Here is a 46,981-nt window from a genome sequence, read left to right on the forward strand (position 1 = left end):
TCCGTCACCGGTGCCGGGGGCCTGCTCGACAGGGTGGATGCACTGTGTTTCGCAGCGCCCGTTTTCTTCCATTCGGCGCGCTGGTACTTCGGTTTGTAGAAAAATCGGCCGATAGCGCTAGTTCCCATTGCCCCAATAGCTATAAAAACGAGAGCAAATGCGCATCCTTGGTATTGACCCCGGCCTGCAGACCACCGGCTTCGGCGTGGTGGACATGGACGGCCACCAACTCAGCTACGTGGCCAGCGGCACCATCCGCACCACCACCCTCGCGCTGGGCGACCTGCCCGGGCGCCTGAAGATTTTGTTCGACGGCATCACTGAGGTCGCAGCCCGCTACCAGCCCGATGTGGCCTCGGTCGAGATCGTGTTCGTCAACGTCAATCCCCAATCCACGCTGCTGCTGGGACAGGCGCGGGGCGCCGCCATCACCGCCCTGGTGGCCAGCAATCTGCCCGTGGCCGAATACACCGCGCTACAGATGAAAAAAGCCGTGGTCGGCCACGGCCGAGCCGCCAAAAGCCAGGTGCAGGAGATGGTGCGACGGCTGCTGCAGCTGCCGGGCCTGCCGGGCACCGACGCGGCCGACGGCCTGGGCATGGCCATCACCCATGCACATGCAGGGGCAGCCATGGGCCGATTGGGTGAGGCGGCCACGCTGAATCGGCGGCAGCATGCGATGTACAAGGATGGGCGAAGTTATTGAGCGACCGTCAGCGTCCCCCACTGAACCCACCTCAGCCCGGTCATGAGCGCCTCCGCCCCTCCCCCCAGCCCAGCAGTCGTCTCCACGCCCGATGATCGGCCGGCATTCCTGTTCGTGAAAATCCCGGTCACCCGGCACACCATGGACCCACTGCACCAACGCGAAGACCGGATTGACCAGGCACTGCGCGCCCGGGGAGTTGGCATGGTGATCGGCTGGGGCGACTCGCTGGGCGCAGCGCGCGCGGACGGCAAGCGCATTGCGGAATTCATCCGTATCGACATCACCGCACCGGTACTGGACCATGCGCGGATAGCGCTGCACGCTTTGCTGCCCGAACTGGACGCGCCCCTGGGTACGCAGATCCACTACACGCTGCATGGGCAGCACCGTATGGATGCAGCCACCGAGCTCGGGTGGCAATTGGCACTCCCTCCGCCCGCCAAGGATCAGCCCAGCAGACGATAGGTGGACGGCTTCAGGCCGTCACTGCGACGCCTCCAGCATCTCCGGGGTTCAGCGCCCCAGCCCGCGCTTGAGCTCCTTGAGCAGCAGCAGCACCTGGTTGGAAGCGTGGCGGCAGCTGCTGTTCAGCAGCTGCACCGCCTTGGGCTGGTCACCGGCTTGGAAGGCCGTCACCACGTCTGCCGCCTGCTGGTGAAAGTACTTGTGCCGCGCCACCAGCATGTCGAAAGCAGGGTAGTGCCCCAGGCGCACTCGGCCCGTGCCGTAGAGCCAGCGGCCCAGGTCACAGCGGTCGTCCTGGCAGATACGCTCGGGCCGCATGACTTCGCTGGATCGGCCGTTGACCATGTCCTGCAGCTGCAGGCGCCAGCGCTCGTGGCTGGCGATGGCTGCGTCGATGTCGATCTCGGTCATGAGCGTGGCCGCGTACTCAGCGTCCAGCACCAGTTCACTGCCGTTGTCTTCCATGGCCCAGGTGGTCTCGGGGCTGGTGGGGTCCTGCTCCCGGATCTTGAACAAGCGGCTGAAAAAACCCATGTGTCGTCCCTTTTTGCGCGACTGGCTTGCGCAGAGCAAGATGGAGCCAGCGCGGAAATGTCTTGAAACATTCTGTGGGGCCTCCGCCGTTTTGGCTACCAAAAAATGACCTCTTGGTAAAAAATGAGCGCGGGCAACCCTGCTGCCTCAGCCAGCTTAGCGCCCACCGCCTGCGCAAAAGCAGCGACAGCCGGACAATGTGTGCATGACTTCCACTCCCCGCCGCCCTGCCCTGTCCATGCTTGACCTCGTTGCCGTCCGCGAAGGCGGCACCGTGGCCGATGCGCTGCAGATTGCGCTGCGCACCGCCCAGCATGCTGAAAAACTGGGCTTTGCCCGCTACTGGCTGGCCGAGCATCACAACATGGCGGGCATTGCCAGCTCAGCCACCGCCGTGCTGGTGGGCCACCTTGCAGGCGGCACCTCGCGCATCCGCGTGGGATCGGGGGGGGTGATGCTGCCCAACCATGCCCCGCTGGTGGTGGCCGAGGCCTTTGGCACCCTGGCCGAGCTGTACCCCGGCCGCATTGACCTGGGCCTGGGCCGCGCGCCGGGCACCGACCCCACCACCATGCGTGCGCTGCGCCGCAATCGGGTGGAAACAGAAGAAGACTTCCCGCGCGACGTGGCCGAGCTGCAGCGCCTGCTTTCCCCTGCCGAGCCCGGCCAGCGCCTGATTGCCATGCCGGGCGCGGGCACCAATGTGCCGATATGGTTGCTGGGCTCCAGCCTGTTTTCCGCACAGTTGGCGGCTGAGCGCGGCCTGCCCTATGCATTTGCCTCGCACTTTGCGCCGCGCCTGCTGCACCAAGCCGTTGACCTGTACCGCAACCTGTACCGGCCCTCTGCCGCCTGGCCCAAGCCCTATGTGGCCATCGGCGTGCCGCTGATCGCCGCGCCGACGGACGAGGAAGCGGACTTTCTGGCCAGCAGCACCTACCAGCGGGTTCTGGGTATCTTGACGGGTGATCGCCGTCGCCTGCTGCCGCCCATCGAAAACTACGCCGCACGCCTGCAGCCGCAAGAGCGTGCAGCCATCGGCGACTTTTTGGCCGCTGCCGTGATTGGCGGGCCAGATACGGTGCGTGCAGGCATGGCGCACCTGAGCGAGGCCACGGGCGCCGACGAGCTGATGCTGGTGAGCGATGTGTACGACCCCGCGCTGCGTTTGCGCTCGCTGGATATTGCCGCTCAGGCCCACGCCACGTTGGGCCCGGCCGCCGTCGCGGCCTGAGCACCTGGGCATCCAGGGGCGCCTGGGTACCGCATTTATTCTTCAGCGTGCCAGGTAGCCACCATCCACGGGGTAGTACGCCCCCGTCACAAACGACGCCTTGCCGGACGCCAGCCAGGTCACCAGCTCGGCCACTTCTTCGGGCTGCCCCAAGCGACCGATGGGATGGGCGCCGACCAGCATGGCGTTGATGCCTGCGTCCTGCTCCAGTCCACTGATCATGGGCGTGTGGATGAAGGCGGGGCCTACGGCGTTGACGCGCACGCCATGCGCGCTGTATTCGATAGCAGCCGCCTTGGTCAGCCCCACCACGCCGTGCTTGGCCGCCGTGTAGGCGGGCGCCGTGGCAAAGCCCACCGACCCCAGGATGGACGCCATGTTGATGATGGCACCGCCGCCGTTCTTCAGCATCGCGGCGATCTGGTACTTCATGCCGTAGAACACGCCCGACAGGTTGATGTTGATGACCTGCGCCCAACCGTCCAGCGGGTAGTCGGCTGTCGGAGCTTGGGGACCGCCAATGCCCGCGTTGTTGCAGGCCACGTCCAGGCGTCCGTAGTGGGCGACAGTGCGCTGCACCAGTGCCTCGCAATCCCCGGGCTTGCCCACATCGGCCGCCACAAAGATCGCATCGCCCCCGGCGGCGCGTACCAGTGCGGCGGTCTCCTCACCCGCCTGCACATTCACGTCGGACACCACCACCTTGGCGCCCTCTCGCGCCCATACCAACGCAATGGCGCGCCCGATGCCCGACGATGCGCCCGTTACCAATGCCACCTTGTTCTTCAGCATGAAAGACCCCTAGTTCATTCAAAACGCCTGCAACCCGATGCCACAGATCGCATTTCATTCTGCGCGTGCGATGTGTCGGCACCTTGACCTGTGTCATGTCACACGCAGGGGTACTGCCTGGCCGCACTTGGCCTTGGGTAGCAGCTACCATCAGGGGCTGCCGGTCCTGCGGCGGATATTTAACCGTTGTGGGACCGTCTGATTTCCACACCGACGCCAGACCACCCACGCCCGCATCGCATGCCTGCTTTTTCCTTTGAAGCCCTGGACGCCCAGGGCCAGACCCGCAAGGGCCTCATGGAGGCCGACACCGCCAAGGCTGCACGCAGCCTGCTACGGGCCCAGGCACTGGTGCCACTGGCGGTGGAGCTGGTGCAGACGGGCCAGTCGCTGGACGGCCGGTCCGCCAGCCTGAGCCAGCGCCTGTTTACGCGGCCGGTGTTCAGCGCGACCGGGCTGGCCATCTGGACACGGCAGATCGCTGGGCTGGTGTCGTCGGGCCTGCCGCTGGAGCGCGCTCTTACCGCGCTGTCCGAAGAAGCCGACGATGAACGCCAACGCCACCTGGTGGCCGCCCTGCGGGCCGAGGTCAATGCGGGCGCCACCTTTGCCCGCGCGCTGTCGCAGCACCCGCGCGAGTTCTCCGATATCTACTGCGCCGTGATTGGTGCGGGTGAGCACAGCGGCAACCTGGGTCTGGTGCTGGAGCGCCTGGCCGACGACCTGGAAGAGCGGCAGGCACTCAAGGCCAAGCTGGTGGGCGCTGCGCTGTACCCGGCCATCGTGACCCTGGTGGCCATCGTGATCGTGTTGTTCCTGGTGGGCTATGTGGTGCCGCAGGTGGCCAGCGTGTTTGCGGGCACCAAGCGGGCGTTGCCATTCCTGACGGTAGCCATGCTGGGCCTCAGCGCCTTTGTGCGCAGCTATGGCTGGGTAATGCTGGTCGCTTCTATTTTGATAGCACTTGGGACAAAATGGGCGCTCACCATCGGCCATATCCGCGAGAAATTCGATGCTGCGTGGCTCAATCTGCCCCTGGTGGGCAAGCTGGCACGCGGCTACAACGCAGCACGGTTTGCCGGCACGCTGGCCATGCTGGCAGGCGCCGGGGTACCGATCCTGAAGGCCTTGCAGGCGGCTGCTGAAACGCTGAACAACCGCGCGCTGCGGGCCGACGCGCTCGACGCCCTGGTGCTGGTGCGCGAAGGCGCTCCGCTGGCGTCCGCGCTGGCCCAGAAAAAGCGTTTTCCGGGCTTGCTGTCGATGTTTGCGCGCCTGGGCGAGCAGACGGGGCAACTGCCTGTGATGCTGCAGCGCGCGGCCCGCCAGCTCTCGGCCGAGGTGCAGCGCCGCGCCATGGCACTGGCCACCATCCTGGAGCCGCTGCTCATCGTGGGCATGGGCCTGATCGTGATGCTGATCGTGCTGGCGGTGCTGCTGCCGATCATCCAGCTCAACCAGTTTGTGAAGTGACCCTATGGCTGTAACTCTCGACGACAAGCTGGTGGTGGCAATCTCCTCGCGCGCCCTGTTCAATTTTGAGGAAGAGAACCGCGTCTTCGAGCACGACAACGACCGCGCCTATGTGGAGCTGCAGCGCCAGCGGCTCGACGTGCCCGCTGCGCCGGGCGTGGCGTTCTCACTGGTGCGCAAGCTGCTCGCGTTCAACACCTCCGAGCACCAGCGCGTGGAGGTCGTTTTGCTGTCGCGCAATGACCCGGTGAGCGGCATGCGCGTGTTCCGCTCCTGCCATGCCCATGGGCTACCCACCATCCAGCGCGGGGTGTTTACCCAGGGGCGCGACCCGTTTCGTTACCTGCGCCCGCTGGGGGCGCACCTGTTTCTGTCAGCCAACGAGGCCGATGTGCGCGAGGCCCTGCACCTGGGCTACCCCGCAGCGCGGGTGGTGACGGAGTCGGTGCAGGCCGGCGACTCCAACCCCAACGAAGTGCGGATTGCCTTCGACGGCGACGCGGTGCTGTTCTCCGATGAGGCCGAGCGCGTTTACCAGGCGGAGGGGCTGGCAGCCTTCCAGCAGCACGAGACCGACAAGGCCGCGCAGCCGCTGCCCGACGGTCCGTTCAAACCCCTGCTGGCCGCCTTGCACCGCCTTCAGTCAGCGGGCGAAGCAGGCGGCACCGGCATGCGTATCCGCACGGCGCTGGTCACCGCGCGCAGCGCCCCCGCGCACGAGCGCGCCATCCGCACGCTGATGGACTGGAACATTGCGGTGGATGAGGCGATGTTCCTGGGTGGCCTGCCCAAGGGCGAGTTTCTGCGCGAGTTCGAGCCCGACTTCTTCTTTGACGACCAGACCGGCCACGTCACATCGGCCGCGCGCCATGTGCCTGCGGGCCATGTGAACAGCGGCATCTCCAATCCGGTACGGGTAACGGGCACCTGACCGCTGAAGTCTGGGCTCCAGGGGTGTTTGCAGTAGCAACCGCCGAGGTGCGTCAGCCAGCCATTGCGAAAAGTTCTGCAAAGTCTTGCAACGCACGGTGAAAGCCTGCAAAGCCCCGGTTGCAAACCGCCGCCGTCGCCCCTCATGTGCCACCATGACAGTTGAGACTTCGAAGGAGAACACCTTGCGCATTCGCACTCCCTGGGCATCGATGGGGCTGAAAAGGCCCGTCTTGGCAACAGTGGCCCTGTTGACAGCCTGCATAGCCCTGGCACAGACGCCCACACCTTCGCCCCCGCCCGCTTCTGCCCACCAGGCAGAGGCGCACGCCGCCACAGAGCCTGCAGCAACGGTGAGCCCCGGCGAACTCAAGGCGCAGCGTGAATTCAAGATGCTGGACTTCAACGGAGACGGCAAGCTCAGCCGCTCCGAGGTGAAACTGTTCCCGCGCCTGGCTGCTGCCTTTGACGATGCCGATACCGATGGCGATGGGTTTGTGTCGTATGCAGAAGTGCGCGCCTTCGCCGCCAAGTACCGCGCTGAACGCGACCGTCAGCGGGCAGCGGCGCAAGCGGCTGCAACACCCGCAGCCCCAGTCGCAGCGCCGCCTGCGCCAGAATCCCGCCCGTAAGGAATGCCAATGGCAGGATGGGAAACCTGGAGCTAGAAAAATGGGGGAAATCGGCTTCAAGCGCTAGTGAAATATGCACCAAAAGCTACACATTTGATAGCAAAAAACCACGGTGCGAATCTGGGAGAAGCCAGCAGCGTCCACACACCGCGCGCTCCCCGCAAACGAAAGGCAGCGCCTTTGCTCCCCAGCCCGGCACCCCGTAGTGCCCCCCAAATACCGCCATGGGGCCTGACCACTGCGCGATGTGCAGGCGCCTTGACAGATGGCAGGCCTGTTGCCCCTGCGTCGCTCAGGCGCCGCCCGTGCGCTTGACCTTGGGGTCGGTGTAGGTCAGCGGCTCATTCTTGGCCTGCTGGGCCAGACGCTCTTGCAAGGTCATCTTGCTGACGTCTTGCGCCACTTCCACCGCGCTGCCGCTGGCGCGCCACATCGACTGGATGAACTCCAGCAGCTGCTTGTAGATGGGCTCTTTGGGAGGCTCCGGCGGCTCTTCGACGGTGTCTTTCTTTTTTACCGCCGTCCAGTCCCGGTTAGGCGCCTCGGGCGCCGAGGGTTTGTCCGGCTCGCGCACGATCGCCCCCTCACCCATCCTGTCCATGGACTCGACAGGGTTGGGAGCGTTGATGGGACGCACCGGAGGCGCACCCGAGGCGCCAGTGGAATACAAATCAGCGCCCTGAGGACGCCAGGACGGCGATCGATCGACAGGTGGCATTTGCATGACATTGGCCCGTAGTTGAACAAAAGGTACAGAGGGTCTTTCGGCCTCTTCGTACATTCATTACGGCAAAAAGAAGGGTGAATTTAGGTCTTTTTCACCGATTGAACGAAATTTAGGGTTTTCCCCAGTAAAAAGCCAGCTTTTTGGGACGGTTCAGCGTCAGGCAGGGACCATGAAGGTGCCAAACAGTGCCCCGAATGTCGCAACAGCACCACGCCGTCAGAAGGCGGGGCGCTCGCAGGTCATCACCCGCTGCAGGGGAACAGGCAGAGAAGTAAGCGGCTCGGGCCATGCGCAAGGAATGCGCAAGAGGGAGCCGCCGGCCCCACATTCCCTACAGAGCCTGTTGACAATCTCGCAGAGGAGCGCAGACAGGCTCCCGTGACTAGCAGGACAAGGCCCGAGTCAAGGACGGAGCCGGTTTGACTCCTCCATACAAGGTCAAAGAAAGCGTTCGAGCAACCGGCGCGAATGCTTGTCCAGCGCCGTCGTGTCCTTCACACGGAACTGCAAGCCGTCGCCCCCGGCGATCAGCAGCCGGGTGCGTCCGCCCAGGCGGCGGATATCCTCTTCAGCCTTGAGCACCAGGCGGGCTGGCCCACGGTCGGTCTCCACATCCCAGGTGCTGGGTGTTGAAAAGCTAGAAACGGCGAGGATTTTCTGGATAGTGGGCACAAACTCGCGCACTTCCAGCTCTTCTTCAATGAGCTGCCGGGCGGCGCCTGTGACAGCCTCCAGCCGGGGAACCCAGAGCAGTTCATGGCCGTCGGTTCCTACCAGGGAGAGCCCGTCGCCCGGCGCAGCGATGGGAAAAGCACGCACGGGGGTTACCCCCTCGTGGGTCGTGCCGTCGGCCAGGGTCAGGACCAGGCGGCCGTGCGGGTTGCGCGCCAACTGGAAGGTGGGGATAGACGATGACGGGGTCAGGGAAGCATTCATGACAAAGTCGCTCACAGCATCTCAGGGGTTGCCGGCGGGGTGGGCCGGGTGCAGCAGTCCGCTGTCGATGATGACCCCCGCAGCCTGCGCGTCTTCTTCGGCGCGGCGGGCCTGGGCTTCGTACAGCCGCCAGTAAGCGCCCTGCTTTTCCATCAGTTCGTCGTGTGGGCCCACTTCCACGACCTCACCACGGTCCATCACCACCAGGCGGTCAGCCTTGCGCAGCGTGGACAGGCGGTGGGCAATCGCAATGGTGGTGCGCCCCTGCACCAGGTTATCCAGCGCCTTCTGGATTTCCTTCTCGGTCTCGGTGTCCACGGCCGAGGTGGCCTCATCCAGGATCAGGATGCGCGGGTCGATCAGCAGCGCGCGCGCGATGCTGATGCGTTGGCGCTCGCCACCCGACAGGCCCTGGCCGCGCTCGCCCACCAGCGAGTCGTAGCCGTGCGGCAGGCGCAGGATGAACTCGTGCGCATGGGCTGCACGGGCGGCGGCCACGATTTCCTCGCGCGTCGCTTCGGGCTTGCCGTAGGCGATGTTCTCGGCAATGGTGCCGAAAAACAGGAAGGGCTCCTGCAGTACCAAGCCGATGTGGCGGCGGTAGTCGGCCACCGCAAATCGGCGGATGTCGATGCCATCGACCTGGATGGAGCCATCGCTCACGTCATAAAAACGGCTGATCAGGTTGACCAGCGTGCTCTTGCCCGAACCGCTATGGCCCACCAGGCCAATCATCTCGCCAGGGCGGATCTCCAGATCCAGCCCCTTGATGACCGCGCGGCTGCCATAGCGGAAACCCACGCCCTGCATGCTGATGGCGCCCTGCACCTTGTCCACCTTCACGGGCTGGGCCGGGTCGGGCACGTTGCTCACGTGGTCCAGGATGTCAAAAATGCGCTTGGCGCCAGCGGCAGCCTTCTGCGTGACCGATACGATGCGGCTCATCGAATCGAGCCGCCCGTAGAACCGCCCGATGTAGGCGATGAAGGCGGTGAGCACCCCCACTGTAATCTGGTTGCGCGACACCAGCCAGATGCCAAACGCCCAGACCACCAGCAGACCAATTTCGGTCAGCAGCGACACCGTGGGGGTGAACAGGCTCCAGGTCTTGTTGAGCTTGTCGTTCACCTCCAGGTTGTGCTGATTGGCATCGCGAAAGCGCTGGGCCTCGCGCTTTTCTTGGGCGAAGGCCTTCACCACGCGAATGCCAGGAATGGTGTCCGCCAGCACGTTGGTCACCTCGGACCACACGCGGTCGATCTTTTCAAACCCGGTGCGCAGGCGGTCACGCACGGTGTGAATCATCCAGCCAATGAAAGGCAGCGGCACCAATGTGACAAGTGCCAGCCAAGGGTTGATCGAGAACAGGATGGCCGCCGTCATCACGATCATCAGCACGTCAGTGATGAAATCGAGCGCGTGCAACGACAGGAAAACGTTGATGCGGTCCGTTTCGGACCCGATGCGCGCCATCAGGTCGCCGGTGCGCTTGCCGCCAAAGTAGTCGAGCGACAGGCGTAGCAGGTGCTCGTACGTGGTGGTGCGCAGGTCGGCGCCGATGCGCTCGGACACCAGCGCCAATATGTAGGTGCGCGCCCAGCTCAGGCCCCAGGCCGCCAGCGCCGACAGCAGCAGGCCGCTCAGGTACAGCAGCACCAGACCCGGTTCGATCTGCTTGCCGTTCTGGAACGGGATCAGGATGTCGTCCATGAGTGGGATCGTGAGGTAGGGCGGCACCAGTGTGGCAGCCGTGGAGGCCAAGGTCAGCGCAAAACCGGCCGCCAGCTGTTTGCGGTAGGGCCGCGCAAAACGCCACAGGCGCAGCAGCACCCAGGTGGAGGTCTGGGGTGGCTGGGCGCGGGCACAGGCCGGGCACTCTTCGGTGTCGGGTGGCAGCGGCGTGTGGCAGGTGGGGCAGGCGGGCTCGTCGGCTTCGTCCTCGGCACCGTTGTCGCCCCGGGCGCTTTGCTGCTCGAAGCGCTGCACCAGGCGCAGCGCCTGGGCGTGGTGCGCCAGGGTAAAGCGCCACTGGGCCAGGCGCTCCTGGGGGTTGTGCAACTCGAGCGAGCCCACTCCACCATGGTCATGCAGCTTGAGCGCCAGCCCCTCACCCAGGGGCCAGCCGCGCCACGTCGTGGAGCCCGGGTCGCAGGCCAGCAGCCGTTCGGACGTCACTACCACCCACCCCGCCGAAAAGCGCAGCGCAGCACTCAGGTCAACCGGCAGCGCCGCCAACACGTTCTCTTTGGAAGCGAGCATGGCCCGCAAATCGGCCCCCACAGGGCCAGAAAAGACACCTGAGGCGTCCACAGAATGGTGATGTTGCATTTTTGGTTGTGTTTTCCGCCACCGGCTGCCTGCGGTGGCCGCTCTCGCGAAAGCAAGAATTCTCACCGATACTGCACGCCACGGTGCGACGGCATCCTCCTGTAACGTCTGTGGCCGCCATTTGGCTGACACTGCGCACAGGCTCAGGACTGGCGCACAATCATTGTCCACAAAATTCCCTTTCGTCCCCCTACCGCACAGCCCTTACCAAGGCCGGAACCAAACCGCTGCAATCCATGGCGAAACTCAACGACATCCAACTGCTTCGCATCAACTACCTGCGGGGCCCCAATATCTGGACCTACCGGCCGGTCCTGGAAGTCTGGCTGGACCTGGGCGAACTGGAGAACTACCCCTCCAACACCATTCCAGGTTTCAATGAACGCCTCACGGCGTGGCTGCCCGCGCTGATTGAACACCACTGTGGCGTGGGCGAGCGCGGCGGCTTCCTGCAGCGCCTGCAGGAGGGCACATGGTGCGGCCATGTGCTGGAGCACATCGTGATCGAGCTGCTCAACCTGGCGGGCATGCCGACCGGCTTTGGCCAGACGCGCTCCACCTCCCAGCGCGGCGTGTACCGCATGGTGTTCCGCGCCCGCGACGAAAGCGTGGCCCGCGTAGCCCTGGCCCAGGGCCATGCACTGATCATGGCTGCCATCAACGACCAGCCATTTGACGTGCAGGCTGCCGTTGCCCGTGTGCGCACCGAGGTGGACGACCAATACCTCGGCCCCAGCACTGCGTGCATCGTCACCGCCGCCACCGACAGGGGCATTCCCCACATCCGCCTGAACGACGGCAATCTGGTGCAGCTGGGCTACGGCGCCCGCCAGCGCCGAATCTGGACGGCTGAGACCGAGTACACCAGCGCGATTGCCGAAGGCATTGCCAGCGACAAGGACCTGACCAAGAGCCTGCTCAAGTCCTGCGGCGTGCCCATCCCTGAAGGCCAGGTGGTCAACAGCCCCAAGGAAGCCTGGGAAGCCGCGCAGGACATCGGCCTGCCGGTGGTGGTCAAGCCCTCCGACGGCAACCACGGCCGGGGCGTGACGCTGGATCTGCGCAAGCAGGAAGACATCGAAGCGGCCTATCACGTGGCTTACCCCGAGGGCAGCGACGTGATGGTCGAGCGCTTCATCCCTGGCGACGAACACCGCCTGCTGGTGGTGGGAGGCAAGGTGGTCGCCGCAGCACGGGGCGAGCTGGTCACCATCACCGGCAACGGCCGCTCCACGGTAAAGGAACTCATCGACACCCAGCTCAACTCCGACCCGCGCCGAGGCTACGAAGAAGAGTACCCGCTCGAAATCATCGACCTGGCCACCGACACCAAGGTGCAGCTCGAACTCAAGCGCCAGGACCTCGAAGCCGACTCGGTGCCCGCTGCCGGCCGGCAGGTGGTGGTGCAGCGCAACGGCAACGTGGCTGTGGATTGCACGGACGATGTGCACCCCGAGGTGGCCTACATCGCCCAGCTCGCCGCCAAGGTGGTCGGCCTCGATATCGCTGGCATCGACATGGTGGCCCGCGATATTTCCAAGCCTCTGCACTCCCAGGGAGGCGCGATTGTCGAAGTCAACGCAGGCCCAGGCCTGCTCATGCACCTTAAACCCGCTGTGGGTGCACCGCGCCCCGTGGGCCAGGCGATTGCAGAGCATCTGTTTCCCTCGGAAGACGACGAGGGCCAGGCCGGCCGCATCCCGCTGGTGGGCGTGGCAGGCACGCGCGGCACATCGACCATTGCGCGCGTGGTGGCCTGGCTGCTGCACCTGAGCGGGCACCACACCGGCCTGGCCTGCCACGAAGGGCTGTTTCTGGACCGCCGCTGCGTGGAGGCCACCGACTGCGCCCATTGGGAGGCCGCACACCGCTTGCTGATGAACAAGATGGTGCAGGCCGCTGTGATCGAAAGCAATGCGCGCACCATCCTGCGCGATGGCCTGGCGTATGACCGCTGCCAGGTGGGCGTGGTGACCGACATGGACGGTGTGGAAACGCTGGCCGAATTCGATGTGCACGAACAGGACCAGATGACCAAGGTGATGCGCACCCAGGTGGACGTGGTGCTGGCTGAAGGTGCTGCCGTGCTCAATGCCGCCATCCCTCAGGTGGCCGACCTGGCACCCCTGTCCGACGGCGACGTGGTGCTGTATGCGCAGGACGGTACATTGCCCGTCATCGCCGAGCACCGCGCCAAGGACAACGGCCGCGCAGTCTTTGTGAAGAACGGCCGCGTGGTGCTGGCCACGGGCAGTGCCGAACATGTGCTGGGCACCCTGTCTGACCTGACCTTTGGCCGCAATGCCGTGGTGCCCGATACCGACGCCCTGCTAGCTGCCATTGGCGCCGCCTGGGCACTGGACATTGCCCCCGACCTGATCGGCGCGGGCATCAAGACCTTCGAGCCCGAGCTGGTCCCCACCGCCGCCCTGCGGTCGTGATGGCCCCTCGCACGCTTGCCTTTGTTGTTTGACCTCACATCCCACGACCTGAACAGGGCCCCAGCGCCCTGATGGACCACTGAAAGAGACTTCCATGGATGTATCCCGCACCCGGGCCCTGCGTGGCCCCAACCTCTGGAGCCGCCACATGGCCATCGAGGCCGTGGTGACCTGTGCCGAGAACGAGCGCGCCGTGGGCCAGATGGCCGGGTTCGAAGCCCGCCTGCGGGCCCTGTTCCCCGCCATCGGCGCGCTGCACCCGGAGACCGGTGGCGGCGATGTGTCGCTGGCCCATGTGCTGCAGACCGCAGCGCTGGCGCTGCAGGCGCAGGCTGGCTGCCCCGTGACGTTTGCGCGCACCACCGCCACCACCGATGCAGGCGTGTACCAGGTGGTTGTCGAATACAGCGAAGAGGCTGTGGGCCGCAAAGCGTTTGAAGACGCGCAACAACTCATCCAGGCAGCACTGGGCAATGGCACCTTCGATGCCGAAAAGGCCGTTGCCGACCTGCGTGAACTGGACGAAGACGAGCGCCTGGGCCCCAGCACCGGCTCGATCGTCGAAGCCGCCGTGGCCCGGGGCATCCCCTACCGCCGCCTCACGCGCGGCAGCCTGGTGCAGTTTGGCTGGGGCTCCAAGCAGCGCCGCATCCAGGCTGCTGAGGTCGATTCGACCAGCGCCGTGGCCGAATCCATCGGCCAGGACAAGGACCTGACCAAACGCCTGCTGCACGCCGCTGGCGTCCCCGTGCCGCTGGGCAAGCCTGTGGAGAGCGTGGACGAAGCCTGGGAGGTCGCCCTCAAGGTCGGCCTGCCCGTGGTGGTCAAGCCGCAAGATGGCAACCAGGGCAAGGGCGTCACCGTCAATATCACCGACCGCGCGCAGCTCGAAGAGGCCTACAAGAACGCCGCCGACTACGGCACCGTGATGGTCGAGCGCTTTTTGCCCGGCCACGACTTCCGCCTGCTGGTGGTGGGCGACCAGCTGGTGGCCGCTGCACGCCGCGAGCCGCCCCAGGTATTGGGCGATGGCGAACACACCGTGCGCCAGCTGGTGGACGTGGTCAACCAGGACCCCCGCCGTGGCGAAGGCCACGCCACCTCGCTCACCAAGATCCGCCTGGACGACATCGCCGTGGCGCGCCTGGCCATGCAGGGCCTGACGCCCGACTCGGTGCCCGAGAAAGGCCAGCGCGTCATCCTGCGCAACAACGCCAACCTGTCCACCGGCGGCACCGCCACCGATGTGACCGACGACGTGCACCCTGAGGTCGCGGCCCGCGCGGTGGCCGCCGCCCAGATGGTGGGCCTGCACATCTGCGGCGTGGACATGGTGGCCGAGACCGTGCTGCGCCCGCTCGAAGAACAGGGCGGCGGCTTTGTGGAAGTGAACGCCGCCCCCGGCCTGCGCATGCACCTGGCCCCCAGCTACGGCAAGCCCCGCAACGTGGGCCAGGCCATGGTCGACAAGCTGTTTGCCCATGGCGACGACGGCCGCATCCCCACTGTGGCCGTGACCGGCACCAACGGCAAGACCACCACTGCCCGCCTGATTGCGCACCTGTTCACCGCACAGGGCCTGCGCGTGGGCATGACCAACACCGACGGCGTGTACGTGAACGGCCGCCAGATCGACAGCGGCGACTGCAGCGGCCCCAAGAGCGCACGCAACGTGCTGCTGCACCCTGAAGTGGACGCCGCCGTGTTCGAGACTGCCCGTGGCGGCATCCTGCGCGAAGGCCTGGGCTTTGACCGCTGTCAGGTGGCCGTGGTCACCAACATCGGTGCGGGTGACCACCTGGGCATGAACTACATCACCACGGTAGAAGACCTGGCCGTGCTCAAGCGCGTGATCGTGCAGAACGTGGCGCCCACAGGCTACGCGGTGCTTAACGCGGCCGACCCCATTGTGGCCGCCATGGTCTCGGCCTGCCCTGGCAAGGTGATCTACTTTGCCAGCGACCGCCACCACCCCGTGATGGTCACGCACCGCGCCCAGGGCCACCGCACCGTGTACGTGGACGGCGACTCCATCGTGGCCTCCGAAGGCTCCTGGCGCGAAACCATCCACCTGCGCGATGTGCCGATCACCCGCAACGGCAAGATCGGCTTCCAGGTCGAGAACGTCATGGCCTCCGTGGCTGCCGCCTGGGGCGTGGGCATGCCCTGGCAGACCATCCGCCGTGGCCTGTCGGGTTTCGTGAACGATAGCGACAACGCCCCCGGCCGCTTCAACATCATGGACTACCGGGGTGCAACGGTGATCGCCGACTACGGCCACAACCCCGACGCCATGCGCGCCCTGGTGCAGGCCGTGGACGCCCTGCCTGGCAAGCGCCGCAGCGTGGTCATCAGCGGCGCGGGCGACCGGCGCGACGAAGACATCCGTGAGCAGACCGTGATCCTGGGCGCCGCGTTTGACGACGTGATCCTGTACCAGGACGCGGCCCAGCGCGGCCGTGCCGACGGCGAAGTGATGGCCCTGCTGCGCGAAGGCCTGGCGGGTGCGCCGCGCACCACGCATGTGGAAGAGATCCGCGGCGAGTTCATCGCCATCGACACCGCGCTCTCGCGCCTGCAGCCCGGTGACCTGTGCCTGGTGCTGGTGGACCAGGTGGAAGAAGCCCTGGCCCACCTGGCCCAGCGCTGCACCGAAGGTGAGGCCACCGCGTGAAGGCTGCACGCACGCTGGCAGCCGCAGCCGCCGTAGCGTTTGCCGCCCTCACGGGCGGCACAGCGCAGGCCGCATCGGGCGAAAAGATCGGCACCGTGGACACCGCATTCCAGTGGATCGGCCGTGACCACGACATCATCGTCGAGGCCTATGACGACCCAGGCGTACGGGGCATCACCTGCTACGTCTCGCGGGCACGCATCGGTGGTGTCAAGGGCACGCTGGGCCTGGCCGAGGACCGCGCCGAGGCATCGATTGCCTGCCGCCAAGTCGGCCCCATCAGCATTCCTGAGCCACTGAAGAAGCAGGAGGAAGTGTTCAGCGAACGCATGTCCATCCTGTTCAAGCGCCTGCGCATCGTGCGCATGGTGGACCCAGCCCGCAACACGCTGGTGTACCTGACCTACTCTGAAAAGCTCATCGACGGCTCCCCCCAGAACAGCGTGACCGCCGTTCCCGTGGACCGCACCACCGCCATTCCGCTGCGCAAGTGACGGGAGCCCGGTGTGGCCGGGGCATCGCTCAGACGATCAAAAAAGGGGCCTCAGGCCCCTTTTTTGATCGTAGAAGCCAGTAGCGCTAGTGCAATATGCCTGAGCAGCTATCAAATAAATAGCATCTAGCCCTGCGTGGCAATCTGCCGCAGCGCCTGCTCAAACACCTCCACCGGCTGCCCGCCCTGGATCACGTGACGCTCATTGACGATGATCGCGGGCACCGAATGGATGCCGTTTTGCAGATAGAACTGCTCGCGCTCGCGCACCTCGTCGGCGTAGCGGTCTGAGGCGAGCAGCGCACGCGCCTCGGCCACATCCAGGCCCACCTCACCCGCTACACGCACCAGCACCTCGTGGTTGCTCGGGTCCTGGCCCTCGGTGAAATACGCCTTGAACAGCGCGTGCTTGAGTTGCGGCTGCAGGCCCTTTTCTTCGGCCCAGTGCAGCAGTCGGTGCGCATCAAAGGTGTTGTAGATGCGGCTGCGCTTGTCCATGCCGAAAGTGAACCCCAGCGCCGCCCCGCGCGCCGCGATGGCCTCGCGGTTCTTCTGGCTCTGCTCGGGCGTGGCGCCGTATTTTTCTTGCAGGTGTTCGCCAATGTCCTGCCCGGCAGGGCCCATCTGCGGGTTCAGCTCAAACGGCTGAAAGTGCAGGTCCAGCGCGACCTCGCCCTTCAGCCGGTCCGCCGCCTGCTCCAGCGCCTTGAGGCCGATGATGCACCAGGGGCAGGAGACATCGGAGACGAAATCGATTTTGAGGGTGGTGGTCATGGGTCAAGTCTGTGGATGGCAAGCCAAGATGGTAGGACGGGCTTCAAAACCGCGGAGGCCGCAGGCTTAATGAGGGCCTCCGGTAGCGATTGCCGTGCAGCCCAACCAGAGCGTGCTGTGAGTATCACACCACCATGGGCGTCGCTGCACCATCCATCGTCAGGACCACGCCCGTGACATAGCTGGCACGCTCAGACGCCAAAAACAGCACCACGTTAGCGACCTCCTCCGGCTGTGCCAGGCGACCCAGCGGCACCTTGCTCGTCGCCTGCGCAAGCGCTTCCTGCTCCGAGATGTTGTGCATGCGTGCCGTGGCGAGCATTCCAGCCTCCAGCCGCTCGGTGTGGGTGGCGCCAGGGTTGACGGCATTCACGCGCACGCCCTTCGGCCCATAGGCTGCAGCCATGCCCGCGCTCATGAGCATCAGCGCCGCATTGGCGGCCCCGCCAGGCATATGAATGGGACTGGCGACCTTTCCTCCTGCACCCACCACATTGACGATGGCCCCCTGGCCCCGTGCGCCCATCTTTTTGACCACCAGATCCACCATGTGGACGTATGTGAAGAATTTGGCGTTCATCGCATCGTGCCAGGCCTGCGCGCTCAGCTCATCGGGCGGGGTGCGTCGGGCAGCCCCTGCAGAGTTGACCAGCACATCGACGTCCCCAAAGGCGGCTTCAGCAGCCGACAGCGCTTTCGCGGCCGACTCGGGCTGCTGCAGGTCAGCGGCATGGACGCTGATGCGCCCAGCGCTGCCATGGACATCCACCGATAACCGACCACGTGCGGCCTCCAGGTGTTCGGTGCTGCGCGATACCAGGCTGACGCGCGCCCCTTCGGCCAGAAACGCCGCCGCGCAGGCATAACCAATGCCTTTGCTGCCCCCCGTGATGAGGACATGCTTGTCCTTGAGATTCAGATCCATGGACTTGCTCCGAGAAAGGTGAAGTGTGCAGGACCAGCCGCCTTATTCGATCGAAATGCCAGCCGCTTTCACCACGGCACCATACCGGTCCAGGTCCCGCTTGATTTCATCGCGGTATTGCTCGGCTGTGCCTGGGGTCGGCTCTATGCCCATCACACGCAATTTCTCGCGCACGGTGGCATCGTTCAGCACCGCGTTCAGTTCTGTGTTGAGTCGCGTGATGACCGCCGCCGGCGTGCCCACAGGTGCCAGCAGCCCCACCCAGGAGTTGACGACAAAGTCTGGCACACCGCTCTCGACAAACGTGGGCACATCGGGCAACGCGCTGGTGCGCTGCGCACTCGACACCGCAATGGCCTTGAGCTTGCCGGACTTGATGTGTCCATGCGCGCCCGCCACCGCCGTGTACACCAGGGGAATTGTTCCCCCCAGCACGTCGGTCATGGCTTGGCCACCGCCCTTGTAGGGCACGTGGGTCAGGTTGGCGCCCGTCCGGATTTTGAGCAATTCGCCCGCAATATGGGGTGTACCTCCCGTCCCCGAGGTACCGAATGAGAGGCCTCCTTGCTGGGCTTTCGACAAGGCAATCACATCGGTCAGGCCCTTGACCGGCACGCCAGGGTTCGCCACGAGAACCAGAGTGGCATCGCCAATCTTGCCGACCGGCGCGAAGTCTTTGGCCGTATCAAAAGGCAGTTTCGAAAACACATGTGGATTGATCACCATGGTGCCGTCAAAACCCAGCACCAAGGTGTAGCCATCTGCTGGCGCCGCTTTGGCCAACGCCGTGCCAATGTTTCCGGAGGCGCCCGGCTTGTTGTCCACCACAACCTGCTGGCCAAGGCGCTTGCCAAGACTTTCGGCAATCAGACGCCCGCTGGTGTCGGTGACGCCCCCAGGGGTGAAAGGAACAATCAGCCGGAGAGGTTTGCTGGGCCAGACGTCCTGCGCATGTGTGGGCGTGGGCGTCCCAGCCACCACGCCCAGGCACAGCAGGGCTGACAGGGCGAGCAGCTTGCGCCGACGCTGCATGGCGGGCGCTGTCGGAACATTGCTGTGTTGGATGAGAAATGGATGAGGCTTCATGTTTGTCTCCTTCGTGTTGTGCTTTTAGGTCGTCATGTCGAGGGGGCGAAAGGCTCCAGCAGCCACGCGCCTCGCAAGTCAGGGCGTCTCTGCGTACTGGCGTTCAAATGCCCAGACGTCCTCGAAACCCATGAGCTGCGTCAACTCCGCAAAAGGCATCAAGCCAGCGTCGCTGTTCACCGACGAGCCCGCGCGCAGAAACTGCGCATACACCGTCTTCATGGCCTGGGTGGCGGCCAGCAAGGCAGTGACCGGAAAGATGGCGAGCTTGTAGCCAATGGACTCCAGCTCGCTGTGCGACAGCACGGGCGTCCGTCCGCCCTCCACCATGTTGGCCAACAGGGGCTTATCCACGGTTTGGCCGATTTTTCGCATCTCTTCCTCGCTCTCGGGCGACTCGACAAAAAGGATGTCCGCTCCGGCACGGGCGTAAGCCTCTGCCCGACGCAAGGCCTCATCGAGACCGAGGCTGGTACGGGCGTCCGTACGCGCGATGACCAGGAAATCGAACGAACTGCGGCTGTCCACAGCAACGCGGATCTTGCGCACCATGTCTTCCATCGGGATCACGCGGCGGCCGGGGGTGTGGCCACATTTCTTGGGGTATTCCTGGTCCTCCAACTGGATGGCTTGCGCGCCAGCAGCCTCGTAGCCCTGCACCGTGTGGCGAACGTTGAGCAAACCGCCATAGCCCGTATCGCCGTCCGCAATCAGCGGGGAGCGGGCCATGCCTGCCATGGCCTTCACCCGGCCCACCATGTCCGAATACGTGGCCAGCCCGGCATCTGGCAAGCCCAGGTGCGAGGCCACGGTGCCAAAGCCCGTCATGTACAAGGCATCAAAGCCGAAGGTGTCGGCCAGCCGCAGCGAGACCATGTCGTACACCCCGGGGGCGATCACCAGCCCGGGCTGGGTCAGGCGCTGGCGCAAAGAGATGGGAGCGGGCATGGAGGGCTTGGAAGAAGGAGCAGATTCAGACATGGCAATGGAGTGATGTTGCAAACAGGGTGGTATGAAGGCAGCTACTGCACAGTACGTGCCAGCCCGTCCACCTGCCGTAAGCCATTGATTTGATTGACTTTGCCCGCAGCAACGTCGTACAGCAGCGGCGTGCATGTTTCACCATTCGCCCCAATGTTTCATATTTGTGTTTCACTCAAGAAAGAATGAAACGCAACGACCTGTCGTTGAAACGCTTGCACAGCCAACGCATCGTCCGCACAACCGTCCGCCCTATGCCAACCCCCGTCACACCACTTGCCAGCCGCCCCCGCCTTTGCTTCATGAGCTATCGCCAGATCCGGCTGATGGCCATGCCCATCGTGGCGGAATACCGGGACAGGGCGGATATCGAGGTGATCGACGGCAGCTTTGAGGTGGCGCTGGACCTGGCCCGCAAGCGGCTGGACAGCGGACTGGTCGATGTCTTTGTGAGCGCGGGGTCCAACGCCAGCCTGCTGCGCAGCGGGATCTGTGCCCCAGTCGCCACCATCCAGTTGAGTGGCTTTGACATCCTGCAGGCGCTCATCAAGGCGAGGGCAACGGCCGACCGCGTGGGCATCGTGATGTACGGCCACACGCTCCCGGAACTGGAATCCGTCAAGGGCCTGCTGAACATCGACATCCACCAGTACGCCTACCAGACGCCCGACTCGGCCCGCGCGTGCATCCGCCAGCTGCATGGCGATGGAATCCGCGTGGTCGTGGGTTCCAGCCTGGTGGTGGAACTGGCAGAGAACGCAGGCCTGGTGGGGTTGCTGGCGTATTCGCATGCCAGCATCCGCCAGGGCTTTGAAGACGCCCTCGAGTTGGCGCGGGTGGCGCAGCTGGAGGCCGGGCGATACGAACAGCTCAACACGGTGCTGCACACGCTGCAAGAGGCAGTCCTGGCGGTGAATCAGTCCGAACAGATCATTGCCATCAACCCGGCAATGCAACGCATTTTGGGCCTGGTGCGTGCGCCGCGCCTGGGTGAACCCCTCGCATCTGTCACCACCGATCTGTCGCTGCGCGAGACACTGGAAGGCGGCCAGCCCGAACATGGCGCGGTGCTGCGCCTGCAAGGTCGCGACTGGATTGCCAATCGCACGCCCATTTACGAAGGCGGCCACACCACGGGCGCGGCGCTGACCTTGTACGACGCGCGCACCATCCACGAGGCCGACAACAGCCTGCGCATTCAGCACCGCCGCAGCGACCATGCTGCGCGCCACCGCTTTGAAAGCCTGGCGGGGCAAGCCCCCGCGTTTTTGCAAGCCATCGCCAGAGCCCACCGTTATGCCGCCACCGACTTCAGCGTTCTGATCACCGGCGAGAGCGGCACCGGCAAAGAACTCTTTGCACAGGCCATGCACAACGCGAGCCAGAGGGCGCGCCGCCCGTTTGTCGCCATCAACTGCGCAGCGTTCCCAGAAACGCTGCTCGAAAGCGAGCTGTTCGGCCACGAGGAAGGCGCTTTCACCGGTGCGCGCCGCGGCGGCAAGCGCGGGCTGTTTGAAGCAGCCCACACGGGAACCCTGTTTCTGGACGAAATCGGCGACATGCCACTCACGCTGCAAACCCGCTTGCTGCGCGTCTTGCAGGAGCGGCGCATCACCCGCTTGGGGTCCGTCACGTCCATCCCGGTCGATGTGCGCGTAATAGCGGCAACCCACCAGCCACTGCTGCAGATGGTGAACGCGCGCCAATTCCGCCAGGACCTGTACTACCGCCTCAACACCCTCACGTTGGCATTGCCTCCGCTGCGGGATCGCAAGGGCGACGTCCAAGTCTTGGCTGCGCGTTTGCTGGCCCACAGTCTGAGCCGGGTCGGCGTGTCTGGTGTCACCGCCGCTGAGGTGTTGGCCCAATGGGGAGGTGCCATGGAACAGCACCCATGGCCCGGCAACGTGCGCGAGCTGGAAAACATGTGCGACCGCATCGCCGTATGGCTGTCTCAGTACCGCCGCAGCGACAGCGTGGAGTGGAGCGAGCTGCGCCACGAATGCCCGGAACTTTTTGCGGCCCGACCAGACAGCGAACAGGCCCCGGCTGCTCTGGCGACACCGGAGCACCGGCCAGAAAAACCCGATCGGCACACACAGGCCCTGGCTGCGCTGGAGCGCCATAGCGGAAGCACTGGCGCAGCCGCTGCAGAGCTGGGGATCAGCAGGTCAACGTTCTGGCGATGGTGTCGGAAGCCGGCCCACAAACCGTCCGAACTTGCGCGCGCACCTGTCCATGAACGACCAGCCGATGAAGATGGGGCGTGATGACGGGCTGCCATAACACGCCACTGCCCACAACATCGCCCCGCCGCAGCACTACCCCTTGCCCCGCAACTCCGTCTTCAGCACCTTCCCATAACTGTTCTTCGGCAGCGCCTCCACCCACCGGTATTCCTTGGGCCGCTTGAACCGCGCAATGTGCTCCAGGCACAGCGCATCCAGCACGGCATCGGCCACCGCACCGCCCTCCTCCGCAACCAGGAAGGCCACCACCACCTCGCCCCACTCCACATCGCGCTGGCCCACCACGGCCACCTCGCGCACCTGGGGGTGGAGCAGCAGCACCTCCTCGACCTCGCGCGGGTAGATGTTGCTGCCGCCGGAGATGATCACGTCCTTGGACCGGTCCTTGAGCGTGAGAAAGCCATCGGCATCCAGCGCGCCCATGTCGCCGGTGCAGAGCCAGCCATTGCGCAGGGTCTGCGCGGTGGCGGTGGGGTTGTTCCAGTAGCCGGGCATCACGGTGTCGCCGCACACCACCACCTCGCCGGTCTCGCCGGTGGGCAGGGGCTGGCCTGTGGCATCGACCACACGCACTTCCACCAGCGACTGCGCCACGCCCACCGACACCATGCGCTCGGCCCAGCGGGGGTGGTCGCGGTCGGCCAGCTGGGCGCGCGACAGGGCGGTGATGGTCATGGGGCTTTCGCCCTGACCGTAGATCTGTGCAAAGCGGTTGCCCATCACGGCCAAAGCGTTGCGCAGGTCGTCGGCATACATGGGGCCGCCGCCGTAGACGATGGTCTTGAAGCCTGAGACGTCGGCACCCGTGGCACGCACATGGTCCACCAGGCGGTGCACCATGGTGGGCGCTGCAAACAGCGTGAGCTGGCCCACGCTGGCCGCGAGCTGCACCAGTTCGGTCGGCTCGAACCCGCCCGACAGCGGAACCACATGCCGCTCGCCGCGCAGCACCTGGGCGTAGTTGTAAAGCCCCGCCCCGTGCGACATGGGTGCGGCGTAAACCATGGCGTCGCCGGGCAGGATGTCGTCCACATCGGTGAAGTAGCAGGCCGTCATGGCCAGCAGGTTGCGGTGGGTCTGCATCACACCCTTGGGTCGGCCGGTGGTGCCCGAGGTGTAGAACAGCGAGGCCACGTCATGCGGCGCGCGGTCGCACACGTCCATGGGCGTGTGGGCGACTGCGGCGCGGTATGCGTCGGAGCCAAAGACCAGCACCCCGTCCTGCGGCGCCCCGGCCTCGCGCACGGCGGGTGCCAGCGCTTCAGAGGTCAGCACCACGCGCGCGCCAGAGTCAGCCAGCACGTAGGCGAGTTCTTTGGCATGCAGCTTGTAGTTGACCGGCACCGACACCGCCCCTGCCCACAGGATGGCGTGCAGGGCCTCCAGGTATTCGGGCGCATTGGCAGCGTAGATGGCCACGCGGTCGCCCGGGGCCACGCCACCGCGTGTACGCAGATGGGCGGCCAGCGCGGCGGTGCGCGCGGCCAGCGTGCCGTAGGTCCACAGCACCTGGTCGCCATGCAGCAGCGCGGGCTGGTGGGCGTACAGCAAGGCGCTGCGGCGCAGCAGGTGGGCGATGTTCATCGGGCGCGCTCCAGAATGCTCACGTAGTTGGCCACAGCCGAGCCGCCCATGTTGAACACGCCCGCCATCGTGGCACCGGACACCTGCAAATCGCCCGCCTCGCCCATGAGCTGCATGGCCGACACCACATGCATCGACACGCCGGTAGCGCCAATCGGGTGGCCCTTGGCCTTGAGCCCGCCCGAGGCGTTGACGGGCAGGCGACCACTGCGCAGCACGGTGCCATCCTCCAGCAGGCGGTGGCCCTGCCCCACAGGCGCCAGGCCCATGGCCTCGTACGTGAGCAGCTCGGCGATGGTGAAGCAGTCGTGCACCTCCGCCAGCGACAGGTCGTGCACCGCGCACCCTGCCTGCTGCAGCGCCTGCTGCCAGGCGCGCCGTGGCCCTTCAAAGTCCACCACCCGGCGGCGCGCCATGGGCAGGTAGTCGTTGACCTGCACCCGCGCCCGCAGGCGCACGGCGCGGGGGAAGTCGCCCACCGCATCATCGGTCGCCAGGATGAGCGCTGCGGCACCGTCGGAAACCAGCGAGCAGTCCGTCTTGCGCAGGGGCGCGGCAATCATCGGGTTGCGGTCGGACACGGTGTTGCAGAACTCGAAGCCCAGGTCCTTGCGCATGTGCGCCCAAGGGTTGAGTGCGCCGTTGGCGTGGTTCTTGGCGGCGATGCGTGCCAGGGTGGACGAGTGGTCGCCATGCGCCGCAAAGTAGTCCTGCGCGATGGAGCCAAAGATGCCCGGGAAGCCACCGGGCGGGTTACCCGCCTCGCCGGAGTAGCCACAGTCTCCCAGGATGCGCGTGGTCTCGGCGCCAGAGACGGCTGTCATTTTTTCGGCGCCGATGACGAGGGCGACCTGGGCGCGTCCGGCTTCGATCGCGTCACACGCGGCATAGAGGGCGGCCGAGCCGGACGCACAGGCGTTTTCCAGCCGGGTGGCGGGCTTCCAGCGCAGGGCGTCGTCGCACTGCAGGGCCAGCGACGAGGCAAACACATCGGGCGTGAAGCCGCCGTTGAGGTTGCCCAGCCACACGCCATCCACCACCGCACCGTCGATGCCCGCGTGCTGCAGGGCCTCGCGGCCTGCGCGCGTGATGAGGTCTTCGAGCCCCAGGCCGTCCAGCCGGCCAAACGGCAAATGTGCCCAACCCACGATCGCTACGCCCATGTCCATCCTCCGTTGATGTGCGCCATGACGGCGCGATGGCAAGCACTGTAGGCAAGCAACAGCCGTCCGCACAGTCGCCGAACTACCCAAGGGAAAACCCGAAGCCCTGGCACCACGCACAGCCCGCGCCATCAATCCCCCACACGCTGTGGCGTTGAAACCGCATTGCCTAGACTGCACCTAAGAACCTGTTCAAAAGCCACCGCACAACGCACTGCAAGCGGCGTGCTCCCCCTCCCCCCTTTATCCCGCACGACGACCATGACCCTGGACCAGCAAAAATCCATCCTCACCATCGCCCTTCTGGCAGCGTTTGCCGATGGCAACAAGGACGATGCCGAACGCGAAGAGATCCGCCGCATTGCCCAGTCGCTCGCGGGCGACGGGGGCGTGGCCGACCTGCCGCGCATCTACCAGGACGTGCTGCTGCAGCGCACCAGCGTGCAGGCAGCCGTGCAGCGACTGAGCGAGCCCATGCACCGCCAGCTGGCCTACGAGATGGCTGTATGCGTGTGCGATGTGGATGGCCGCCAGACCGCGGCGGAGCGCGAGTTTCTGACCCGCCTCAAGGCGGCCCTGCAGCTGGGCGACCCGCAGACGGCAGCGTTTGACCAGCAAGCCGATGCGCTGGTGGACGTGGCCGAAAAGGCCGTGCCGATGGCGGTACCGGTGGCCACTGCTGCGGCAGCGCCTCTGGCCGCAGCAGTCGGTGCAGGCGCATCGGATGCAGAGCTGGACAAATCCATCCTGAACTATGCGCTGCTCAACGGCGCGCTGGAGCTGCTGCCGCAGTCATGGGCGTCGATGGCCATCATCCCGCTGCAGGTGAAGATGGTCTACGGGATTGGCAAGGCCCACGGGGTGGAGCTGGACCAAGGCCACATCAAGGAGTTCATCGCCGCTGCCGGCGTGGGCATGACTTCGCAGTACCTGGAGCAGTTTGGTCGCAAGCTACTGGGCGGCCTGCTGGGCAAGGTGGCGGGCCGCACCATCGGCGGGCTGGGCGGCGCCGCCACGGGCATGGCGTTTTCGTTTGCCACCACCTACGCGCTGGGGCAGGTAGCCAAGCGCTACTACGCAGGGGGGCGGGTCATGAGCACGGCCATGTTGCGCGAGACCTTTCAGGGCCTGCTCACGCCCGCCAAGCAGTTGCAGACGCAGTATTTGCCCCAGATCCAGCAAAAGGCAGCCACACTGGACGCAGGCCAGATCATGGCCCTGGTGCGGGGCGCATGATGAATGCTATGTAATTTATAGCTTTCGGCGCTTATTCAACTAGCGCTTGCGACCAATTTGTCTCAAAAAATGCCCTACAGCCACGCGGGGCCTGCCCGGACGCCCTGGAACGCGTCGCCACGCGCCGCACACCCGTTGCCGTCGCGCTGCACCCCGCGACACAACAGGTAACACATCGCTCGGTGCGTGACAGAATCCGACCATGCTCGACCACACGGATCCTGTCGCCTCCATCATCCCGGCCATGTCGCTCGATTCACCGTCCGACAACGCCATGGCGGCCATGTCGCGCCTGGCCCTGGGGCCCGTGAACACGGATTACTACCTGAAGGTGTTCGAGCGCTTTGACGACACCGGCCGCACAACCACCACCTGGAACTGGGCCGCCTGCCTGTGCACCCTGAACTGGATGCTGTTTCGCCAGCTGTGGGGCGCCGCGCTGGTCTATGTGGCAGCGGTCGAGGGGCTGGCACTGATCGTGTTTGGCGTGGGCCACTCGTTCTTGCACTGGCCCGTGGGCATTGAACTGGGGGTACTGGGCGCATTTGCGGTGCTGGCGTTTGCGGTGCCAGGGCTGTATGGCAACGCCATCCTGTACGCCGACATCCGCAAACGCATTACACGCGCGCTGGCAGCGTCGCGCACCTTGCCCGAGGCCTGTGCTCTGCTTGAAAAGCAGGCCAGCTCGCGCAAGCGGCTGCAGGTGCTGGTGCTGGCGAACGTGGTGCTGGGCCTGGCCGCACTGATCGCCTACCTGACGCTGTCCCCGTCAGACGTGAAGCCCCTGGCGCTGGAACCCGCCGTCACAGTGGCGCAGGCCACGGCAGCAGCCCAGGCGGCATCTGCCACCAAGCCTGTGGGGGCCTTGCCAGCGCCCGAAGCCGAAGGGGCGCCCACGCCGCCTACGCCTGCGCCCGAGGTGGCAGCGGAACCACCGACTGCACCCACACCTGCCCCCCAGGCTCCTGCTGCTGCAGCACCGAAGCCTGCGCCTGTGGCATCGGTACCTTTGGCTGCCGCACCCGCTCCTGCCACCGCTGCTGTCCAAAAATCGGCCGAGCCCCCAGCTCCAGCGCCGTCCGCATCGGCCACGGCCTCCACCCCGGCCGCCAAAGCGTCCACACCCAAGTCAGCCACGCCAGCCGCATCGACCCGCGCACCAACGCCTGCGGCCAGCGCCACTGCTACCGCCCCTGCACGCCGCGATGCCGCCAGCCGCGCAGCAGCCACCACCAAGCCCAAGGCACCGGCCGCAAAGGCGCCCTCCGCTGATACCGCGCTGCCCACGGTAGGCACTGCCCCAGGCTACTACATCAACGTGGGCCTGTTTGCCGAAGAAGCCAACGCCCGCAAGACCCAGGCGCGCCTGCTCAACGAAGGCCTGCCCGCGTTTCGCCAGGAGCTGAACAATGCCAAGGGCCGCCGCATCCGCGTGCGGGTGGGGCCCTACGCCAACCGCGCCCAGGCCGATGCGGCTGCCGAGGCGATCCGGGCCATGGCGCTGGACGCCGTCGTGTTCAAGCAATAACGACCCACAGCCGCGCGGCGTGGCTCTGTCCTACGCAAGCCAATGCCCAGCGCCGACGCAGGGTCGCCTGGTCTGCGGGTAGGCTGTTCCCAGAGCAACTTTGGGCGCCCCCACGATGACGCGACAGACTTCCCCGCACCAAAACTCCACCCGCCGGTGGGCTACCCTGGCAGCGGTGGCTGCAGGCGTGCTGCTGCTCACCGGCTGTGCCCCCTGGCGCATGTGGACCGCCGCCGACCTGGCCCGCGATGCCCATCCCTACACCGCACAACCACCACACCCGACGCAGCGTGTGCTGGTGGTGGGCGACAGCACGGCAGTGGGCACTGGTGCCAACACGGCTGCAGACAGCCTGCCAGGGCGCATAGGCCAGAACCACCCCCAGTGGCGCATCGACAACCTGGCGGCCAACGGCGCCAAGTTTGGCGATGTGGTGCAGCAGCTGGAGCGCGCTACCAGCGGCTATGACCTGGTGCTGGTGCTGGCGGGGGGCAATGACGTCATCCGCTTCACCCCCGAAGACACGCTGCGCGCCCAGATGCAGCAGGCCGTGGCCCTGGCACGCCAGAAGGGGCAGCAGGTGGTGCTGATGCCTTGCGGCAATGTGGGCCACGCGCCCTTTTTTGTGCCGCCCCTCTCATGGGCCATGTCGCGCCGGTCCGAGGCGCTGCATGCGCTGGCGCGTGAAGTCACCAGCGCGCAGCAGGTGCACTACGTGCGGTTGCTCAAGCCGCGCGACCAGGACCCATTTGTGGCCCGCAGCAAGGAGCTGAACGCCGCCGACGGTCTGCACCCTAGCAGCGCGGGGTATGCAGAGTGGTACCGCGAGCTGGTAGCGCAGGGCGCGTTGAACGACCTCGCACAGTAGCCCCCGTTATCCAGCGGTGGCCCCGCCACACGATAGCCAACGCAACACGGCGTCGATGACCCACTGAGGGTCGTCCAGCGGCAGGTCGTGCCCTGCCCACGGATGCAGCTGCAGCGGCAGCCCCCAGGCGCGCGCAATGGCTTGCGAGCATAGGCTGGACACCAGCTGGTCCTGCAGGCTGCCCAGCAGTAACACCTGGTCCGCGGGCGCTGCAGCAGGCGCACGATAGCGCGCAGCAGCCACCAGCTGGCGCAGCGCGTTGTGTGCCGATACAGGCCTTAGCCTGCGCACAGCGGCCCACTGCGCCACCAAGGAGCCTGGGGGTGATGCACTGCGGCTGGTGATCTGCCACACTACCTCCTCCGCCGGCTCGGCAGATCGCCACAGACGCGCCAGCCGCATCAATGGCACCAGGTTGTGCACACGCAGTCGGTGCCAGAATGGGCTGAACGGCCGCAGGCTGGTGTTGATGAGCACGCAGCCCGCCACCTCATGGGGCGCCACGCGTGCCCATTCGGTGGCCACCATCGCCCCGAGCGACATGGCCAGCAGGTGGTAGGGCGGCGCAATGGCTCGCCGCGCCAGCTCCGCGCGGCAGGCCTGCACCATGCCCTGCACCGACAGAGGTGATGTCAGGCGGTGGAACTCGCCATTTCCCGGCAGGTCCAGCGCCAGCACCTGGTCGCCAGGCACCGCCTGCGAAAAACCCTCGGCAAACGCGCCCCAGTGCGCGGCCTCGCGCGTCAGCCCGCGCAGCAGGATCCATTGTCGTGGTGAGAGCGCTGACATCTCAGTACCACGCAGCCAGGGCATCGGCACGGCGCTGGGCCCGCTGATCGGGCGCAGGCACCCAGCGCGTGTGGCTACAGGCTGCGCGCGACAGAAAGTCGAGCAACGACAAGTGCCGCCGCAGCACCCGCTGCTGGCGGTGGTTGATGAGCGGGTTGAAGATGCCGTTGCGCGAGAACAGCTGGCGCGGATTCTTCTTGATCCACAGCCACGAACCCATCTCCAGAGTCAGCGGCAAAAAGGTATGCGCAGGTACATCGCGGCAGGCCTGCAGATACAGGTGGTCCCACAGGTCGCCATGGGCCAGGTACTGCGCGCTCTGCGGCTCGATGATGTACTGGTGGTTGCTGTGCGCCTGCAGAAAAATGTCCTGCAGCGCATGCAGCTCTGCCAGGTGCGGGATGGGCCGGCGCGTGTGGGCAAACGGAAACCACAGCCGGTCCTTCACCCCGAAGCCCGAGTGGCAGTCCAGCGCAATGCTGAAGGGCCGCGCCAGCAGCTGCTGCGCCACCACGTCGCACAGCGCCTGGCTCTCGGCCTCCATGGGCTCGCCCAGCCTGCCCCGGTACCAGGGCAGGCCCGCGCTCACGCGCTGCCCGCCAATGCCCCAGGGCACCGGGTCCACCGCGTCGACGGGCGCATTGCGCATCAGGTCCACCCCGCGCGGATTGGCGCGCGTGGCAGACCACATGCCGCCGGGGTTGACGATGGGCATGAAGACCAGGCGCACACGCTCCAGCTGCTGGTGCAAGGTGGTGTCCCACTGCAGCCGCATGACCACGTTTTGCAGGTATGCAATGACCACCTCGGCACCAATGCGCTCCAGCCCATGCACGCCGCCAAAGAACCCTACGGCGGGCACGTCCAGCGCAGGGTTGCCCAGCCCGATGGCATAGATGGGAAAGTGCGGACCCGATGCCACAGACACCTGTTGGACGACCTGTACCTGCAGATGGGGCGCGCCCAGCTCCAGGATTTTTTCCAGCGCCGCAAGCTCGGGCAGCATGTTCAATGGGTGGGATATCGGTAGGTGGGGCACGCCACAGCGCGTACCAAGCGGCGAGGATAGCGCTCGCCGCCCAGCGCGAACAGCGGCGCAGCCAGTCTGTGGGGTTTGTGCGAACCGCCGCGAAACCGTCACACAAGGGCGCTAACTTGCCTGCAGTCACCACCCCTTGGAAGAGGCGCAACATGCTCTGGAAACTGTTCGGACTGCAGCGGCTGCTCGATGAGCTGTTCGATGAACGCGGGTGGCTGAGCCTGGATCTGCCCCGTACCGCTGGCTGGGACCACGACGATGTACCCGCCCCCGCGCAAGACTGAGGCCTACCGCTGGGCCATGGGCTGGGCCATGCTCGCCTGCGCGTTGGCCTGGGGAGTGGTGGAGTTTCTGGCCTTGCAACGCGCACGCTGGCAGCTGTGGCGCGAGCGGCTGCACACACCAGCTCACCATTAGGGCCTCCATGAACGACCGGCCGCAGGACCCACACGAGGAGATGGCCAACAGTGCGCTGCACGGCGCAGCGCTGATTGGCGCTTGCCTCGCAGTGCCCCAACTGCTGAGGTCAGCCCCCTCCGCGCATCCTGCAGCCACATGGGGTGTGCTGGTGTTTGCGGGCACCATGGCGCTGCTGTATGGCGCGTCCACCCTGTACCACGCACTGCCGCCGGGGCGAGCCAAGCAATGAGCGCTGCGGCTGGACCATGCGGCGATCCACCTGTTCATCGCGGGCAGCTTCACACCGTTTGCGTTGAGTGCGCCCGGCCACATGCACGACATCACCGCCCTGGCCCTGGTGTGGCTGGCCGCCCTCGCAGGCTGCTTGCTCCAGCTGCGCGCAAGGCGCGCAGCGCCCTGGCTGTCAACGGCCTTGTATGTGGTGTTGGGCTGGGTGGCGCTGCTGGCGGCCTTGCCCCTGATGGCCCATGTGCCCGCCGTGAGTGCGGCCTGGCTGGTCATCGGCGGGGCCGCGTACACGGCGGGTGTGGTGTTTTTTGTGATGGACACCGTGGTGCGCTATGCCCACGCCGTGTGGCATGGCTGGGTCATCGCGGGCACGGGCTGCCACGTGATCGCTGTGCTGGGCCTGCAGGCGGCAGCTTAGCCACGCAGACAACAGCGGGGCGCAAAGGGCGCTCCTGCAACGACTTCGCGGGCCCTGCGCAAGCAGTTGACACCGCACCCATGCGACGGCTGCAAACACCTGCAGCACGCAAGCACTATCGCGTCTGGCGTTATCGCACCTAAAATCGTGCAGGTCCTCGCCCGCAGAGGCAGGGCCCATCGTCACTCCAATCAACGAAAAAACATCATGGCAACTGCAAAGAAAACTCCCGCTCCCGCAAAGAAGGTGGCCGTCAAGGCCGCAGCACCAGCCGCCAAGAAGGCAGCACCTGCAGCCAAAAAGGTTGCGCCTGCCGCCAAGAAAGCAGCCGCCCCCGCCGCCAAGCCCGTGGTCGCTGCTGCAGCCCTGAAGCCCATCAAGGCCGCCTTCAACAAGACCACGCTAGTCGCCCACCTGGCCGAACAGTCGGGCGTGGAGCCCAAGGCCGCCAAGGCCGTGCTGGCTGCGCTGGAAGCCGCCATCCTGGGCTCGGTGCACAAGAAGGGCTCTGGCGAGTTCACGCTGCCAGGCGTGCTCAAGATCGGCCTGCAGCAAGTGCCCGCCAAGAAGAAGCGTTTTGGCAAGGACCCGTTCACGGGTGAAGAGCGCTGGTTCCCCGCCAAGCCCGCCTCGGTCAAGATCAAGACCCGCGCCCTGAAGAAGCTCAAGGACGCAACCGCCTGATGCACCCAGCGCCGCAAGGCGCTTGCGTCAGCACCAGGGGCCGCAAGGCCCCTTTTTCTTTGGTGGAGCTTGAAACGGCTGCGCGACGACGCCCCCATGCACGCCCTGGCCCCCGCGCAATCAGGCCCTGATGACCCCTGGCGCTGCAGGATGGGCGTACAACGCCTGCACCGCCGCCGCGCGGCGTGACAGCACCGCCCCCTGGTTGATGTATCCCTTGTCAGTGATCTCCCCGGCGTCTGCATCAGGCGCCATTTCCATCACCATGGCCCTTGTGGGGCATTGCGAAGACCCAGCGCCCGCATCGCGGCGCGCGCGCATCACGGCCTGCAATGCCTGCTCCAGCCGCTCAGCGTCGGCCGCACCGGCCGCAGACGGAAACACCAGCATGCCCACCTCATCGCGGTCATGCCCGGTGAGCACGATGTCCTGGACCAGCGGCGCCAGTTGCGACACCAGCTCCACCCGCAACGTACCCACCGACACCCAGCTGCCGCTGGACAGCTTGAAATCCTCCGCCACGCGCCCGTTGAAGACCACGCCTTTGTCTGGCTGCTCCGCGTCCACCAAATAGCCCGCGTCGCCGATGCGGTAGAACCCCTCGTGATCGAACGCGGCCGCCGTTTCGCGCGGCGCATTGCGGTATTCCGCGAACACCGACACGCCACGAACCCGCATCTCCAGCTTGCTGCCGTTGGGCACCAGCTTCAGCTCCAGCCCTGGCAAGGGTGCACCAATACAGCCCGCGCCTTCAAGGTGCCAGTGCGCGGTGGTGACGGCAGGTGCTGTCTCTGTGGATCCCCACGATGTCGTGAGCCACAGCGGCTGGGCGGGGCGCACGCGCCGCGCAACGGCCTGCAAGCGCTGCCAGGTCGATGGAGCCAGCGCCGCCGCCGCATAGAAGGCCAGCCGCATGCGCGCCAGCACGTCGGCGGCCAGGCTATCGTCGGCTTCCAGAAACGGCAGCAGCATGTCAAAGCCCCGAGGCACGTTGAACAGCATGGTGGGCTGCACCTCGCGCAGGTTGCGCACCGTCTTGTCGATGAGCCCCGGCACCGGCCGCCCCTCGTCGATGTAGAGCGTGCCGCCGTGGCACAGCACCATGTTGAGGTTGTGGTTGCCACCAAAGGTATGGCTCCAGGGCAACCAGTCCACCAGCACTGGCTTTTCGTGCTCCAGAAAGCGCCACGCCTGGGCCATCATCTGCTGGTTGGCGCAGAGCATGCGGTGGGTGTTGATGACCACCTTGGGCCGACCGGTGGAGCCGGAGGTGAGCAGGTATTTGGCATGGTCATCAGGCAGCAGCGCCTGCATCGCCTGCTGCACCCAGGGTGTCTCTTGCCCGGCGAGCAGGTGCTCCCAGGGCAGCGCCCCCGGACACGTGGAGGCATTGCGGCTGAACACCCGCACGGCATCGCTGTCCCAGCCTTGCAGGGCTGCCGCATAGACGCTGGCATCGGACGCATAGATCAGGCTGGGCTCCAGCACCGACAGCATGCTGTGCAGGCGGCTGTGGTCCTGGGAGCGTGCATATGCACTCGACAACGAACAGGGTGTGATGCCCACATGCATGGCCGCCAGCATGAGCACCGCATGGTCCACCGCGTTGTCGGACAGGATGGCAATGGGCCGCCCGGCTGGCAACCCCAGGTCCAGCAGCGACTGGGCCACGGCGCCCACCTGGCGGCGCAGTTGGGCATAGGTCAGGCTGCGCCAGCCTTCTGCGCCGTCGTCCCGTTCGGCCAGCGCCAGGGCATCTGGCGTCTCTCGCGCCCAGCGCTCCAGCCACTCCCCCACACAGCGCGCATAGGGTTGCAACGCCATGGGAGAGCGCAGCGTGAAGGAACCATCGTCAAACTGGGTGCGCACAGCGCGCGCAGGGGCAATCTGGCGCTCGTCATCAAGAAAGGCTGGGTACATAGTGGGTCTCGGGAACGATGGAGGTTCAAAACAGGGGACGCTGTGCCTCAGGTGTGCAGATCGGGATCGGGCTTGCTCAACAGGCCGGACGCCTGCTTGGCGCGCAGCAACTCAATGAGCAAGGCATCTCGCGCACGGGCCAGATCGCTGGCTTGGCGCGTGCCCAGCGCCTGTGCGACGCCTTCGGTCACCTGGCGCTGCAAGGTTTCGGTCATGGACGGCGTGCCCAGGTCCTGCCACCAGCTTTCGATGGGACCGCCCAGGTGGGCCAGCAGGTGGGCAATGCCACCTTCTCCGCCCGACAGGTGCAGGTTCATGAACGGCCCCATCAGCGCCCACCGCAAGCCGGGGCCCTGGGAGATGGCTGTGTCGATGTCTTCCACAGTGGCTACGCCCTGGTCCACCAAGTGAAACGCCTCACGCCACAGCGCAGCCTGCAGGCGGTTGGCAATGTGCCCCTTGATCTCACGCCGCACCTGGATGGGTCGCTTGCCAATGCGGGCGTAGAACGCCATGGCATCGGCCACCGCCTGGGGCGTGGTGCGCGCTCCGCCGCCCACTTCGACCAGCGGGATCATGTGCGGCGGATTGAACGGGTGGCCCAGCACCACGCGCCCGGGATGTGCGCAATCCTTCTGCATGTCCGTCACCGCCAGCCCCGAAGAACTGGAGGCCAGCACCACATGCGCCGGGGTTGCTGCATCCATGCGGCGGAACAGGTCCACCTTGAAGTCGAGTCGCTCGGGCCCGTTCTCCTGGACAAAGTCGGCCTGCGCCAGAGCATCTTCCAGCCGCACATGAAAGTGCAGACGCTCCTGGCTTGCCCCCGATGCAAGCCCCTGCTGAGCCAGCGTCACCCAATGCGAGGCGACGGCGTCCCGCAGTCGCTGCTCTGCCCCCGGCGACGGGTCGGTGGCATCCACGTCCAAACCCCGCGCCAGAAAGTACTCGGCCCAGCTCGCGCCAATGGTGCCGGTGGCCACCACAGCCACGCGCTTCACGGTGTGTGCCATGGGGAATCTTTCAAGACTCGGCCGTGAAGCCGACCTTCTTCACCAGCGGCCCCCAGCGCTCGTATTCAGCCTGTTGCGAGGCCAGCATCTCTGCAGGCGTAGAGCCCTTGGCGATGAGCCCCACCACGGCGAGGCTGTCCATAACGGCCTTGTCCTTAATCGCTGCGTTGATGGCTGCATTGGCGGCAGCCACCACGGCCGCTGGCGTGCGGGCCGGAGCGTAAAAGCCGAACCATTCCTCGGTCGTGAGTTCTGGAAAGCCCTGCTCTGCAAACGTGGGGACTTCGGGCGAAAACGGAGAGCGCCCCTGGCCCGAGGTGGCGATCAGCCGCAGCTTGCCCGCCTTGTGGTTGGGAATGAAGTCTCCGCTGGGCGTGACCATCGACGCGATCTGCCCGCCCACCACATCGGTGACGCCCGGGATGGAACCGCGGTACGGCACATGCTTGAGGTCCACGCCGTTGTTCAAGCCCAGCAGCGCACCGATGAAGTGCGGCGTGGAGCCTGCTGCGGGTGAGCCGTAGTTCGCCTGCCCAGGGTTGGCCTTGGCCCAGGCCAGAAAGTCCTTCACCGTCTTGACGGAGGCCGGCACCAGCGGCCCCACGGCCAGACCATGGTGCATGACGGCGCCGATGGACACCGGCACAAAGTCCTTGGCCGGGTCGTAGCTCAGGCGGCTGTAAATGTGCGGGTAGATGGACGTGCACGAAAACGGCGACAGCGTGAGCACGCTGCCATCGGCGGGCGCACCCTTGAGCGACTCCAGCGCGATGCGGCCGCCCGCGCCGGGCTTGTTTTCCACCACCGCGGGGCTGCGGGTGTAGGGCGATCCCGCCAGTTTCTCGCCCACCCTGCGCGCCACGCTGTCGCCCGCGCTGCCTGCGGGAAAGCCGTAAAAGATCTTGACCTGGTCGATGGTCTGCGCCCAGGCGGCCAGCGGCGACAAGGCCCCCAGCGCAGAGGCGCAACCGACGTGGTGCATGAACTGGCGGCGGGTGTGCATCATCATGTGTCTCCTGTGGATGGATCCGTCATTATTTTTTGACGCTCTTGCACATTCAGTCATCGCGATGACATTTGGACTCAGGGAATACGCGCAAGCGCCTGTACAGCACACAGTGGCGCAGGAGACACTCTCACCATGTTGGTCAAACTGGGGCCCCCTACCCTCACCGATCTGCTGCTGCACTCTGCCTGGTTCCCGGCCCTGGATAGCGCCGCCCAGCAGCGGGTGATGGACGACGTGCGCGAGGTCGAAGTGCCCCAGGGCGGCGAGCTGTGCCGGCGCGGCCATACCCCGGTGCACTGGTATGGCGCCATCGAGGGGCTGCTGAAGTGGACCGTGACCTCGGGGGATGGCCGCTCGGTCACGCTCGGCGGACTGTCGGCGGGAAGCTGGTTTGGCGAGGGCACCTTGCTGCGCGGCACGCCCCGCACGGCCGACGTGATCGCACTGCGCCCCAGCCGCGTTGCGCTGGTGCCGATGGAAACTTTTGAATGGCTGCACTCCACGCAGCGCAGCTTTGACCACTTTCTGCTGCGCCAGATCAACGAACGCATGCACTGGTTTCTGGGCAACTTTACGGCCCACCATTTGCTCGATACCGACAGCCAGGTGGCCCGCGCGCTGGCAGGCCTGTTCCACCCCTGGCTGCACCCGGGCAGCGACACGCACTTGCAGGTGTCGCAAGAAGAAATTGCCAATCTCTCGGGCGTATCACGCCAGCGCTGCAACGCGGCGTTGAAGCGGCTGCAGGCCGCTGGCCTGCTGGAGATCGAATACGGCGGCATCACCGTGACCGACCTGGAAGGCCTGCGGCGCCAGGTGGAATAGCCCCTTTTTTTGGCGTCACTGGGTGCATGGGCTACCGCCCGCTACTGCACCATCTGCCGCTATGTGGGCGAGTGGTGCGCTTGGATGAAGGCAACCGCAGCGGCCATCACCGCACCAGGCTGGTCGCGGTGCGGAGAGTGCGCGCAGTCCGGCAATTCCAGCAGCCGGGTGCCTGGCACCCGTTGGGCAATGCCCCGGATCTGGGCCAGGGTGCCGTACTCGTCATCACAGCCCTGGATGGCCAGCACGGGGGCGCGGATCAGGGCGACCTCCGTCTCGATGTTCCACGCACGGAACGCCGGGTCCAGCCAGACGCGGTTCCAGCCCCAGAAGGCCGAATCCCCATCATCGTGGTAGCGCGCCAGCTTGTGGCGCAGATCGGTCTGTTCGTAAGCGTCCCGCGCGCGTTCGATGTTTTGCACCGTCACGTCTTCCACAAAGATGTGCGGGGCCATCACCACCAGCCCTTGCACACGCTGCGGCCAGCGTGCAGCCAGCAACAGGGCAATCGATGCGCCATCGCTGTGGCCAAAGAGCCAGGGGGCCTCCTGCACTCCCAGTGCATAGAGGAATGCGGGCACCACCTCGTGTGCCTGCTGGTGCATGAAGTCCACGCCCCACACCTCGTCCGCGCCCCGGGGGGTGGACCGACCATAAGCAGGACGGGAGAACACCAGCCCCCGAAACCCGCCTGCATCGCACAGCTGGCGCGGGAAGTCCTTCCACATCGCCACGGAGCCCAGGCCCTCATGCAGGAACACCACCAAGGGGGCAGTGCTGCGCTCGGGGGCTATCCACTGGTACTCGATATGGACCATGCGGTTGCGCCAGCGCACTGGCACATGCTCTGTGCGCCCCCCGGGGCTGGGTGCAACGCCGTTGGCACTCACGCCCGCTGCTCCCGTTCGCGCAGCCGAAAGCGCTGGATCTTGCCGGTGGCCGTCTTGGGCAGCTCGGGCAAGAATTCGATCAGACGCGGGTACTTGTAGGGCGCAAGGCGTTCCTTCACAAAGGCCTTGAGTTCATCCGGTGTGACCGCCTGCCCATCTTTGAGCACCACAAACGCCTTGGTCTTGGTCAGGCCATCGGCATCCTGCGTGCCGACCACGGCCGCCTCCAGCACGGAGGTGTGCTGCATCAGCGTGGCCTCCACCTCGAAGGGGGAAACGTAAATGCCGCTGACCTTGAGCATGTCGTCGCTGCGCCCGGCGTAGGTGTAGTAACCCTCGGCATCGCGCACATATTTGTCGCCGCTTTTGGTCCACGCGCCCTGGAACGTCTCGCGGGTCTTGGCGCGGTTGTTCCAGTACATCAGAGCTGCACTGGGGCCCTGGATGTAGAGATCGCCAATTTCGCCCTGCAGCACCTCGCTGCCATCTTCACCACGCAGGGATATCTCGTACCCGGGCACCGGTTTGCCCGTGGTGCCGTAGCGCACATCGCCAGGGCGGTTGGACAGGAAGATGTGCAGCATCTCTGTCGAGCCAATGCCATCGATGATGTCGCAACCGAAATGGTCCTTGAAGCGCTGCGCAATCTCGGCCGGCAGCGCCTCGCCAGCAGACGAGCACATGCGCAGCGCCACCGCACTTCGGGAAGGCAGGCGGGGCGAGGCCAGCATGCCGGCAAAACCGGTGGGCGCCCCAAAGAACACCGTGGGCTGGTGGCGCGTCCAGCGCTCGAAGGTGGCGTCTGGCGTGGGTCGCTCGGCCATCAGCACCACTGTGGCGCCCACTGACAACGGGAAGGTCAGGCTGTTGCCCAGCCCATACGCAAAGTAGAGCTTGGCGGCTGAAAAGCACACATCCTTGTCGGTCAGGCCCAGCACCGCCTTGCCATACAGCTCGGCCGTCCACCACAGGCTGCCCTGCGTGTGCACCGTGCCCTTGGGCTTGCCCGTGGAGCCCGAGGAATACAGCCAAAACCCAGGCTCATCAGGTCCAGTGCGCGCGGGTGCGCTCAGCGCGGGGGTGTTGGCAATGGCGGCCTGCATGTCCACAGCCCCAGCACCCAGCATGCCTTGCGGCTGCGACACCACGCACACACCCACCTCGTTGTTGGGCGCTGCAGCCAACGCCTCCTTCAGCACGGGCAATAGCGCACCGGAGACCAGCGCTGCCCGCGCGCAGCAGTGCGTGAGCATATAGGCGTAGTCGTCTGCCTTGAGCAAGGTGTTGACCGCCACAGGCACCACACCCGCGTACAGGCAACCCAGAAACGCCACGGGCCAATCGCTGGTGTCCAGCATCAGCAGCAGCACGCGCTCCTCTCTGCGCACACCAGCGTTGACCAGCACTACCGCCAGGCGCCGTGCGCGGTCTTCCAGCGCGCTGTAGCTCAGGGTCCCCTGGTCGTCGATGTAGGCGATGCGGTCACCCCGCGCGCGGTTGAGCGCAAACAGATGCTCTGCAAAATTGAACTGCTCCGGAAGGCTGTTCATGGGGTGTCTCCGTCGCGATGGCGTTGTCGTTGTAGGTGGGTACGGGGGTCAGCAGCCCAGCGCCGCGAGCACTTCAGGGCTGGCCTGCACCGCACTGCGCTGGTGGTAAAAGTCCAGCGCCCGCAAACCGCCCAGCTCGGCACCACCACCGGCCCGGCCGGGCCCGCCATGCAGCGACATGGGCATGACATTGCCGTGGCCCGTGTGCACAGTGGCCACGGTCGGCGTCACCACGTGCACACGGCCATTACTCGCAGCCAGCGCTACGGCGGCCTGGGCCAGTGCCTTGTCGTCGGCGCCATAGAGCGAGGTCACCAGCGAGCCCTGCCCACGCTGCGCAAGGGCCAGCGCATGGGCCAGGTCGTTGTAGGGCAGCAAGGTGGCCACCGGTCCAAACACCTCCACGTCATGAACGATGGAGGCCTTGTCGGCATCGCGCGCGCCCAGCAGCACCGGGCCGACGCAGGCGGCAACTGCAGGGTCGGCATCGACCAGCGGCCGCGTTCGGCCGTCATACACAACGTCGGTATGGGCCCCCAGGGCGGCAATGCCTGTCTGCACCCCATCGAACTGCACGCGGCTGACCAGCGAACCCATGCGCACTTCCGGGTTACGGGGGTTGCCCACCACCACGCGGGCCAGCTGGGCGCTGACAGCCTCTGCCACCGCAGCGTACGACGCAGGGGGGACCAGGATGCGGCGGATCGCGGTGCACTTCTGGCCTGACTTGACAGTCATCTCGCGGACGACTTCGCGCACCAGCAGGTCAAAGGCCGAACTGCCCGGCGCCGCGTCGGGCATCAGCAGCGCAGCGTTGAGGCTGTCCGCCTCGATGTTGGCGCGCACCGAGCGCTGCGCCACCGCCGGATGCGCGCGGACAACGCCCGCCGTCTCGGCAGATCCGGTGAAAGACACCACATCAAAGGGTTGCAGCGCATCCATCAGGCCCGCCGAGCTTCCCGCGATGATCGACAGTGCACCGGCGGGCAACACCCCCGCGTTCACCACGTCCTGCACCATGCGCTGGGTCAGCCATGCCGTGGATGTGCCGGGCTTGACGATGACCGGCATGCCCGACAGCAAGGCGGGCGCAGCTTTTTCCCACAGCCCCCAGGCGGGAAAGTTGAACGCGTTGATGCACAGCGCCACCCCTGGCCTCGGCACCTGCAGGTGCTGCGACTGAAAGACCGGTTCCTTGCCCAGCCTGACCGCGTCCCCGTCACGCAGCACGCGTACGTCGCCCAGCGCATCACCCCATTTGGCGTATTGGACGAGCGTGAAGATGCCGCCGTCGATGTCCACCGCAGAGTCCGTCTTGACGGTGCCGGAATTGGCGGTGGCGATGTCGTAGTAGCTGTCGCGGTGCGCCTGCAGCACCTTGGCGACCGCGCCGAGCATGGCGGCCCGCTCACGATAGGTGGCAGCGCGCAGCGCAGCCCCCCCCTGTTCGCGGGCAAACGCAAAGGCCTCGGGCAGATTCAACCCCGTGGCGTCCACCCGCACCAAGGCGGCGCCCAGCACAGGATCGCGCAGCTCAGTGCCGGGCCCCGTTCCGTGTTGCCAGCGGCCGGCAACGTGGTTGGCGAGCAATTCAGTCATGCAGTCGTTCTTTCAGAGCAAGAGGGTCCATGGGGGGAGCAGCGCAGGCGCCAGCCCTAGCGGGTGAACTGGATCTGCCCTTCGGGCAACAGGTACAAAACCAGCGCCCTGCCGCGCGCCACCGAAGGGTGGTGGGCACTGCCGGGCGGGTAGACGCACCAGCCGGCAGGGTGGCCGTCAAACAACGCATCCCCCTCCAGTGGCATGATCAAATCGATTTCGCCCTGCGGGTGGGTGTGGTGGGGGCCAGGAATGTTTTGCATGTCCACCACGTCCACAGAAAAACGGTGCAAGGCATCTTCGGGCTTGAACACACGGCCATAGCGGATGCCGCCGCCTTCGCGTTCACACAGCCAGCCTTCACGTGCGCCCTGAATGCACGCCTCCCGCAAGCGCTGGTAGGTCGCACTGGTGGGGCCGTGCGCGGTGTTCAGCCATTGCGCCAGAGCGGCATCCAGGGGTTTGCCAGCGAGCTGGGCGGTCACATCAACCAAGGCTTCGTGAAATGCAGTTTTGTCGGACATGGGCAGTGGGTGCAGCTAGAGTCGGGGCCCAATCTGCACCGTTTTTGATCCACCGCCTTGCGCGCATCCAAAACATGCAGTATTTTGCCAATTGATGAACCATAGTTACCTCAAAGATCCATGTCAAGCACTATAGTGCATGAATGGCGTTTTCCCTGAGAAGACCAGGGCGCTCCATGAAAAGGATGGGTATGAATGAAACAGAAACGGCGGGGCTGCTCGCACCCGCCTCCGCGCAGGAGGGTGCGCAGTCATCGGCAGAGGAGCCCAAGAACCCTCTTCTGGTGTCGCTGGGCGAGCGCGTTCGCAATCTGCGTGCACAGCGGGGCCTGACCCGCAAGGCGGTAGCGGTGGCCGCCGACGTGTCGGAGCGCCACCTGGCCAACCTGGAGTACGGCACGGGCAACGCCTCCATCCTTGTGCTGCAGCAGGTGGCCCATGCGCTGCACTGCTCGCTGGCGGAGCTCGTGGGCGATTTCACGACGCAATCGCCCGAATGGCTGCTGATCCGAGAACTGCTGGAACACCGCAGCGAGCCCGAACTGCGGCGTGCCCGCCTGGCGTTGCACGAGCTGCTGAGTGGGGGGCACAACGACGCAGCAAGGCACCGCCGTATTGCGCTGGTGGGTCTGCGGGGGGCGGGCAAATCCACCCTGGGGCCGCTGCTGGCGCGCGAGCTGGATGTTCCCTTCATTGAACTGAGCCGCGCCATCGAGGCCCTCGCCGGGTGCAGCGTGCGCGAAATCCACGACCTGTACGGCACCACTGCCTACCGCCGCTACGAGCGCAGGGCGTTGGAAGAGACCATCCAGATCCACAGCGAGGTGGTCATTGCCACGCCGGGTGGCATTGTGTCGGACCCCGCCACTTTCAACGAGCTGCTGGCCCACTGCACCACCGTGTGGTTACGGGCCGCGCCCGAGGAACACATGGGGCGTGTGGTGGCACAGGGCGACATGCGCCCGATGGCCGCCAGCAAGGAGGCCATGGATGACCTCAAGCGCATCCTGGACGGGCGCGCTGCTTTCTATTCCAAGGCCGAAATCACGGTGGATACCTCCGGCCAGACCCCCGAGCAGAGCCTGCAGACCTTGAGTGCCAGCGTGCGCAAGGCCATGGCCCGCGTGGCGTAAAAACCTGCACCCGGTCTGAACGGCTGCCGCCCGGACATCGGCGCCGCAGCACCCACGCCCATCCCGGCACAGCACAGCGCCCGCCACCACGGCGGCCTGTGCAGCTCGCCCCCTCCCAATCGCCCCCTGCGCAGCCCTCAGCAGAGCTGCCCGTCTACCCGAATGCCATCGGCAAAAAAATGCATTGACATACCGAGAAACATGCATGATGATGCACATCAACAGTTATGTGCAAGCACTATATTGCATCTATTCTCCACGGAGACCTCATGGCAGACCTCACCCACGCTCCCGAACGCGTTGACTACCGCACTAATCCCACGCAGTACCGCCACTGGACCTTGTCGGTCGAGGGTGCCATTGCGCGGTTGTCCCTCGACATTGCGGAGGACGGCGGGATCCGTCCTGGCTACAAGCTCAAGCTCAACAGCTACGACCTGGGGGTGGACATTGAACTGCATGACGCGCTCAACCGCATCCGCTTCGAGCACCCCAACGTGCGCAGCGTCATCGTCACCAGTGGCAAGGACCGTATCTTTTGCTCGGGCGCCAACATCTTCATGCTGGGTGTGTCCAGCCATGCCTGGAAGGTCAACTTCTGCAAGTTCACCAACGAGACGCGCAACGGCATTGAAGACTCCTCCAAACACTCGGGCCTCAAGTTCATTGCGGCAGTGAATGGCGCCTGCGCAGGCGGCGGCTATGAGCTGGCACTGGCGTGCGATGAAATCATCCTGGTCGATGACCGGTCGTCTGCCGTGTCGCTGCCCGAAGTGCCTTTGCTGGGCGTGTTGCCCGGCACCGGTGGGCTGACACGTGTCACGGACAAGCGCCACGTGCGGCACGATCTGGCCGACATCTTCTGCACCAGCGTGGAGGGTGTGCGTGGCCAGCGCGCGGTGGACTGGCGCCTGGTGGACCGTATCGCCAAGCCCGCGCAATTTGCCGCCACGGTGCAAGAGCGCGCCGCCGCCCATGCACAGACCAGCACGCGCCCCAGCGGAGCACAAGGCATTGCCCTGCCACGCGTGGAGCGGCAGGACCATGCCGACGGCATGCGCTACCAGCACGTGACGGTGGACATCGACCGCGCACGGCGCACGGCCACAATGTGTATCCGCGCCCCCGAGGGAACGCAGCCCACAGACACGGCAGCCATTGAAGCAGCGGGCGCCGCCTGGTGGCCGCTGGCACTGGCCCGCGAGCTGGACGACGCCATCCTGAACCTGCGCACCAACGAGCTGGACATTGGCACTTGGCTGCTGAAGACCGAAGGGGATGCGCAGGCGGTGCTGGCCAGCGATGCCATCTTGCTCGCGCATCAGGACCACTGGCTGGTGCGCGAGACCATTGGCGCGCTGCGGCGCACGCTTGCCCGTCTGGATGTGTCCTCACGCAGCCTCTTCGCGCTGATCGAGACGGGATCGGCTTTTGCCGGCACCCTGGCAGAGCTGGCGCTGGCGGCAGACCGCACCTACATGCTGGCCCTGCCCGACGCGCCCGAGCAGGCACCAACGCTCACTCTGAACGCATTCAACTTTGGCTTGTTGCCCATGGTGAATGACCAAAGCCGCTTGCAGCGCCGCTTCTATGAAGAGGCGGGCCCGCTGGAAGCGGTCCGCGCTGCCGCGGGCCGGCCGCTGGACGCAGACAGCGCACTGGCGCTGGGCCTGGTCACGGCAGCCCCGGACGACATCGACTGGGCCGACGAAATCCGTATCGCCATTGAAGAACGCGCCGCCATGTCGCCCGATGCGCTGACCGGCCTGGAGGCCAACCTGCGCTTTGCCAGCAGGGAGAACATGAACACCCGCATCTTCGGGCGCCTGACCGCGTGGCAGAACTGGATTTTCAACCGCCCCAACGCCGTGGGCGAGAAGGGCGCGCTCAAGGTTTACGGCACCGGCCAGAAGGCCGGATTTGACCAGACGCGCGTCTGACCCCCTGCCCTGCATTCGATTTCCATCCAGAGGAGCACCCGATGAGCACCATCAACTACAGCGAGAAGATTCCCAACAACGTGAACCTGGGCGAAGACCGCACGTTGCAGCGCGCGCTAGAAGGCTGGCAGCCCAACTTCATCAACTGGTGGGACGACGTGGGTCCCGAGGGCTCCACCAACCATGAGGTCTATCTGCGCACCGCAGTGAGCGTGGACCCGAACGGCTGGGCCCAGTTCGGCCACGTGAAGATGCGCGACTACCGCTGGGGCATCTTTTTGAATCCGGGCGACAGCAACCGCGAGATCCACTTTGGCGACCACAAGGGCGAAAAAGCCTGGCAGGACGTGCCAGGCGAGCACCGCGCCAATCTGCGCCGCATCATCGTGACCCAGGGCGACACGGAGCCAGCCTCGGTCGAGCAGCAGCGCCACCTGGGCCTGACAGCGCCCAGCATGTACGACCTGCGCAACCTGTTCCAGATCAATGTTGAAGAGGGCCGCCACCTGTGGGCCATGGTGTACCTGCTGCACAAGCACTTCGGCCGCGACGGCCGCGAGGAAGCAGAAGCGCTGCTGCAGCGCCAGTCCGGCGACGAGAACAACCCGCGCATCCTGGGCGCGTTCAATGAAAAGACGCCGGATTGGCTGGCGTTTTTCATGTTCACTTACTTCACCGACCGCGACGGCAAGTTCCAGCTCTCGGCCTTGGCAGAGAGCGCTTTTGACCCGCTGGCGCGCACCACCAAGTTCATGCTGACCGAAGAGGCCCACCACATGTTTGTGGGCGAAAGCGGCATCTCGCGCGTGCTGTCGCGCACCGCACAGGTGATGAACGACCTCAAGACCGACGACCCTGCCAAGGTGCGTGCAGCTGGCGCCATCGACCTGCCCACCGTCCAGCGCTACCTCAACTTCCACTACAGCGTGACCATCGACCTGTTCGGCGCCGACCAGTCGAGCAACGCCGCCACGTTCTACAGCTCGGGCCTCAAGGGTCGCTACGAAGAAGGAAAACGCACGGACGATCATGTGCTCAAGGGCCAGACGTACAAGGTGCTGGAGGTCAAGGACGGACAGCTGCTGGAAAAAGAAGTGCCCATGCTCAACGCGCTGAACGAAGTGCTGCGCGACGACTTCATCAAGGACTCCATGGCGGGCGTGGGCCGTTGGAACAAGGTGCTGGAGAAGGCGGGCGTCCCCACCCGCCTGGTGGTCCCCCACAAGGCCTTCAATCGCCAGATCGGCGCGCTGGCGGGCATCAAGATGTCGCCGGACGGCCGCGTGGTGAGCGAGGCAGAATGGACCGCACGCAAGGCCGAATGGCTGCCCACGCCCGAAGACTTCGCGTTTGTGGCGTCGTTGATGGGCCGTGTGGTCGAGCCGGGCAAGTTCGCCGGCTGGATCGCGCCCCCCGTCATGGGCATCAACCGCCAGCCGGTGGATTTTGAGTACGTGCGTTTTAATTGATCGCCGCTGAGTTGCCCGTGCCGCATTCGCCCCTGGCAAGACGGCGCGAGCGGCACGGCGAAGCGGGCTCTGCGTTGTGGCACACCGAATGCGTCCACTGCATGCAAGGTCCCAGCACCGGTAGCCGGATATTGCTCGAAGAATGAATATGGACACCCACACGCTGATCGACAACGGCATCCTGAAGCAGCATCTGATCGACCCGGAGATCTGCATTCGCTGCAACACCTGCGAGGCCACCTGTCCGGTCAACGCGATCACGCACGACGACAACAACTACGTGGTGCGAGCGGACGTGTGCAACGGCTGCATGGCATGCATCTCGCCCTGCCCCACGGGCTCCATCGACAACTGGCGTGCTGTACCAGTGGCCCGTGCCTACACCATTGAGGAACAGTTCAGCTGGGAAGAATTGCCCGGCGAGCTAGCTCCCCACGAACTGGTCGCCGCGGGCGCAGAGCCCGTCACAGCGGCGACAGCACCGCAACAAGCCCTGGAGGCGCCTGCAGAGCCCGGCACGCAGGTGTTTCGGTCCGCCCAGTACGGAGCCACGGTACCGCCCTGGTCCGCAGCCCATCCCTACACCAATCTTTTTTCGCCCAAAAACCCGACCACAGCCACCGTGGTCGGCAACTTCAACTGCACCGAGGCGGGTTTTGAGAGCGAGACCCACCATGTGGTGCTCGATTTCGGCAGCATGCCGTTCCCCGTGCTGGAAGGGCAATCGATTGGCATCATCCCGCCGGGCGCCGATGCGCTGGGCAAACCC

42 protein-coding genes and 1 pseudogene (1 of these 43 running past the window's edge) are annotated in these 46,981 nt (G+C 65.6%); 23 read left to right on the plus strand and 20 right to left on the minus strand.

Annotation, left to right across the window (positions count from 1 at the left end):
• From ISS20_RS01440 to ISS20_RS01450, 3 genes are all read left to right on the plus strand, one after another.
• Window positions 1-99, plus strand: the final stretch of a protein-coding gene (locus ISS20_RS01440; RefSeq protein ID WP_291433026.1) for a phosphatidate cytidylyltransferase. Its footprint begins 894 nt before the window's first position; 99 of the gene's 993 nt are visible here — the last part of the coding sequence; the start codon falls outside the window, past its left edge; the stop codon is at window positions 97-99.
• A 58-nt stretch (window positions 100-157) separates the two neighbouring features.
• A complete protein-coding gene (gene ruvC / locus ISS20_RS01445) occupies window positions 158-706 on the plus strand; it encodes a crossover junction endodeoxyribonuclease RuvC (protein WP_056637423.1) in 549 nt (182 codons plus the stop codon).
• A gap of 141 nt (window positions 707-847) precedes the next feature.
• Entirely contained in the window at window positions 848-1,174 is a 327-nt protein-coding gene (locus ISS20_RS01450) for a hypothetical protein (RefSeq protein ID WP_291433031.1), read from the plus strand.
• A 48-nt stretch (window positions 1,175-1,222) separates the two neighbouring features.
• On the opposite strand, the gene ISS20_RS01455 is transcribed toward ISS20_RS01450, so the two are convergent.
• The gene (locus ISS20_RS01455) at window positions 1,223-1,708 is read right to left on the minus strand and encodes a CZB domain-containing protein (protein ID WP_291433033.1); all 486 of its coding nucleotides are present in this window, start codon (window positions 1,706-1,708) and stop codon (window positions 1,223-1,225) included.
• A gap of 205 nt (window positions 1,709-1,913) precedes the next feature.
• Between ISS20_RS01455 and ISS20_RS01460 the strand changes: the two genes are divergently transcribed.
• A complete protein-coding gene (locus tag ISS20_RS01460) occupies window positions 1,914-2,942 on the plus strand; it encodes an LLM class flavin-dependent oxidoreductase (RefSeq protein ID WP_291433035.1) in 1,029 nt (342 codons plus the stop codon).
• Window positions 2,943-2,984: 42 nt separating this feature from the next.
• Here ISS20_RS01460 and ISS20_RS01465 read toward each other — a convergent pair whose 3' ends face one another.
• Window positions 2,985-3,734: an SDR family oxidoreductase gene (locus ISS20_RS01465; RefSeq protein WP_291433037.1), complete on the minus strand. Its 750-nt coding sequence runs from the start codon at window positions 3,732-3,734 to the stop codon at window positions 2,985-2,987.
• Window positions 3,735-3,974: 240 nt separating this feature from the next.
• Between ISS20_RS01465 and gspF the strand changes: the two genes are divergently transcribed.
• From gspF to ISS20_RS01480, 3 genes are all read left to right on the plus strand, one after another.
• Window positions 3,975-5,207, plus strand: coding sequence for a type II secretion system inner membrane protein GspF (gspF, locus tag ISS20_RS01470; RefSeq protein ID WP_291433039.1), 1,233 nt, complete (start codon window positions 3,975-3,977; stop codon window positions 5,205-5,207).
• Window positions 5,208-5,211: 4 nt separating this feature from the next.
• The gene (locus ISS20_RS01475) at window positions 5,212-6,138 is read left to right on the plus strand and encodes a 5'-nucleotidase (RefSeq protein ID WP_291433041.1); all 927 of its coding nucleotides are present in this window, start codon (window positions 5,212-5,214) and stop codon (window positions 6,136-6,138) included.
• Between the two features lie 211 nt (window positions 6,139-6,349).
• Window positions 6,350-6,769, plus strand: a complete 420-nt coding sequence (locus ISS20_RS01480) for an EF-hand domain-containing protein (RefSeq protein WP_291433082.1) — start codon at window positions 6,350-6,352, stop codon at window positions 6,767-6,769.
• A 292-nt stretch (window positions 6,770-7,061) separates the two neighbouring features.
• Here the strand turns inward: ISS20_RS01480 and ISS20_RS01485 are convergent, their stop codons facing one another.
• From ISS20_RS01485 to ISS20_RS01495, 3 genes are all read right to left on the minus strand, one after another.
• Window positions 7,062-7,493 carry a hypothetical protein gene (locus ISS20_RS01485; RefSeq protein ID WP_291433042.1) on the minus strand — a complete coding sequence of 144 codons (432 nt, stop codon included), beginning with the start codon at window positions 7,491-7,493 and terminating at the stop codon, window positions 7,062-7,064.
• 441 nt (window positions 7,494-7,934) lie between these two features.
• A complete protein-coding gene (locus ISS20_RS01490) occupies window positions 7,935-8,432 on the minus strand; it encodes a DUF1854 domain-containing protein (RefSeq protein WP_291433045.1) in 498 nt (165 codons plus the stop codon).
• A 21-nt stretch (window positions 8,433-8,453) separates the two neighbouring features.
• Window positions 8,454-10,760 (minus strand): ABC transporter ATP-binding protein, encoded by a 2,307-nt coding sequence (locus ISS20_RS01495; protein WP_291433046.1) that lies wholly within the window; start codon window positions 10,758-10,760, stop codon window positions 8,454-8,456.
• A 236-nt stretch (window positions 10,761-10,996) separates the two neighbouring features.
• Here ISS20_RS01495 and cphA (ISS20_RS01500) point away from each other — a divergent pair, with 236 nt between their 5' ends.
• The 3 genes from cphA (ISS20_RS01500) (at window position 10,997) to ISS20_RS01510 (ending at window position 16,369) form a co-directional block, all read left to right on the plus strand.
• Complete coding sequence (cphA, locus tag ISS20_RS01500; RefSeq protein ID WP_291433048.1) at window positions 10,997-13,201, plus strand: cyanophycin synthetase; 2,205 nt, start codon at window positions 10,997-10,999, stop codon at window positions 13,199-13,201.
• Window positions 13,202-13,295: 94 nt separating this feature from the next.
• A complete protein-coding gene (gene cphA / locus ISS20_RS01505) occupies window positions 13,296-15,875 on the plus strand; it encodes a cyanophycin synthetase (protein WP_291433049.1) in 2,580 nt (859 codons plus the stop codon).
• A complete protein-coding gene (locus tag ISS20_RS01510) occupies window positions 15,872-16,369 on the plus strand; it encodes a CreA family protein (RefSeq protein WP_291433051.1) in 498 nt (165 codons plus the stop codon). The genes cphA (ISS20_RS01505) and ISS20_RS01510 overlap by 4 nt, the downstream gene beginning before the upstream one ends.
• Before the next feature lie 125 nt (window positions 16,370-16,494).
• On the opposite strand, the gene ISS20_RS01515 is transcribed toward ISS20_RS01510, so the two are convergent.
• The 4 genes from ISS20_RS01515 to ISS20_RS01530 form a co-directional block, all read right to left on the minus strand.
• Window positions 16,495-17,142: a DsbA family oxidoreductase gene (locus tag ISS20_RS01515; protein WP_291433053.1), complete on the minus strand. Its 648-nt coding sequence runs from the start codon at window positions 17,140-17,142 to the stop codon at window positions 16,495-16,497.
• 124 nt (window positions 17,143-17,266) lie between these two features.
• Entirely contained in the window at window positions 17,267-18,067 is an 801-nt protein-coding gene (locus ISS20_RS01520) for an SDR family oxidoreductase (RefSeq protein ID WP_291433055.1), read from the minus strand.
• A gap of 42 nt (window positions 18,068-18,109) precedes the next feature.
• Window positions 18,110-19,153 carry a tripartite tricarboxylate transporter substrate binding protein gene (locus ISS20_RS01525; RefSeq protein ID WP_291433057.1) on the minus strand — a complete coding sequence of 348 codons (1,044 nt, stop codon included), beginning with the start codon at window positions 19,151-19,153 and terminating at the stop codon, window positions 18,110-18,112.
• Between the two features lie 78 nt (window positions 19,154-19,231).
• Window positions 19,232-20,101: an isocitrate lyase/PEP mutase family protein gene (locus ISS20_RS01530; protein WP_291433084.1), complete on the minus strand. Its 870-nt coding sequence runs from the start codon at window positions 20,099-20,101 to the stop codon at window positions 19,232-19,234.
• Between the two features lie 287 nt (window positions 20,102-20,388).
• Here ISS20_RS01530 and prpR point away from each other — a divergent pair, with 287 nt between their 5' ends.
• Window positions 20,389-22,404: a propionate catabolism operon regulatory protein PrpR gene (gene prpR / locus ISS20_RS01535; protein ID WP_291433059.1), complete on the plus strand. Its 2,016-nt coding sequence runs from the start codon at window positions 20,389-20,391 to the stop codon at window positions 22,402-22,404.
• A gap of 51 nt (window positions 22,405-22,455) precedes the next feature.
• Here prpR and ISS20_RS01540 read toward each other — a convergent pair whose 3' ends face one another.
• Together ISS20_RS01540 and ISS20_RS01545 are read right to left on the minus strand one after the other, a co-directional pair.
• Complete coding sequence (locus ISS20_RS01540; protein ID WP_291433060.1) at window positions 22,456-23,967, minus strand: AMP-binding protein; 1,512 nt, start codon at window positions 23,965-23,967, stop codon at window positions 22,456-22,458.
• Window positions 23,964-25,130 (minus strand): acetyl-CoA acetyltransferase, encoded by a 1,167-nt coding sequence (locus ISS20_RS01545; RefSeq protein ID WP_291433061.1) that lies wholly within the window; start codon window positions 25,128-25,130, stop codon window positions 23,964-23,966. Before ISS20_RS01545 ends, ISS20_RS01540 begins: the two co-directional genes overlap by 4 nt.
• 165 nt (window positions 25,131-25,295) lie before the next feature.
• On the opposite strand from ISS20_RS01545, the gene ISS20_RS01550 reads away from it, so the two are divergent.
• The 3 genes from ISS20_RS01550 to ISS20_RS01560 all read left to right on the plus strand — a co-directional run bounded on the left by ISS20_RS01550 (window position 25,296) and on the right by ISS20_RS01560 (window position 28,762).
• Window positions 25,296-26,366: a DUF533 domain-containing protein gene (locus ISS20_RS01550; RefSeq protein WP_366827435.1), complete on the plus strand. Its 1,071-nt coding sequence runs from the start codon at window positions 25,296-25,298 to the stop codon at window positions 26,364-26,366.
• A 202-nt stretch (window positions 26,367-26,568) separates the two neighbouring features.
• The gene (locus ISS20_RS01555) at window positions 26,569-27,894 is read left to right on the plus strand and encodes an SPOR domain-containing protein (protein ID WP_291433062.1); all 1,326 of its coding nucleotides are present in this window, start codon (window positions 26,569-26,571) and stop codon (window positions 27,892-27,894) included.
• Window positions 27,895-28,009: 115 nt separating this feature from the next.
• Complete coding sequence (locus ISS20_RS01560) at window positions 28,010-28,762, plus strand: SGNH/GDSL hydrolase family protein (protein ID WP_291433063.1); 753 nt, start codon at window positions 28,010-28,012, stop codon at window positions 28,760-28,762.
• 6 nt (window positions 28,763-28,768) lie between these two features.
• Here ISS20_RS01560 and ISS20_RS01565 read toward each other — a convergent pair whose 3' ends face one another.
• Both ISS20_RS01565 and ISS20_RS01570 read right to left on the minus strand, forming a co-directional pair.
• Complete coding sequence (locus ISS20_RS01565) at window positions 28,769-29,551, minus strand: alpha/beta hydrolase (RefSeq protein ID WP_291433064.1); 783 nt, start codon at window positions 29,549-29,551, stop codon at window positions 28,769-28,771.
• A gap of 1 nt (window position 29,552) precedes the next feature.
• On the minus strand, window positions 29,553-30,557 hold the full coding sequence (locus ISS20_RS01570; protein WP_291433066.1) for a M14 family zinc carboxypeptidase: 1,005 nt from the start codon (window positions 30,555-30,557) through the stop codon (window positions 29,553-29,555).
• 185 nt (window positions 30,558-30,742) lie between these two features.
• Here ISS20_RS01570 and ISS20_RS01575 point away from each other — a divergent pair, with 185 nt between their 5' ends.
• From ISS20_RS01575 to ISS20_RS01590, 4 genes and pseudogenes are all read left to right on the plus strand, one after another.
• Window positions 30,743-30,874, plus strand: coding sequence for a hypothetical protein (locus tag ISS20_RS01575; RefSeq protein ID WP_291433067.1), 132 nt, complete (start codon window positions 30,743-30,745; stop codon window positions 30,872-30,874).
• Window positions 30,849-31,007, plus strand: a complete 159-nt coding sequence (locus tag ISS20_RS01580; protein WP_291433068.1) for a hypothetical protein — start codon at window positions 30,849-30,851, stop codon at window positions 31,005-31,007. Before ISS20_RS01575 ends, ISS20_RS01580 begins: the two co-directional genes overlap by 26 nt.
• 40 nt (window positions 31,008-31,047) lie before the next feature.
• Window positions 31,048-31,656, plus strand: a pseudogene (locus tag ISS20_RS01585) (hemolysin III family protein).
• A 207-nt stretch (window positions 31,657-31,863) separates the two neighbouring features.
• The gene (locus ISS20_RS01590; RefSeq protein ID WP_291433069.1) at window positions 31,864-32,340 is read left to right on the plus strand and encodes an HU family DNA-binding protein; all 477 of its coding nucleotides are present in this window, start codon (window positions 31,864-31,866) and stop codon (window positions 32,338-32,340) included.
• Window positions 32,341-32,460: 120 nt separating this feature from the next.
• Here the strand turns inward: ISS20_RS01590 and ISS20_RS01595 are convergent, their stop codons facing one another.
• From ISS20_RS01595 to ISS20_RS01605, 3 genes are read right to left on the minus strand one after another with little or no spacing between them, the layout of a single operon-like run.
• A complete protein-coding gene (locus ISS20_RS01595; RefSeq protein WP_291433070.1) occupies window positions 32,461-34,260 on the minus strand; it encodes a feruloyl-CoA synthase in 1,800 nt (599 codons plus the stop codon).
• A gap of 47 nt (window positions 34,261-34,307) precedes the next feature.
• The gene (locus ISS20_RS01600; RefSeq protein ID WP_291433071.1) at window positions 34,308-35,273 is read right to left on the minus strand and encodes a 3-hydroxyacyl-CoA dehydrogenase NAD-binding domain-containing protein; all 966 of its coding nucleotides are present in this window, start codon (window positions 35,271-35,273) and stop codon (window positions 34,308-34,310) included.
• 10 nt (window positions 35,274-35,283) lie between these two features.
• Complete coding sequence (locus ISS20_RS01605) at window positions 35,284-36,276, minus strand: Bug family tripartite tricarboxylate transporter substrate binding protein (RefSeq protein ID WP_291433085.1); 993 nt, start codon at window positions 36,274-36,276, stop codon at window positions 35,284-35,286.
• Window positions 36,277-36,414: 138 nt separating this feature from the next.
• On the opposite strand from ISS20_RS01605, the gene ISS20_RS01610 reads away from it, so the two are divergent.
• A complete protein-coding gene (locus ISS20_RS01610; protein WP_291433072.1) occupies window positions 36,415-37,107 on the plus strand; it encodes a Crp/Fnr family transcriptional regulator in 693 nt (230 codons plus the stop codon).
• Between the two features lie 59 nt (window positions 37,108-37,166).
• Here ISS20_RS01610 and ISS20_RS01615 read toward each other — a convergent pair whose 3' ends face one another.
• The 4 genes from ISS20_RS01615 to ISS20_RS01630 are packed head-to-tail and all read right to left on the minus strand — an operon-like array spanning window position 37,167 to window position 41,670.
• Window positions 37,167-37,997, minus strand: coding sequence for an alpha/beta hydrolase (locus ISS20_RS01615; RefSeq protein ID WP_291433073.1), 831 nt, complete (start codon window positions 37,995-37,997; stop codon window positions 37,167-37,169).
• Window positions 37,994-39,547, minus strand: a complete 1,554-nt coding sequence (locus ISS20_RS01620) for a benzoate-CoA ligase family protein (RefSeq protein WP_291433074.1) — start codon at window positions 39,545-39,547, stop codon at window positions 37,994-37,996. Before ISS20_RS01620 ends, ISS20_RS01615 begins: the two co-directional genes overlap by 4 nt.
• A gap of 48 nt (window positions 39,548-39,595) precedes the next feature.
• Window positions 39,596-41,146 (minus strand): 3,4-dehydroadipyl-CoA semialdehyde dehydrogenase, encoded by a 1,551-nt coding sequence (locus tag ISS20_RS01625; protein ID WP_291433075.1) that lies wholly within the window; start codon window positions 41,144-41,146, stop codon window positions 39,596-39,598.
• 56 nt (window positions 41,147-41,202) lie between these two features.
• Window positions 41,203-41,670 (minus strand): DUF4863 family protein, encoded by a 468-nt coding sequence (locus ISS20_RS01630; protein WP_291433076.1) that lies wholly within the window; start codon window positions 41,668-41,670, stop codon window positions 41,203-41,205.
• A 191-nt stretch (window positions 41,671-41,861) separates the two neighbouring features.
• Between ISS20_RS01630 and ISS20_RS01635 the strand changes: the two genes are divergently transcribed.
• The 4 genes from ISS20_RS01635 to ISS20_RS01650 all read left to right on the plus strand — a co-directional run.
• Entirely contained in the window at window positions 41,862-42,803 is a 942-nt protein-coding gene (locus tag ISS20_RS01635; protein ID WP_056746950.1) for a helix-turn-helix transcriptional regulator, read from the plus strand.
• A 269-nt stretch (window positions 42,804-43,072) separates the two neighbouring features.
• Window positions 43,073-44,743 (plus strand): 2,3-epoxybenzoyl-CoA dihydrolase, encoded by a 1,671-nt coding sequence (gene boxC, locus ISS20_RS01640; RefSeq protein ID WP_291433077.1) that lies wholly within the window; start codon window positions 43,073-43,075, stop codon window positions 44,741-44,743.
• A gap of 41 nt (window positions 44,744-44,784) precedes the next feature.
• Window positions 44,785-46,212, plus strand: a complete 1,428-nt coding sequence (boxB, locus tag ISS20_RS01645) for a benzoyl-CoA 2,3-epoxidase subunit BoxB (protein WP_291433078.1) — start codon at window positions 44,785-44,787, stop codon at window positions 46,210-46,212.
• Between the two features lie 148 nt (window positions 46,213-46,360).
• A partial coding sequence (locus ISS20_RS01650) for a 4Fe-4S binding protein (RefSeq protein ID WP_291433086.1) occupies window positions 46,361-46,981 on the plus strand: 621 nt, incomplete at its 3' end.

Origin of the sequence: Acidovorax sp. (genome assembly GCF_016783915.1) — a bacterium.
Lineage (GTDB): Bacteria > Pseudomonadota > Gammaproteobacteria > Burkholderiales > Burkholderiaceae_C > Acidovorax.

Coding starts and splice junctions, on each gene's coding strand:
- cphA (WP_291433048.1), top strand. CDS start 10,997: ATGGCGAAACTCAACGACATCCAACTGCTTCGCATCAACTACCTGCGG.
- ISS20_RS01515 (WP_291433053.1), bottom strand. CDS start 17,142: ATGACCACCACCCTCAAAATCGATTTCGTCTCCGATGTCTCCTGCCCC.
- ISS20_RS01450 (WP_291433031.1), top strand. CDS start 848: ATGGACCCACTGCACCAACGCGAAGACCGGATTGACCAGGCACTGCGC.
- ISS20_RS01480 (WP_291433082.1), top strand. CDS start 6,350: ATGGGGCTGAAAAGGCCCGTCTTGGCAACAGTGGCCCTGTTGACAGCC.
- ISS20_RS01600 (WP_291433071.1), bottom strand. CDS start 35,273: ATGGCACACACCGTGAAGCGCGTGGCTGTGGTGGCCACCGGCACCATT.
- ISS20_RS01580 (WP_291433068.1), top strand. CDS start 30,849: ATGTACCCGCCCCCGCGCAAGACTGAGGCCTACCGCTGGGCCATGGGC.
- ISS20_RS01635 (WP_056746950.1), top strand. CDS start 41,862: ATGAATGAAACAGAAACGGCGGGGCTGCTCGCACCCGCCTCCGCGCAG.
- ISS20_RS01560 (WP_291433063.1), top strand. CDS start 28,010: ATGACGCGACAGACTTCCCCGCACCAAAACTCCACCCGCCGGTGGGCT.
- ISS20_RS01495 (WP_291433046.1), bottom strand. CDS start 10,760: ATGCAACATCACCATTCTGTGGACGCCTCAGGTGTCTTTTCTGGCCCT.
- ISS20_RS01490 (WP_291433045.1), bottom strand. CDS start 8,432: ATGAATGCTTCCCTGACCCCGTCATCGTCTATCCCCACCTTCCAGTTG.
- ISS20_RS01540 (WP_291433060.1), bottom strand. CDS start 23,967: ATGAACATCGCCCACCTGCTGCGCCGCAGCGCCTTGCTGTACGCCCAC.
- boxB (WP_291433078.1), top strand. CDS start 44,785: ATGAGCACCATCAACTACAGCGAGAAGATTCCCAACAACGTGAACCTG.
- gspF (WP_291433039.1), top strand. CDS start 3,975: ATGCCTGCTTTTTCCTTTGAAGCCCTGGACGCCCAGGGCCAGACCCGC.
- ruvC (WP_056637423.1), top strand. CDS start 158: ATGCGCATCCTTGGTATTGACCCCGGCCTGCAGACCACCGGCTTCGGC.
- ISS20_RS01555 (WP_291433062.1), top strand. CDS start 26,569: ATGCTCGACCACACGGATCCTGTCGCCTCCATCATCCCGGCCATGTCG.
- ISS20_RS01545 (WP_291433061.1), bottom strand. CDS start 25,130: ATGGGCGTAGCGATCGTGGGTTGGGCACATTTGCCGTTTGGCCGGCTG.
- ISS20_RS01610 (WP_291433072.1), top strand. CDS start 36,415: ATGTTGGTCAAACTGGGGCCCCCTACCCTCACCGATCTGCTGCTGCAC.
- boxC (WP_291433077.1), top strand. CDS start 43,073: ATGGCAGACCTCACCCACGCTCCCGAACGCGTTGACTACCGCACTAAT.
- ISS20_RS01465 (WP_291433037.1), bottom strand. CDS start 3,734: ATGCTGAAGAACAAGGTGGCATTGGTAACGGGCGCATCGTCGGGCATC.
- ISS20_RS01525 (WP_291433057.1), bottom strand. CDS start 19,153: ATGAAGCCTCATCCATTTCTCATCCAACACAGCAATGTTCCGACAGCG.
- ISS20_RS01595 (WP_291433070.1), bottom strand. CDS start 34,260: ATGTACCCAGCCTTTCTTGATGACGAGCGCCAGATTGCCCCTGCGCGC.
- ISS20_RS01590 (WP_291433069.1), top strand. CDS start 31,864: ATGGCAACTGCAAAGAAAACTCCCGCTCCCGCAAAGAAGGTGGCCGTC.
- ISS20_RS01620 (WP_291433074.1), bottom strand. CDS start 39,547: ATGAACAGCCTTCCGGAGCAGTTCAATTTTGCAGAGCATCTGTTTGCG.
- ISS20_RS01625 (WP_291433075.1), bottom strand. CDS start 41,146: ATGACTGAATTGCTCGCCAACCACGTTGCCGGCCGCTGGCAACACGGA.
- ISS20_RS01520 (WP_291433055.1), bottom strand. CDS start 18,067: ATGGATCTGAATCTCAAGGACAAGCATGTCCTCATCACGGGGGGCAGC.
- ISS20_RS01530 (WP_291433084.1), bottom strand. CDS start 20,101: ATGCCCGCTCCCATCTCTTTGCGCCAGCGCCTGACCCAGCCCGGGCTG.
- ISS20_RS01485 (WP_291433042.1), bottom strand. CDS start 7,493: ATGCAAATGCCACCTGTCGATCGATCGCCGTCCTGGCGTCCTCAGGGC.
- ISS20_RS01630 (WP_291433076.1), bottom strand. CDS start 41,670: ATGTCCGACAAAACTGCATTTCACGAAGCCTTGGTTGATGTGACCGCC.
- ISS20_RS01570 (WP_291433066.1), bottom strand. CDS start 30,557: ATGCTGCCCGAGCTTGCGGCGCTGGAAAAAATCCTGGAGCTGGGCGCG.
- cphA (WP_291433049.1), top strand. CDS start 13,296: ATGGATGTATCCCGCACCCGGGCCCTGCGTGGCCCCAACCTCTGGAGC.
- ISS20_RS01455 (WP_291433033.1), bottom strand. CDS start 1,708: ATGGGTTTTTTCAGCCGCTTGTTCAAGATCCGGGAGCAGGACCCCACC.
- ISS20_RS01475 (WP_291433041.1), top strand. CDS start 5,212: ATGGCTGTAACTCTCGACGACAAGCTGGTGGTGGCAATCTCCTCGCGC.
- ISS20_RS01460 (WP_291433035.1), top strand. CDS start 1,914: ATGACTTCCACTCCCCGCCGCCCTGCCCTGTCCATGCTTGACCTCGTT.
- ISS20_RS01565 (WP_291433064.1), bottom strand. CDS start 29,551: ATGTCAGCGCTCTCACCACGACAATGGATCCTGCTGCGCGGGCTGACG.
- ISS20_RS01605 (WP_291433085.1), bottom strand. CDS start 36,276: ATGCACACCCGCCGCCAGTTCATGCACCACGTCGGTTGCGCCTCTGCG.
- prpR (WP_291433059.1), top strand. CDS start 20,389: ATGCCAACCCCCGTCACACCACTTGCCAGCCGCCCCCGCCTTTGCTTC.
- ISS20_RS01575 (WP_291433067.1), top strand. CDS start 30,743: ATGCTCTGGAAACTGTTCGGACTGCAGCGGCTGCTCGATGAGCTGTTC.